Genomic DNA, 57,671 nt, shown 5'->3' with positions numbered 1-57,671 from the left:
CCAAGTAACCAGCGTTTTAAGCTATTATTCCAAAACTTGTTTTTTAATGTGGAGTCTTCCTCGATGGAGGCTAAGCCTTCAACTTCAATATAATCTTCATCTAATTTTTTTCCTTCACGTCCAAGTAGTACATGTACATTTGGATTGTTTTCGATATCTGTTATCTTTTTTGATTTCCGATCTGTTGCAACATATAACACAAAATCTTCGTGGAAAAACATCATAAAGGTACTATGAGGTTTATTTTCACGTACAGTAGATAATACACCAGTTCGTTGACCGCAAATAATAGTTTCAATTTTTTCTTTTAAATGCATGCTTTTAACCCCTGTTCATAATTTATTGTTTTCTCCGTTTAAACAAGATAATTTAAATATCTTTTATACTGTTTTCTTCAATCCGATTTTTTAAACGTAATTGTGATGAAATCGGACAAGTTAGGAGAAGAATAATAATAATATCGAGGAGAAATACATACGATGGAAGGATGAAAAGCATGTTTAATAAAATATTTCTTATAGTAGCGCTGATCGGGGTACCACTTTCTGTACTTGGAAAAATGCTTCATTGGCCTCAAACAATTATGTTCGCTGTGTATTGCATTACTATTATCGCCTTAGCGGGTTTTATGGGGAGAGCGACAGAAAGTTTGGCAATTGTCTCTGGACCTAGAATAGGCGGATTATTAAATGCTACTTTTGGTAATGCTGTTGAACTAATTATTTCGATTTTTGCACTTCAGGCGGGATTAATTGAGGTTGTATTAGCCTCTTTAACGGGTTCTGTACTTGGGAATTTATTATTAGTAGGAGGGCTATCCTTCTTTATAGGAGGGCTTAAATACAAAAGACAAAGTTTTAATGTATATGATGCAAGGCATAATTCAGCTTTATTAATCTTTGCGGTAGTAGTAGCTTTTGTTATTCCAGAGATTTTTTCAATGAAGATGGATGCTGGGAAGACGTATCAATTAAGTATCGGTGTTTCTATCATTATGATTATTATGTACCTTGCTGCACTGCTATTTAAGCTCGTTACGCATCGTGGTGTATATCAACATAAAACGGATGAAGTAGCTCATGAGGAAGAACCAGAGTGGTCGAAAGGTAAAGCGCTACTCATTTTAGCAATAGCGACAATTGCGGTCGCTTATGTGTCAGAGGCGCTTGTGCATACATTTGAGACAGTTGCAAAGTCATTTGGTTGGTCAGAGTTATTTATAGGGGTTATTATCGTTGCAATTGTTGGGAATGCAGCGGAACATGCATCTGCAATTATTATGGCGTATAAAAATAAAGTAAATATTGCAGTTGAAATTGCAGTCGGTTCTACGTTGCAAATTGCCATGTTTGTTGCTCCTGTATTAGTACTGCTTTCTATGTTCCTTGCACAAAGGATGCCTTTAGTATTTACAATACCAGAACTTGTTTCTATGATTACAGCTGTTTTCTTAACGATTGCGATTTCAAATGATGGAGATACAAATTGGTTTGAAGGCGGTACTTTATTAGCGGCGTATGTCATTATGGGAATTGGTTTTTATTTATTATGAAAAATAGGCATAACAATTGTATTGAGAGAAAACAATAAACAAAGTAGTATATATACCTTTACATAGGAAGGAGCCAGACAGGTGAAACGAGTATACAGCATATGTCTTTCAACTATGGTCTCGTTTATTCTATTATTTCCTAACATGAGTTTTGCAAAGACAACGGTAGAAACAAAAATGCCTTCATCTGTTTTAAATATTTCTAAAGACAATACGTTTCCAAATGATGCGCAAGATTTGCCGCGCTTACAACCGAGTAAGTTTGCTCAAGAACTATTGAAAACAGCAAATATTAAAATTGAAAATCCGGACTTAATTCGAATGTTTAATGAAACGACAATTTCGAATGCGCCGCTTGCGGTAGGGTACCGAGCGAAGATTTATCTAGGTCAATGGGCTTTAAATTATGAATCGGTTGATACGTCGATTAATTGGGAATATAAACAAGTAAATCGCAATGTGTACGATAATCGCGGAGGAGATCGCTTATATCCGCTACGCTATAAGCAAGAAACGCAAAAGACGGTTGAAGGTGATTTAACAGCAGATATGAAAAATACTGCGGATGTGAAAAAAATGATGCTTCTCAAAGCACTTGAAAAAGTACAATTGCCACTTGCATTTAAAACGACCATTGGTTATGGTACTGGACATGAGCGTGTGTATAATATTAGTCCGAGTCAACTTGGATATTTATACGCTTATACACCAGCAGTAAATGAAAAAGGAAAAGTAACATTTGGAGAAGTGTACCTTGTGTTAAAAGGAAATCAAAAGAGGCTTGTAGTAAAAAATATTACCTCACAAGGAATCGGAGCTGCTATTCCAATTCATGATCATTTGTATTTTAAATTCATTTCTTCTTCTCACTCGCAATAATATGAAAAAACGTCAGCTTATAAGCTGACGTTTTTATTTATCCCGCTATTTGTGGGCAATTGGTTCAACTAATAATCAGTGGGGAATGAACAAAACCCCCACTGATTAAAGTTGAACTTTAAAATGTTATGTTTGCTGTTTTTGATAAGAAGTCTTCTGTCGGATAGTAGCTATTTTTTACAAGAACATTTGGTCCAAGGCATTTTACTGCAGGACAGTGACAGCTTAATGATTGTGCTGTTTTTGAAGCACTCCATTTGTCATACGCTTCTTGTAGTGTGTTTGTTTGTACGTTACCTAGAAGAGGAACGTCACCGAAATCAGTTACAATAATATTTCCATCGAAAATGTTGACGTTTAAACGAGAACGACCATCTGGATCGTTACGAACTGTTACATTTTTGCTTTCTTGTAATTTCTTAAATGTGGCGATGTCTCGCTCGTCATCGCTACAAGCGTAGAAAGGTAAAGTTCCAAATAACATCCATACATTTTCATCGCGAATTTCTAGTAAATGCTCAATTGCATCTCGAATTTCAGCTTTTGTTAAGATCTCTAGATTACTCGCGAAGTCACTTGGATACATTGGATGAACTTCATGACGTTTACAGCCCATCTCTTCGACAATTTGACGATGAATATGTTCAATATGCGGTAGAGTCCTTTTGTTTAACATCGTTTCGGCTGATACGAGTACACCTGCATCTGATAGAGCTTTACTATTTGTAATCATTCGTTCAAATAATTTTGCACGTTGTTCATAAGTAGGTTTACGTTCCATCATTGCAAATCCACCTTCAACGAAGTCATCAATTGTTCCCCAGTTATGAGATATATGCAATACGTCTAAATAAGGAATAATTTGTTCGTAACGTGCTAAATCTATAGTTAAGTTTGAGTTGATTTGAGTGCGAACGCCTCGTTCATGAGCGTATTTTAAGAGTGGTGTTACATAGTTGTCGACGGATTTCTTTGAAAGCATTGGTTCTCCGCCAGTAATACTTAAAGAACGTAAATGAGGAATCTCATCTAATCGTTTTAATAAAAGTTCCATAGGAAGCGGATTTGGATCTTTCGGCTGTAATGTGTAACCAACAGCACAATGCTCGCAACGCATATTGCATAACGTTGTCGTTGTAAACTCAACGTTTGTTAATAGTAGTTTGCCGTACTCTTCAAGGTCCATATACGCTTCCCATGGATCGTAAGAAGGAGTAATCGGCTTCATTTTTTGTGATATCGTCATATGAAATACTCCTTTGACTATTGAAATAACAATTTGTCCATTCTCTATAATAGAAGAATATGTACTTTTTATAAAGTGAAACTTTTTTGTGAAAAAAGAGAGAGGGCTTACATTTGAATGAATGGCTGTGACAAAATTGATGAAATTTCATGCCCATAGCAATCATTTTTGCGGTATAATAAAAGCATCTCGAATTAAAAGGAGAGTGCCTTCATGGGAAAAGCAATTGAAGATAAAGATTCACAACTAGTATATTTAAAAGAACGTTTAAATATGTTCATTGAAGTAATTGATACAATTGAACCTGAAGAAGTAGAGTTAGAAGATGTAGATCGTCTTCTTGCGATGTTAGATGAATTAGAATTAAAATGTGAGCAATTTAAAAAAGACGAATAATATATTAAAAAGGCTGCCAATGCAAAATTGGCAGCCTTTTTCTGTATGGATAATAGAAGGACGGTAGAAAAAAAGGTATAATCAAGTTGTGAAAAATTTCATTTATGCTTTAATAGCGTGAAACAAATAAAAAGCTGAAGAGCATAACGATGGAATTTTCAGCTCATAACGTTTTGGTAGCGTTCACAATTGAGGGGGAAGTAACAATGGAAAAGCTTCAAGAAAGCATGTATCAACTAATTGTTGAAACGTCAACGAACTTACCGAAAGATGTTCGTCGTGCGATTCAACAAGCGAAAGAACGAGAAAATGCAGGGACTCGTTCTGCGATGGCACTTGGCACAATTACGAATAATATTAAAATGGCTGATGATAACATCTCGCCAATTTGCCAAGATACAGGGATGCCAACGTTTAAAATTTATACACCAGTTGGTGTGAATCAATTACATTTGAAGGAAGCTATCTATAATGCGCTTGAGCGGGCGACAAAAGATGGTAAACTTCGTCCCAATTCTGTTGATTCTCTTTTTGGAGACAATAGTGGAAATAATTTAGGACCAGGTACACCGGTTATTAAGTTTGAACAATGGGAAAAAGATTATATTGATGCACGCTTAATCCTAAAGGGTGGTGGCTGTGAGAATAAAAATATTCAGTATAGCTTACCGTGTGAATTAGAAGGACTTGGACGCGCTGGCCGTGATTTAGAAGGGATTCGTAAATGCCTTCTTCATGCTGTATATCAAGCGCAAGGTCAAGGCTGTAGTGCAGGTGTAATTGGTGTTGGTATCGGGGGAGACCGCACATCAGGTTACGAATTAGCAAAAAATCAATTATTCCGTACATTAGATGATGTCAATCCAGTACCAGAGTTACAAAAACTTGAAGAGTACGTATTAGAAAATGCGAATAAGCTTGGCATTGGTACGATGGGATTTGGCGGAGAAACAACTTTACTTGGTTGTAAAATTGGCGTGTATAATCGTCTGCCAGCTAGTTTCTACATATCTGTTGCGTATAATTGCTGGGCATATCGCCGCCTTGGCGTAACAATCCATCCTGAAACAGGTGAAATTATGGATTGGCTATATCAAGAAGGTGAGGATACACTTCAGCAAGAAGCGCAAGAAAAAACAGAGCAACGTGAGATTGTATTACAAGCACCAATTACAGAAGAGCAAATTCGTGAACTTCGCGTTGGTGATGTTGTAACAATTAATGGCATGATGTATACAGGTCGTGACGCAATCCATAAGCATTTAATGGATAACGATTGTCCAGTAGATTTAAAAGGACAAGTTATTTATCACTGTGGTCCAGTTGTCGTGAAAGATGAAAATGAAAACTGGCAAATTAAAGCGGCAGGTCCAACGACAAGTATTCGTGAAGAACCGTACCAAGGCGATATTATGAAGAAATTCGGTATTCGCGCTGTCATTGGAAAAGGTGGTATGGGTGCAAAAACATTAGCGGCTTTAGAAGAGCACGGTGGTGTATATTTAAATGCAATTGGCGGTGCAGCGCAATATTATGCCGAATGTATTAAAGAAGTAAAAGATGTTGATTTCTTACAATTTGGTATTCCAGAGGCAATGTGGCATTTACGTATCGAAGGATTTAAAGCAGTTGTAACGATGGATTCTCATGGTAATAGCTTACATGCAGATGTTGATAAAACATCACTTGAAAAATTAGCTAGCTTTAAAGAGCCAGTATTTAAGTAAACAAAAATGCATCTCGAATGATTCGAGATGCATTTTTTTGGTATATATAGAAAAACATGTTCAGCATGAAAGAATGCACGGCAACAGAAACTACAAGTACGATTATATATGGAAAGGAGACTATTTATGAAATATAAATGGTTATATATCGGTCTCATTTTTTCAATTATGATGGCACTTGTTCCAGTTTCAGCATTAGCTTATACAAATACTCCACATAACTGGGGAATCCCGCGTCCTAAAAATGAAACAGTACCAGATGCAGGAAAGTTATACACAGATTTACTACAAAAAAATGGTGGGTTTTATTTAGGGGATGCAAAGAAAAAAGATATTTATTTAACATTTGATAATGGGTACGAGAATGGATACACAGGGAAAATCTTAGATGTATTAAAAGAGAAAAAAGTACCGGCAACTTTCTTTGTAACGGGTCATTATATTAAAACCCAAAAAGATTTGTTATTAAGAATGAAGAATGAAGGACATATTATTGGAAATCATTCGTGGAGTCATCCTGATTTTACAACGGTAAATGATGCGAAACTTCGTGAAGAATTAACGAGTGTAACGGAAGAGATTAAAAAAGTAACTGGGCAAAAAGAAGTAAAATATGTACGTCCGCCGCGCGGCGTATTTAGTGAAAGAACGTTGGCTCTTACGAAAGAAATGGGCTATTATAATGTATTTTGGTCACTTGCATTTTTGGATTGGAAAGTGGACGAGCAAAGAGGATGGCAATATGCACATAATAATGTAATGACGATGATTCATCCAGGATCTGTTTTATTACTTCATGCAATATCAAAAGATAATGCAGAAGCACTTGCGAAAATCATTGATGATTTGCGCGAGAAAGGGTATCATTTTAAAAGTCTAGATGACTTAGTAAAAAGCAATCAACCGTAAGCATGTATGCTTGCGGTTTTCTCATGCTATAATGATGTGTAAAAAGGATGGGGAAACGTATGTGGAGCGAACATGTTACGTTAGAGTATCCGTATCATTTTGAAGAGGTATTAAAACGTTTATCTTTTGATCCTCTTAACGTCATTCAATTAGATGAGAAAGTCATTTATGTCCCGCTTTGTATAGACGAGGAACAGATTGTTGTTCGCTTGCAAGGGATTGGTACTGTTCAAAATCCACAGTTTTGGATCTCTAGTCAGGCAGGAGATCAAGAGAAAGTCATGAAACGAATGAGGGCCATTTTTCATTGGAATGAACCGTTTCAAGATATACAAAATCATTTTTTAAACACATCATTACGTCCACTATTTGAAACATATGCTTATACTCCAATTATTTTAGAGTTTGATTATTTTGCTTGTCTTCTTCGCTGTATCATTCATCAACAAATAAATTTGAAATTTGCTACTGTGTTAACAGAACAGTTTGTGAAACGATATGGAACAGAGAAGAACGGTGTATTCTTTTTCCCCACTCCAGAAATAGTAGCAAATATTTCAATAGAAGAATTGAGGGAGCAGAAGTTTAGTCAGCGAAAGGCTGAATATATAGTAGGGTTAGGTCGAAGTATTGTCAGCGGTACATTAAATTTAGCGAGTATAGAAACCAGGGCGGATGAAGAGGTTTCCGCACAATTGTTACCAATTAGGGGGATTGGTACATGGACAGTGCAAAATTTTTTAATGTTCGGGCTTGGACGGAAAAATATGTTTCCGAAAGCGGACATTGGGATTCAGCGTGCAGTGCAAGGTGTATTTCAATTAGATGATAAACCTGATGATGCATTTTTAGAAAAAGTGAAACAAGAGTGTGAACCATACTGCAGTTATGCAGCGTTATATTTATGGAAAAGTATAGAGTAGAGGTGTAATAATGATACAAAAGCAACATGAGAGTAAGTTGGAAGTTGGTCAAACGTTTCCTGTGACAATTAAACGTCTTGGGATTAACGGAGAAGGCGTTGGTTATTTTAAGAGACAAGTTGTTTTCATTCCAGGGGCATTACCAGGAGAAGAAGTTGTTGCTGAAACAACGAAAATTCAGCGTGGCTTCGCTGAAGCGAAAGTGAAAAAAGTTCGTAAAGCTTCACCACATCGTGTGAAAGCACCATGTCCGGTATATGAAGAGTGTGGCGGTTGTCAGCTGCAACATTTAGATTATAAAGAACAATTAAATCAAAAGCGTGATATCGTCGTACAAGCATTCGAGAAGTATATGAACAACAGTTTGGAAGAAAAAATTCGTCCAACGCTTGGTATGGAAAACCCATGGCATTATCGTAATAAGAGTCAATTACAAGTGGGACGTAAAGACGAAAAGGTTATTACAGGGCTGTATAAGCAAAATTCACATCAGTTAATTGATATTGCTCACTGTATGATTCAACATAAAGCAACGAATGAAGCGACAAAAGTTGTAAGACGTATATTAGAAAAATTAAATGTTTCTATTTACAATGAGAAAAAACAAAAAGGTTTAGTACGCACAATTGTGACACGTACTGCAGTTCAAACAGGGGAAGTACAAGTTACACTTATTACAACAAAAGAAGAATTACCAAATAAAGATCAATTTATCGCAGAAGTACAAAAACAGATGCCAGCTGTTAAATCAATTATGCAAAACGTAAACTGGCGTAAAACATCTGTTATTTTCGGTGATAAAACATTTAAATTAGCTGGAAAAGAAGTAATTCAAGAAACACTAGGTGATTTATCATTTGAATTATCAGCACGTGCATTCTTCCAGTTAAATCCAGAACAAACAGTTGTTTTATACGATGAAGCGAAAAAAGCAGCTGCTTTAACAGGCGATGAGAAAATTGTAGATGCTTATTGTGGTGTTGGTACAATCGGTCTTTGGCTTGCAAATGATGCAGCGGAAGTACGTGGTATGGATGTAATTCCAGAAGCGATTGAAGATGCAAGAAAAAATGCGAAGCGTCACGGATTTACAAATACGAAATATGAAGCAGGTAAAGCTGAACAATGGTTACCGAAATGGGTAAAAGAAGGATGGCGTCCAGATGTAATTGTTGTCGATCCACCTCGTACAGGTTGCGATGATAAATTACTGGAAACAATTTTAAAAGTGAAACCAAAACAAGTTGTTTACGTATCTTGTAATCCTTCTTCATTAGCACGTGATGTACAAGCATTAATGAAGAGTTATGAAGTGGAATATGTACAACCAGTTGATATGTTCCCACATACAGCCCATGTAGAAAATGTAGTGAAGCTTGTTAGAAAGTAAAGTTTATTCATATTCCCTCACGATATGAGGGAATATTTTCTATGAAGGAGAGTAAAATGAATAATTATAAATTAACGATTCAGTACGATGGTGCACGTTTTAAAGGATGGCAACGTCTCGGTAATAACGATAATACAATTCAAGGAAAAATCGAGAGTGTCATATCTGAAATGATCGGAAAAGAAATTGAAATTATCGGTTGTAGTAGAACAGATGCGGGTGTACATGCTTTGAATCAAGTTGCTAACTTTCAAAGTGATGAGAAGTTAGTGGAACATAAAGTGAAAAAATATTTAAATCAATATTTACCCAACGATATTAGCATTACGAATGTAGAAGAAGTACAAGATCGCTTCCATGCTCGTTATAATTCTAAAGCAAAAACATATCTTTATAAAATTTGGAATGAAGAGCATACAAATCCATTTATGCGTAAATACAGCATGCATGTGAATAAAAAATTAAATGTGAAAAGCATGAAAGAAGCTGCGAAACATTTAGTTGGTTCACATGACTTTACTGCTTTTTCAAATGCGAAATCAAAGAAAAAGTCTATGGTTCGAGAAGTATATACACTTGAAGTGATGGAAGAAGCAGGATTTGTACAAATTAGAGTAAGTGGTAACGGATTCCTTCATAACATGGTACGAAAAATTGTTGGAGCATTAATTGAAGTTGGATTAGGACAATTAGATGCGGACGCAATCCCAAATATTTTAGAGGAAAAACAACGTAATCAAATTAATTGTCTTGCTGAGGCGAGTGGTTTGTATTTGGAGAATGTTGAATTTTAATAAACAATAAAAAAATCGAGCTGTGTAAGCTCGATTTTTTTATTGTTTTGGCATTAAGAAGATTTTTCTTTCTTCATACGTATCTTCAAATTCCAAAAAGCAGCAAGCATAATAGCTGCAAAGGAGCCGCTAATTGTTGCTAATAGTTTTGCATAAGGATAAGCATTCATATCAACTAGTAACATCATACATACAAGGGTAGGGAAGAAGGCTAAGTAGTGTAATAACTTTAATTTGTTATCATTACTCATATATATCGTTCCTTTCTAGTATGTTATATGTTTATTGTAGCATATTTTCCCAATTTTCATTTGTACTTGGAAGCGGATTCATCCTATATTTGATTAAAGTTTCATTTCATATGTGTAAATGCAATTTTTTAATTCGATATTGTAAGTTTTGCCTACTTAATCCTAAAAACTTTGCAGCCTGTGAGATATTACCGTGATACTCTGTCAGAATTTGATTGATGTAGTTCTTCTCCATTGTCTCTATTGTGTGCTTTAACGTTTTAGGTGCATCATCCTCGTTATTAGTTAGGGAAGGTTGCATATTGAATTCTTTTTTTATTTGTTCACGAAAGCGAGCGGGAAGATGAAACGCTGTAATAATATTTTCATCTTCAACTAAATTCATCGAACCTTCAATGATATGTTCCAATTCTCGTACGTTTCCAGGCCAATCATATGCATACAAGAATTCTCTTACATGTACATCTAGATCCGTTACGCCAAGTCCAAATTGAATGTTGTACTTTTCGATAAAGTGCTGCACAAGATCAGGAATATCTTCTTTTCGTTCACGTAAAGGCGGGAGACATAAAGTAACGACGCTTAATCGGTAATATAAGTCTTCCCGTAATCGATTATGTGTAATAGCTTCAAGAGGATCTTCATTAATAGTTGCTATAATACGAACATCAATTTCTTTTTCTTGTGTGCCTCCGATTCTTCGTATTGTTTTTTCTTGTATAGCTCGTAGTAACTTCGCTTGAAGTGCTGGACTTAATGAGTTGATCTCATCTAATAACAAAGTTCCTCCATTTGCTTCTTCAAATAAACCAGCTTTATCGATAGCTCCTGTAAATGCACCTCGGTTCGTACCAAATAATAAGCTTTCCATGAGTGTATCAGGTATAGCGGCACAGTTTTGTGAAATAAATGGTTTTGTTGAACGTTGACTTTCATTATGGATACTTTGTGCAAATAGTTCTTTACCGGTCCCTGTTTCTCCTACGAGAAGTATGGATGAGGATGTACGAATTACTCTCTTTGCTTCTGTAATGACAGATTGAATAGCATTAGAATCACCGATTATGTGATCAAAGGTAAACTTATTATTTTGTTTTCGAGAAAGGTTCGTTTTCATTGTTTGTTTGAAATGGCTAATCTCTGTTGAAATTTCAATAGCGCCTTTAATTTTTCCGTTTTCTATTATAGGGAAAGTATTGTTAATTGTTGTAATTTCTTGCCCTTTATTGTTAAAATACGTTTGTTTTATATTTTTGTTTGTTTTTCCTAATTTTAATGCCTCTATTAGAGTACTATTTTTATTTTCTTCAAATGCGAATACTTCTAAAGGACTTTTATATAGCACATCTGAGCGTTCCATTGATTCAATTTCCATCATTTTGCGGTTATGAAGATTTTTTTTTGAGAAACCTTCATTTTAAATAGGAATTGGAGATTGGTACGCATTTTGCATAAATAATAGTTGAAATCTCTAAAGGAGGGATATGCAACGTTTCAGTACCGATTAATAAGAAGGAGGAGTTTATAAAGTGAAGATGGTTATAGAAGGCGTGTATAGTCCTTGTTACGGGAAAGTAGAGAAGTTATTTGTTACGGAAAGTTCTTACGTATACGAGTGGGAGAAATTAGCGTTAATTGAAACAATAGATAAACAGAAAGTAGAAATTAAAGTAGGAATCAGTGGATATATCGAATCATTAGAAGTAGTAGAAGGACAAGCTATCGCTGATAAAAAGTTATTAATAACAGTGAGGGATGATCTTTTAATAACAGGTAGTGATTGATACTATGTATTTTGCTCTTTTCAATAATTATTCTTATTATGAACATTTTTAAAAACGCTTACATGAAATGGGTTTCCAAAGTGAAAAGGGGGGATTTATATGATGGATCAAAACCAAGGGTTAAAAAGGGAATTGAAAAGCAGGCACATCTTTATGATTGCACTTGGAGGAGTTATTGGTACCGGTCTTTTTTTAGGATCTGGGTATACAATTCATGAAGCTGGGCCTGGAGGAGCGATTGTAGCGTATCTTGTTGGAGGATTTGTTATGTATTTAACGATGCTCTGTCTTGGAGAGTTAGCTGTTGCGATGCCTGACGCAGGATCTTATCAAACGTATGCTACAAAGCACATTTCCCCTGCAGCGGGTTATGTAGTCGGCTGGATGTCATGGCTAAACTGGTCTGCTACGATAGGTATTGAACTGATTGCAGTTAGTATTTTAATGAAACGATGGTTTCCTGATGTACCGTCATGGATTTGGTGTGTAGCGTTTGCGGTGCTTCTCTTTGCTATCAATGCGTTATCTTCAAGAAGTTTTGCAGAAGTTGAATTTTGGTTTGCAAGTATTAAAGTAATTACAATCATTGCATTTATTATTTTAGGCGGGGCAGCAATGTTTGGTTTTCTAGATATGAAAGGAAATGAACCAGCACCGATGTTCTCTAGCTTTACTGATTATGGTGGGTTGTTTCCAAATGGATTATCAGCCATTTTAATTACGATGATTGCAGTTAATTTTTCCTTCCAAGGAACGGAACTAGTTGGTATTGCAGCTGGAGAGAGTGAAAATCCAGAGAAAACGATTCCGAAGGCAATTAATAATACAGTTTGGCGTATACTTGTGTTCTTTGTATTATCTATTTTCATTCTTGCAGGCTTATTCCCTTGGCAGCAAGCGGGAGTGATAGAAAGTCCATTCGTAGTTGTATTTGATAAAATTGGTATTCCTTATGCAGCCGATATTATAAATTTCGTTATTATTACAGCGGTTCTATCCGTTGCGAATTCAGGATTATATGCAACTTCTCGTATGCTATGGTCTATGTCTAATCAAGGAATGATTAGTCCAATTTTCGGTAAGTTATCTAAAAATGGTGTTCCTATTTATGCATTGATTGTAAGTACAATTGTAGGTTGCCTTTCATTACTATCAGGTATTTATGCGGAAGATACAGTTTATTTATGGCTACTTTCTATTGCCGGGTTCGGGGCGATATTAGTTTGGGCATCTATTGCTCTATCTAACTTGTTGGCTAGAAGGTCATACATTAAGCAGGGCGGGGATGTGAAGGACTTGAAATTTAAAACACCGCTGTATCCATTCGTACCACTGCTTGCGTTAGTATTAAATGTAACAGTAATTGTTGGTATGGCTTTTATTCCAGAACAAAGAATGGCATTATATTGTGGTATTCCATTTATGATTGTTTGTTTACTGTTTTACCGTGCGACAAGAAATAAGGCACGTAAGGTAGAACATATTGAAAAAACGAATACAACAGAGGCAGAAAGTTTGTAAATATATTAGAAACTTATGCTAAAAAAAGAGACTGTAAAATTGTAAACAGTCTCTTTTTTTGTGACAATAAAGCTGGAAACATACTATGTATGCAAAGGGGAACTAGCGATGAATCAAGAAGTTTCACAGCTATTAGAACAGATTGATTTACGAAAAGATGAGTTACTAGAGCTTACAAAGACTTTAATTCGTTTTGAAACACCAGCACCGCCGGCGAGAAACACAAATGAGGCGCAAGAATTTGTTGCAGATTTTCTAAAAAAACGAAATTTTAGCGTTGATAAATGGGATGTATATCCGAATGACCCGAACGTTGTTGGGGTGAGAAAAGGGCTAGAAAGTGACACACATAAAAGTCTTATTATTAATGGACATGTGGATGTAGCAGAAGTATCGGTAGATGAAGCGTGGGAAACCAATCCGTTTGAGCCATTTATAAAAGATGGTTGGTTAGTTGGACGTGGTGCGGCGGATATGAAAGGAGGACTGGCTGGAGCACTATTTGCTATTCAACTGTTACAAGAAGCTGGCATTGAATTACCTGGAGATTTAATCTTTCAATCAGTAATTGGGGAAGAAGTTGGAGAAGCAGGTACACTTCAATGCTGCAAAAGAGGTTATGATGCTGATTTTGCAGTCGTAGTGGATACAAGTGATTTACATATGCAAGGACAGGGCGGCGTAATTACTGGATGGATTACTGTGAAAAGCCCCCAGACGTTTCATGATGCAACACGCAGGCAAATGATTCATGCTGGAGGACGTTTATTCGGAGCGAGTGCGATTGAAAAAATGATGAAAATTGTGCAAAGTTTACAAGAATTAGAGCGTCATTGGGCAGTTATGAAAACATATGAAGGTTATCCATCTGGAACAACAACAATTAACCCAGCTGTTATTGAAGGCGGACGGCATGCAGCATTTATTGCGGATGAGTGCCGGTTATGGATAACGGTGCACTTCTATCCGAATGAAACACATGAACAAATAATAAAAGAAATTGAAGAGTATATTGAGAAAGTAGCGGCTGCCGATCCATGGTTAGGTGAAAATCCACCACAATTTAAGTGGGGCGGAGAATCAATGATTGTGGATCGTGGCGAAATTTTCCCTTCTTTAGAAGTAGATAGTGAACATGAAGCAGTAAAAACTCTTAGCTCAGTACACGAATCAATTCTATCTAAAAATGCAATTTTAGATATGTCTGCAACGGTAACGGATGGTGGTTGGTTTAGTGAATTTCATATTCCAGCTGTTATTTACGGACCAGGTACATTAGAAGAAGCTCATTCAATAAATGAGAAAGTTGAAGTAGAACAGTTAATTGAATTTACAAAAGTAATAACAGCATTTATATATAAATGGTGTCACACGAAAAAATAGATTAGTGTGTTGAAATCGTACAGGTATGTATACTTGTACGATTTTTTAGTGAACTATTTCAGAGTTGAACAGAAACACCTGAAATAGTTCTTTATTTTTCTATGTTTTTCGTTTTAGTTCGATTAATTTTTCTTTCGCTAATTCAACAGCAATTGCATCATCTAAATAGCCAATTGGAAAGAGATAGTCGGGAATAATATCTGTCGATAAAATGAAATACAGTAATGCGCCTCCAAGAACTGCACGCTCTTCTTTTGAGATAGTTTCATTGCAAAATTGTTGATACATATCGGTTAATTGTTCAATAAAAGGACCAGCGCTATCAATTTGTTCTAATTTACTCGCGAAACTTTCATGAATACGTTTTTCACCTTCTGTTGTCTGAGCATAGCGTTCATAGTTTTCAAGTTCTTGTTTTACGCGAGTTGTTGTATAGTCAAAATCGAATAAGTTAGAGGATTGCAGCGTTTGCTGAATTGTATCAAGAGATGTGTACATATCCGTCTTTTCTTTATTAATGTGAGGAGAATCAGGATACATTTCATCAAATAACAATTGGGGTGGAACTTGCAAACATTCTGCAAATTTTTGTAGATGTTTTTGTTTTGGCGGTTGTTTACCATTCATAATTCTTGAGATTGTTGCGGGATCAATATTTGTATGCATTCCTAATTGACGCATGGATAAGGCACGTTCTTTTAAAAGTTTTTTTATTAATGTACTAAGCCGCTCATTTGGGTTTTCTTTAGGCATAGTGAAGGCACTCCTTTTTTATTGTTGAAAAAATGTTGAGCATTTCTTACATGTATATGAAACAGACAGGCACAGTTGCTCAACATTTTCATAATATGCATTGAAAAGTGAGAAAAAGGGGTGGCTGTTTATGAGTACGGCAGGTCTATTTTCAATTTTTTTAATCGGTATTGCTTCTAATTTAGATAATGCAGGTGTTGGGATTGCATATGGCATTCGTAAAATTCGAATTTCGTGGCTTAACAATTTTATCATCGCATTTTTTGGTTTTTTATTTACTTTATTAGCTGGCTTTTTTGGGAACTGGATAGCGTTATTTATTTCAGAGTTTACTGCAAACCTAATTGGAGCAATCGTTTTAGGTATAATCGGTGTGTTTATTTTGTGCCAGCCTTTCTTGGGGCAAAGAAATACTGTAGGTTCTAAAGATGGTAATGTACTTATAGGCATTTTACGTGATCCAGAAAAAGCAGATTTTGATGGTTCTAAAACAATTAGTTTTTCAGAAGCAATTGTTTTAGGGGTTGCGTTGTCTATTAATAATATTGCAGGTGGATTTGACGCTGGGGTAACAAACTTGAATCTGTGGCTTACAGCAACTATTTCTGGGGTGTTTAGTTTTATTTGTATTAGTGGTTTTGCTTATGTAGGAAAACGATTTTTAGCAGAATACTTAGGGAAATGGGCTACTGTTATTGCGGGCGTGCTATTAATTCTTATTGGGATAGATCAGTTATTGTGAGGAGAACAGAAAACAATGTTCGAGTATTTCCTTGGAAATATGGCAAAGGATTGCATATATCGACGTACTTTTCTCCATACTAATACAGATTTCTTTTAAAGAAAGGGTGATCTGTATGGGACGCGGAAAAGCATTTGATCATAAGAAAAAAGGGCATGACCATCAACCGCCTAAAGGTGCGTTTATTCATAAAGATGTAAATGAACATACTTTAGAAGAGGAAGAGCTACCAGTAAATATTGAGGCGTATAAAAATAGTTTAAAAAAACATTAAAAGCACCTACATAGGTGCTTTTTCAACGTATATCTTCAATTAGTTGTTCCGATTCTTCATGCATACTGTATTCACTTAACACTTGAATGCAAAGCCACTTTAATTCTTCGACAGTATGTTCAAGTTCTTCTGGAAGCACATGATGAATGTCTTCAAGTCCCATTCCGAAATGAATAAGTTCAAGTACTTGATCATCGATGTTCCGATCCATTAGTAGTTCAAGTACTTCTAAATTGAATATGTATCGGTGAGCTTCATCGAGTGAAACCACTTTTAACTTCAAGCTTTCTACAATACTCAATATAAAAAGAAGAATCGTTTTTTCAAGAACAGGCTGTTTTTCCATTTGAAATATTAGTTTCATCTTTCACACCTCCACATATAGCGCTAGGTTGTACTATATTATTCAGGAGGGGGGAGCAAATATGCATGATATAGAGAAACTTTTAGTACTGTTTTGTAAGGGGATGGATAGCGGATAAAGTTGAGGTTTTTATGAAATGAAAAAAATCCTGCTAGTATAGCAGGATAACTCTGAATTAAAAAATGCTCCAACCTTCTTGAGCAGAAAGAAGTTCAAGAATTTTAAAACCAGCGATACTATTTCCGTTTGCATCTAAAGCCGGTCCGAAAATGCCAATTCCCATTTCTCCTTTTACGCAGCCGAAAATGCCACCAGCTACGCCGCTTTTTGCTGGGATACCAACGCGGATCGCAAATTCACCAGACTCGTTATACATACCACATGTAACCATAAATGTTTTACAGATTTTTGTAATATGTTTAGGGATAATTTGTTTTTTCTTATATGGATCATATCCATCCATCGCAAAAATTAAGCCGATACGTGCTAAATCGATACAGTTTACTTCAACTGCACATTGTCGAGTGTATAAATCCATAAGTTCTTCGATGTCACAATCGATAATTCCGTTTTGTTTCATGTAGTAACAAAGTGAACGGTTTAAGTAAGCTGTCTCTAATTCTGAATTGGCAACTTTAGAAGAATAATTAATGGTAGGATTATCTGTTATTTCACGTACAAAATGAAGGATGCGCTCCATTTTTTTTTCATTATCTTTTCCTGTTAACATGCTCGTAATAGCTAGTGCTCCCGCATTAATCATTGGATTAAGTGGTTTGGATGGACTTGTTGTTTCTAACTTAATAATAGAGTTGAATGGATCACCAGTTGGTTCCATTCCAACTTTAGAAAATACATATTCTTCACCACGATCTAAAAGGGCAAGTGCAAGTGTAATTACTTTTGAAATACTTTGAAGAGTAAATAGTGTTTGTGAGTTGCCAGCATGGATATATTCTGTTTCTTTATGGAAAATGGCAATCCCTAAATCGTCTGGATTTGCATTTCCTAGTTCGGGGATATAAGTAGCAAGCTTTCCTTTTTTCGTATATGGTTTTACTTGTTCTAACAACTGTTGTAAGTTGTTTGTTTCAATGCACTGCATAGTACCAACGCTCCTATTTCGAATTAACTACGTTTACTTTTCCCGATATGCTCGGAAATAAATAATAACATGAAAAGGTGGAATGATAAAACGAAAGTTACATGTTCTATAGTAGGTATTTCGTTTCGAGTATTCTATATTAAAAAAGGAGAATTTTCCTTTTATATAACAGTTTGGAAATAGGAGATTTATCCATAAAAAATTCAAAAATAAAAACTACACATCTATACAACTATATGTTATTATGGTTATGTAAATAGAAAGCGTTTTCTAAGGCGTACTTATAATGATAACGATTTCATAAATTGAATTAGGGGGAATTAAAATGTTGCAGTTTCTACAACGTATTGGTAAAGCGTTAATGCTTCCAATCGCAGTGCTACCAGCAGCAGGATTATTGCTTCGTCTAGGACAACCAGATGTATTTGATATTCCTGTTATGGCACAGGCCGGTGCAGCAGTTTTTGATAATTTAGCACTTATTTTTGCAATTGGTATTGCAATCGGTTTGTCTGTTGATGGTAGTGGTGCAGCAGGTCTTGCAGGTGCAATTGGTTATCTAGTTATGAAAAACAGTATTGATGCACTTAGTAAGGGATATTCTACTGTAGAATTACAAGATAAATTAGGCAAAGTTCAAGATTTAATAGGTAATAGCGCTAATGTAGACCCATCTAAGCTTGCAGATACAATGACACAGGTATCTAAGGCAGCCGAATTATCGACTAAAGTGGATATGAAAGTTTTAGGTGGTATTATTGTCGGTGTTATAGCAGGACTTCTTTATAATAAATTCCATAAGATTAAACTTCCAGAATGGTTAGGGTTCTTTGCTGGAAAACGTTTCGTTCCGATTGTTACATCGGTTGTGATGTTACTATTAGGAATTCTATTCGCACAAATTTGGCCAGCAATTCAAAATGCTATCGATGCATTAGCTCATGGAATTGTTAATTTAGGGGCAGTTGGTTCAGGTCTATTTGGTTTATTAAACCGTCTATTAATTCCAATCGGTTTACACCACGTAATGAACACATACTTCTGGTTCGTACTTGGTGACTTTACAAATGCAGCAGGTAATGTTGTAAATGGTGATATTGCTCGCTTCCTTGCAGGAGATAAAACAGCGGGTATGTTTATGACTGGTTTCTTCCCAGTTATGATGTTCGGTTTACCAGCAGCATGTTTCGCAATGATTGCGGCTGCTAAACCAGAAAAACGTAAAATGGTTACAGGTATGTTAGGTGGTCTAGCATTAACTTCATTCTTAACTGGTATTACAGAACCAATTGAATTCTCATTCATGTTCTTATCACCAGTATTATATGGTATTCATGCTGTATTAACAGGTCTGTCTCTATTTATTACAACAACTCTTGGCATTCACGATGGTTTCACATTTAGTGCCGGTGCAATCGATTACTTCTTAAACTTCGGTATTGCAACAAAACCAGTATTACTGGCGGGAGTCGGTTTAATTTACGCAGTAATTTATTTCGTTGTATTTTACTTCTTAATTAAGAAGTTCGATCTAAAAACTCCTGGTCGCGAAGATGACGACGAGCTAGCTGAAGAGGGTGACGCACCTGTTGCAGGTTCAATTGGTGAAACTTACGTAGCAGCTTTAGGTGGAAAAGAAAACTTAACAGTTATTGATAATTGTGCAACACGTCTACGCTTACAAGTGAAAGATGCTGGTCAAGTAAACGAAGCAGCATTAAAACGTGCTGGTGCAAAAGGTGTTATGAAATTAAGTAACACGAGTGTCCAAGTTATCGTAGGTACAAATGTTGAATCTGTTGCCGATGATATGAAAAAACACGTATAAATAATGAGATAAGAGGATATCCCAAAAGGTTGATAACATCAATTTTTTTAGAGGATATCCTCTTTTTTATGTTAACGATTTAACGGGAATCTTACTTTTGTAAATTTTCTTTTTCTTTTTTATACATATAGGTTGGTAATATGTGCAGTGCGTGATAAAGTAGGGATGATATAGAATAGAGTATCCATAATCTGCTAAAATAAATCTTTAGTAGAGGAAGTAAATTATTGGTGAGTAAGGGGAAAAAAGCAATCATGGATCAGGAAAAAAATAATGCGAATGGGAAAGCACGTCGGCCGATTGTATACATAAAAAGAACAATCATTCTCGTCTTACTATTTTCACTTGTATATTTCATGTATACAAAAATTGTTGCGCATAATAAGAAAGAAGAAACTTTAAAAGCAGCGGCAGAAATGAAGAAACAAGAAGAGCTGAAAAAGAAAGAAGAAGAAAAAAAGAAACAAGAAGCACAAAAACAAAGAGAGCAGGAAGAACAAGAAGAACAAGTGAAGCAAGCACAAGCTGTGGAAAAGCCTGCTGAGGGACCACCTCAAGAAATTAATGAAAACGCTCAATTAGATCAATATTTACAAAACGCAGGATTTAGCGGGACAGCTGTTATTGTGAAGAACGGAAAAGTTCTTTTGAATAAAGGATACGGTATGGCGAACAAAGAGAAACAAGTACCGAATAATTCAGAGACAACTTTTTATATTGGTTCTATTTCAAAGGCATTTGTAGCGACTGCTATTATGCAATTAAAGGATCAAAATAAATTAAATGTAGAGGATACGGTTGCAAAGTATATTCCAGATTTCCCTCAAGGTAATGGGATTCAGTTAAAGCATTTACTAACACATACATCAGGAATTCCAGAGTATGAGCAAGGAACAGAGGATATTTCTCATGAAGAACTGATAAAACGAATAGGAAAGCAAAAGCGTGTTGGGAGCCCAGGAGAGAAATGGAAATATTCCGATTCGAACTATTCGATACTCGCCTATATCGCTGAGAAGGTAAGTGGACAACCGTTAGAAGACTATATTAAACAACATATTTTTGCTACTGCGGGTATGAAACATTCTGGTTTCGGTAAAGCGTTAGAGCAAACAAGGTTCCCATCAACAGGTTATAAAATAGTAAATAACAATATGACAACACCTAATATTCCAAGTATGTCACAACTATATGGTTGTGGTGATATATATACAAGTGCACATGATTTATATTTATTTAATGAAGCACTCTTCTCTGGAAAGCTGATTTCAAAAGAGAGTTATAATCAAATGTTTACGGCTGTGAAAAAGGATTACGGATTTGGTTGGTATGTAGACCCGGGAAGTTATTCGAATCACGGTGTAATGCCAGGATGGAATTGTTTAAATGGATTTAGCAAAAACGGAAGTGTGTATGTCGTTTTATTATCTAACATTCAAAATAATATTAAATCGTTTGGTAAAGTGAATAACGACATTTATACGATGTTGCGAAATATTGAAGTGTAAGAGGCTATCCTATTGGATAGTCTTTTTTTATTGAGGAAGTGTAGGGGCAATGGGATAATGAAATAAAGTGAAACTTTAATCAGTGGGGGATTCTTCATCCCTCACTGATTATTAGCCCTCACCAATCGGGCTTTTACGGGCAGTCGATCCCCCACCTAACTTCTTTGCTTTCGCTGAATTTTGAAGTGGGGGTCTTACTGCCCGGCGAATAGCGGGATAAATGGAAAAGGGGGAGGAGTATGAGTATAGATAGGCATCACGCACGTAATGCAAAACGCATTTTTTTTGTATCTATTATTGTATGGGTTATTGTCACAATTGTATTAGTGATGGAATATAAAAAAGGGACGCTATTCACTTCGGAGAAAGAAAATTTGAAATTAATAAGTGTTGTAATACCGGCATTTGGATTATTCATATATAGCTTTATGGAAAAACGAAGATCAAAAATACTTAAAAAGGAAATTTATAATATAGAGAATTCTGAATTATTTGAGCAACAAAAATTTGTTGTTCGTAAAGAGGTAGGGATATTTCAAGTAATAACGTACTTTGGATTAGATGGCAGTGCATTAGGTTTTTTAAAAGAAGAGTATGATTTTGTTATTCAACGTGTATGGCAAGTTGTACTTTCTTTTCTTTTAAAGGGACTACATAAGCAACAATTTTATTTATATAATCACTCGGGAGAAAGATTGTTGCGTGTTCAAAAGGAGATGGGAGTACGAAACTTCTATACTTTTTCTAATATAGATGGAAAGAAAATTGGAGAGTTGAAACAAGTACTAAGTTTAACAAAGTGGGAATGGACCTTTTTAGGGATGGATGGTGAAGAAATTGGTAAAGTGGCTGGCGATTTCTCAGCAACAATGCAGAAAATAGATTGGCGAGATGGAACGCATATTGATGTAAAAGAAGATGGTATTCCTTTAGAAGCTGTTAAGTATTTCTCGGCAAGTGGTGGTTCACTTGTTACAGCTTCTATAAGTGAACAGGCAGAATTACCACGAGCGGTTTATTATAGTGCAGCTGCCATTGTTACAATTAAAAATTAAAATATACATAAAGATAGATGGGATACCATCTATCTTTTTTGTGTGACTAGAAAAGATGGTTTCTTTGAAAAATGTATGCCTTACCTATCACAAAAAAAGCCTGCTCTGTATACATTAAGATGTATGGATGTGTTTTTATACTTTAAAAATAATAGGAGGAGAAGTGTATGTGTTTGTTCGGTAAGTATTGGAAAAAGCTATCGAGATTGTTTAATAGACAATTAGATTATTTTTTAGATAATAAGTTATTGCCTGCTGTGGAGAGACTTTTATTTTCACAAAACTTCGCGAGATTTATTCAAAGAAACTCTAAGCAAGCTACGGAAGAAGTTATTGAATCAAGTAGATTTCAATCTATTATTTGTAACATTTTAAAAGAATGTAATACATCACCTTTTAAAGAAATTGCAGAGCAGTATTTGGGTAAAAACGTAGAGATTACTGTGACAGTTGGACAGTTAACGGGTGTGATTGTAGCAGTTGGTGATGATTTCTTAACACTGCAAGAAGGAATAGGAACAGAAGTTTTATTACCATTTACAAGTATTATATCAATTAAAGAAGCGTAAGAAAGGAGAGTTATATATGTTATTTACTGATGAATTACGTAACCATGTTGGTGAACTAGTGCAAGTTGTGACAGCTGTAGAAATCATTGCAGGCGTTCTTTTATCTGTGACGGATGGGGCAGTAATTGTTCGTACTTCTCCTTCTTATGGACCACCAGAAGATGTAGTTGTACGTATTCCGATTATTGCTTATGTTCGCTTGGAAGGGTAAGCGTGATACAAGTATGAGAGTGTCAGTTGTTATTCCAGTGCATAATGAAGCAAGTACTTTATCAAAAGTTTTAGTAGAAGTAAGGAAGTTGGAACCATATGAAATTATCATAGTAGATAATGGATCGACAGATGGTACGAAAGAAATAGCGTTACAGCATAATTGCCGTGTGATTTATTATAGATATTCTCTTGGTAATGATGTGGGACGGGCAATTGGTGCTAGAGAAGCAAAAGGTGAAATTGTTTTATTTTTAGATGGCGATATCGTCATGAAAAGTGAAGAATTATACAATTTTATTAAAGGAATACAGCAAGGACATGAGATTGTTTTAAATAATTTAACATGGTCCGTTTATTTGAAGATGAGACCGCATTATACGACGGTTGGAAAATATATGTTAAACCGTTATTTGAACAAAAAAGAATTTGTTGTAGGATCTTTAATTGCGATACCACATGCGATAAGTCGTGAAGTGATTGAAGAACTAGGGTGGTGGAATTTAGCGGATCCAGCACTATTTCAAGCGATAGCGATGTCTAGAGGAGTAGATATTTCTGATATGGCTTCAGTTGATGTCATTTACACAAATAAAGTTCGTCCTGTCCATACGGGCACATCACCTGGCTCTCCTTATCCGAAAGCGACTAGTCGTATTATGGGTGATCATTTGCGAGCTTTACAATACGTAATCGAAACATACGGTAATCGCGGTGGTTTTTCAGAGGGCAATAAAGATAGGGAGTTTGTAGGAAAGTATAAACCAGTTTTATTACAAAAGAAAAAAGCGAAATATAGTGCCATTATCCCAGTATCAGAAGAGAAAACAACTATAAGGTCTGTTATACAAGAAGTGAAAAAAGCAGGTGTAGATGAAATTATAGTTGTTGTGAATGGAGCTGCCGTAAAGACCATTAAACAAGTAAAGCTAGAGAATGTTATTGTTGTTGAGTTGGATGAAGTGCTTGGGCATAATGTAGCACGGGCGATAGGGGCCATGTATGCTACGGCAGATATTTGTTTATTTGTTGATGGTGATTTTGTTATTCCAGCAACAAATTTAATTCTATTTTTGCGTGCTATTGAAGATGGAAGTGATGTGGCATTAAATGATTTACAGTGTTTATTAGATATGTTTCATCCAGCAGATCCAATTAGCATGGGAAAATATTTTGTGAATTTGATAGCGAAGCGACCAGATTTATGGAATAACTCATTAACAGCAGTACCACACGCTATGCATAAAAAAGTAATAGAGAAAATTGGTTATGATTCTCTTGTGATTCCTCCATTAGCTCAGGTGAAAGCTATTTTAGAAGGATTCTCTATTACAGCAGTAGAGTTAGTAGATGTTATAAAAACAAATCGAGTACGTCCAGAGCAACACGAATTTGTAAATGGGCGTATTTCAGCATTTGATCGTATTTTCGGTGATCAAATTGAGGCGATTGCGTATTTATTACAATGTACAGACGAACGCGGTGGCTTTACGGATGGAGATAGAGATAGAGATATCATTCAACAATTGAGAAGGGAAGAAGAGAATACAAATGAATAGTAGTAAAGTAGCTATTATTGGCTTAGGGTATGTTGGCCTTCCTTTAGCAGTCCATTTTGCAGAGAGAGGGCATACAGTACTTGGGTTAGATAAAGATATTAGAAAAATAGAATCAATTATAAAAGGAGAAAGCTATATTCCGGATGTTTCTTCTAAAGAGTTACAAAGTTTATTGGTGAAAAAAAAATTAATAGTGAACACACCGGATCAAGGCATTGCTGATTTTCAAAATAGTGATTATGTTATTGTTACTGTCCCGACTCCGATTAATGAACAAAGAGAACCAGACTTAAGTGCCCTCATTTCAGCCTCACATTATATACAACAAAACCTTCAAAAAGGACAAACCTTCATTTTTGAAAGCTCCACATATCCAGGTACACTCGAGGAAGTTATCATTCCTATTATTTCTCAAACAGGTAAAAAGGTAGGAGAAGATTTCTATATCGGATATTCCCCTGAGAGAATTGATCCGGCTAATAGTCACTATTCTGTTCAAACGATTCCAAAAGTTATTAGTGGACAAACAGAAAAGTGTAAACAAAAAGTTCAGGAGTTGTATAGCACTACATTTGATGTCGTTGTTCCAGTTAGTTCTCCGAAAGTAGCGGAAATGTGTAAGTTATTTGAAAATATTCAGCGCCTAGTCAATATTTCATTAGTAAATGAGTTAAACACACTATGTGAAAGTTTAGGAATTGATTTTTATGAGGCAATTGAAGCCGCATCTACAAAACCGTTTGGATTTACCCCATATTGGCCAGGACCAGGAATAGGAGGACATTGTATTCCAGTAGATCCTTTATATTTCCAATGGAGAATAAAAAGGAATGGGGAAATTAGTCAATTAATTGAGGCTGCACATGTGATTAATGAAGAAATGCCAGAGAAAATAGTCCGGAAAGTAAAAGGCATGGTGCAATCACCTGCATCAGTTTTAATTGTAGGAATTGCATATAAGAAAGATGTAAATGATTTGAGAGAATCACCGGCTTTACCAATTATTGAATTGTTACTAAAAGAAGGATATGAAATCGAATATCACGATCCATATATTTCTTCTGCAAAGTTTGAAGGCAAGGTGTACCAATCTGTTTCTTTGGATGAACATGTCGTTAAACAAGCGGGTTGTATATTAATTTTAACTGATCACTCTAATATCGATTGGAAGCTTTTTAAAGGTATGAAGCGAGTAATAGATACACGTGGAATTATAAAGAAGGTGAGTGTATGAGTAAGAAATGTTTAATTACAGGTGGAGCAGGATTTATTGGTTCACATTTAGCTGAAGAGCTGGTGAAAAGAGGGTATGGGGTTACGATCGTTGATAACTTCTATAAAGGGAAAAATAAATATCATGATGAGTTAATGAAAGAAATTCGAGTTATTCCAATAAGTGTTTTAGATAAAAATTCTATTTATGAATTAGTAAACCAACATGATGTAGTGTTTCATTTAGCAGCAATTTTAGGCGTGAAAACGACAATGGAAAAGAGTATAGAGCTTATTGAAACGAATTTTGATGGAACGAGAAACATTTTACAAGCAGCGCTAAAAGAAAAGAAGAAAGTGGTCTTTGCTTCTACTTCAGAAGTATATGGTAAGGCAAAGCCACCCTTCTCTGAAGAGGGAGATCGATTATACGGGGCAACTTCTAAAATACGCTGGAGTTATGCAGTGTGTAAAACATTAGAAGAAACATTATGTTTAGGATACGCATTAGAAGGTTTACCGGTAACGATTGTTCGTTATTTTAATATTTATGGTCCAAGAGCGAAAGATGGTCCGTATGCAGGGGTAATCCCACGATTTATTAGTGCGGCTTTGCAAGGAGAAGACATTCTCGTATATGGAGATGGAGAGCAGACACGTTGTTTTACGTATGTAAGTGATGCGGTAGAGGCAACGATTCGAGCGATGGATGAGAATGTAAATGGTGAAATTATTAACATAGGTTCTGACAATGAAAAGAGTATAAAAGAAGTGGCAGAAGTAATTAAAAAGCTAACGAAATCCTCTTCAAAGATTGTTCAAGTTCCTTTTGAAGAGGTGTACCCACATAGCTTTGAAGAAATTCCAAATAGAAGACCAGATGTTGCGAAATTAAGAGAACTTGTTCAGTTTCAAGCAGAAGTAACATGGGAAGAAGGATTGAAAGAAACTATTAAGTGGTTCCGTGAAGAAAATAATGGCTAAGTCACTATCGGTCATTATACCTGTATATAATGAAGTTGAAACGATTTCAGATGTTATCCAATCGGCAAAAGGATTAAATCCAATAGAGATTATTGTAGTAGCAAACGGTTGTAACGATGGTACAGAAGAGGTTGCTGATCGTTTAGGGTGTAAAGTAATCAAGTATATAGAGCTACTAGGGAACGATGTTGGCCGCGCGATTGGCGCAAAACACGCGATAGGTGATGTATTACTATTTATAGATGGAGATTTTGCTATTCAAACTTCAAAATTACAATTATTCCTTAATCCGATTTTACATGATCAGGCCGACATCGTTTTAAATAATTTGGACGCATTATTTTTAAAGAAACAAAAACCGCACGCCGTGACAGTATGGCGCCAAATATTAAATGCAATGTTAGAGCGTGAAGAATTAAAAATTGATTCCTTATTAGATGCACCTCATGCGCTGACGAAAGAGGTCGTTCAAAGCATCGGATATGAATGTTTTGTTAATCCTATTTTGGCTCATTTACGCCTCGTTCAAAGTGAATGGAGAATTAGTCGGCATTGTGCAATTGACGTTATTACGCCAAATAAATTTCGGCCGACCGAGCATGCTGCGTACGGCACGGGTCTTTCGCAATCTGAAAAACGGATGATAGGTGATCATATAGAAGCTGTAGCGGAGCGAATAGTAGGTAGCGATGAGCGCGGAGGGTATTGTGATGGAAATAGGAAAAGAGATAGTGTCTATCATACTTTAGATTTCGAAGATTTTTATCAAGGATGGGGCGTTACATCTAAATTGTATAAAGGAAAGCAATTATCGGTCGTCATTCCTGTACAAAATGAAGAGAAGACGATTGGAAACGTTATAGAAGAGCTCCGCAAAATTGAACCTTTTGAAATTATCGTTGTTGTAAATGGTTCGTCTGATAAAACAGCAACGATTGCAAAAGACAAGGGAGCAACAACAATTGTATATAAAGAAGCACTTGGCAACGATGTGGGACGTTCACTTGGGACTTATTTCGCCAAAGGAGAAATTGTATTATTTATAGACGGTGATTTTGTTATTCCAGCTAGTGAGCTATATCCATTTGCAAAAGCTATTGCAGATGGAATGGATGTCGCATTAAATGATCTAAATCATTATTTAGATTTAAGAGTACCGCTTCATCTTGTAACTGCATTTAAATATGCATTAAATTTAGCTTGTGATAGAAAAGATTTAGGAGTAGGATCTCTTATCGCTGTACCTAATGCGTTTAGCCAGAAGTGTTTGAAATCAATTGGGTATAGGTCTTTATTGTCACCTTGCGTAGCGCAAGTGAAAGCTATTCTTTCAGGATTCGAAATTGCGTGTGTAAGTCGTGTAGAGGTCGATAAGATGAACCGCATTCGTCCCAGTGAACATTTTGCAAAAATAGGTCATCCTCCAGCTGTCTTGCGAATTATAGGTGATCATATAGAAGGATTAGAGCAATTAATTGTATTAGAAGGTAGCCGTGGTGGATTCTATGATGGGAATAGAAAAAGAGATGTTTTAGAGTAGTAACAAAAAAAGTGTACAACATATGTACACTTTTTTGTTCTGTTATAAAAACTATAACAGATTAGGAGATAAGAGTATTACAGCTCTACAATGGGTATTGTTCTTATATTACAAAATAGGACTCGTATATAAGGATACCAAAAAAATACAATTAAGGAAAGGGTTAATTATAAAGACTTTTAAGTGAAGTTAACACTATGCATATAGTAGTTTGCTCAACATTTCACAAACATGTCACAACTATTTCGTTCACTTTAGCAAAAAAGTAGTATTCTAAGTGTGTAAGCTGTTATATAAAAAATCTTAGTCCTGTACTAATCAAAAATGGAGGAGATTAGGATGACTCAAGTATTAGAAAATGTTAAAAACGCATGGGAAAACTTTAAAGGTGAAAAATGGAAAGCAGAGATTGATGTTCGCGATTTCATTTTAAATAATGTAAACGTTTTCGAAGGAGACGAATCTTTCTTAGCGGGAGCAACTGAAGCAACGAAACAACTTTGGGATCAAGTAATGGATTTAACAACGAAAGAACGTGAAAACGGTGGCGTTCTTGATATGGATACAAAAATTGTTTCTTCTATTACATCACATGAACCAGGATATTTAAATAAAGATATTGAAAAAGTAGTCGGTTTCCAAACTGAAAAACCATTTAAACGTTCTTTACAACCATATGGTGGTATTCGTATGGCGGAACAAGCTTGTGAATCTTATGGATACGAAATGGATAAAGAGCTTAGTCGTATTTTTAGAGATTGGAGAAAAACTCATAACCAAGGTGTATTCGATGCTTATACACCAGAAATGAGAAATGCACGTAAATCAGGTGTAATTACTGGTCTTCCAGATGCATACGGACGTGGACGTATTATCGGTGACTACCGACGCGTAGCATTATATGGTATTGATCATTTAATTGAAGCGAAAAAAGCTGATTTGAATTTAACTGGCGGTGTAATGAGCGAAGATACAATGCGTTTACGCGAAGAGTTATCTGAGCAAATGCGTGCACTTCAAGAGTTAAAACAAATGGCTGCTTCTCATGGCTTTGATATTTCTAAGCCAGCAACAAACACACAAGAAGCATTCCAATGGTTATACTTCGCATATCTTGCAGCAATTAAAGAGCAAAACGGAGCTGCAATGAGTCTTGGACGTACTTCTACATTCTTAGATATTTATATTGAAAGAGATTTAGCAAATGGTACTTTAACAGAAGAAGAAGTACAAGAAATTGTGGATCACTTCATTATGAAATTACGTCTTGTGAAATTTGCAAGAACACCTGATTATAATGAATTATTCTCTGGTGACCCAACTTGGGTAACTGAGTCTATCGGTGGTATGGCATTAGATGGTCGTCCATTAGTAACAAAGAACTCATTCCGTTTCTTGCATACATTAGATAATTTAGGACCAGCTCCAGAACCAAACTTAACAGTTCTTTGGTCTAAACAATTACCGCAGAACTTTAAAAACTACTGTGCGAAAATGTCTATTAAAACATCAGCAATTCAATATGAAAATGATGACATTATGCGTGCTGACTACGGCGATGACTACGGAATTGCTTGTTGTGTATCTGCAATGAGAATTGGTAAACAAATGCAGTTCTTCGGCGCACGTGCAAACTTAGCAAAAGCATTACTATATGCGATTAACGGTGGTAAAGATGAAAAATCTAAAGCACAAGTTGGTCCTGAGTACGCACCGATTACTTCTGAAGTATTAGATTATGAAGAAGTTATGCGTAAGTTTGATATGACAATGGAATGGTTAGCAGGTCTATATTTAAACACATTAAATGTTATTCATTACATGCATGATAAATATAGCTACGAACGTATTGAAATGGCACTTCATGATACAAATGTTCTTCGTACAATGGCAACAGGTATCGCGGGTCTATCTGTAGTAGCAGACTCTTTAAGTGCAATTAAACACGCAAAAGTAAAACCAATTCGTGATGAAAACGGTATTGCAGTTGACTTTGAAATCGAAGGAGATTTCCCTAAATACGGTAACAATGATGACCGTGTAGATGAAATCGCTGTAAATCTTGTAAAAACATTTATGAATAAACTTCGTAAACATAAAACATACAGAAATTCTGTTCATACAATGTCGATCTTAACAATCACATCTAACGTTGTATACGGTAAGAAAACTGGTAACACTCCAGATGGTCGCCGTACTGGAGAACCATTTGCACCAGGTGCGAACCCAATGCATGGTCGTGATACAAAAGGTGCATTAGCTTCATTATTATCTGTAGCTAAATTACCATATGAAGATGCACAAGATGGTATTTCTAATACATTCTCTATTATTCCAAAAGCACTTGGTAAAGAAGATGATGTACAAGTACGTAACTTAGTATCAATGCTTGATGGTTATGCAGTAAAAGAAGGCCATCACTTAAATATTAACGTATTTAATCGTGAAACATTAATGGATGCGATGGAACATCCTGAGAAATATCCACAATTAACAATTCGCGTATCTGGTTACGCTGTAAACTTTATTAAATTAACTCGTGAACAACAAATCGATGTAATTAATCGTACAATGCATGAAAGTATGTAAGTGAAAAAGTGTCCCTCTGCTTTTTATAAATAGCAGAGGGGGGCTGCTTCAATAAAGGAGGAAGTAACATGATAAAAGGAAGAATTCATTCTGTAGAGTCTTGTGGTACTGTTGATGGCCCAGGAATTCGTTATGTCATATTTACACAAGGGTGTTTATTACGTTGTCAATACTGTCATAATGCTGATACGTGGGAGATCGGTAAAGGAAAAGAAATAACAGTTGAAGAAGTAATGCAGGATGTGACATGTTACCTTCCTTTTATTGAAGCTTCTGGAGGCGGTATAACAGTTAGTGGTGGTGAACCATTATTACAGCTAGATTTCTTAATTGAATTATTTAAGAAATGTAAGGAAGTTGGAATTCATACAACAATTGATTCTTCGGGTGGTTGTTATTCTGAAGAACCAGAATTCCAAAATAAGCTAGATATTTTAATGGATTACACAGATTTAGTTTTATTGGATTTGAAACATATTGATTCAAAGAAACACCGTAAATTAACAGGGAAACCAAATGAACATATTTTACAATTTGCTCGTTATTTATCGGATAAAAATAAACCAATTTGGGTAAGACACGTATTAGTTCCTGGTGTTACGGATAATGAAGAGGATCTACAAAAATTATCTAGCTTTATTCAAAGCCTGTCTAATGTTCAGAAGGTTGAAGTGCTACCATATCATAAGCTTGGTGTATATAAATGGGAGGCACTTGGGCATAAATATCCACTCGCGAATGTAGAACCACCTACTGAAAAAAATGTAGAGCAAGCAAGACATATTTTACAAGCAGTCTAATCCAAATATTGGATTAGGCTTTTTGCTTTCTTTACAATAAAACCTAGAGTATGTATATAGAAAAGAGTATACTAAAAATAGAATATCCATATTTTTGTAAGGAATAAGTGGAGAAATTTACATAATTGTAAAGGGAAATCAAAATAGTAAAAAGAATTAAGAAGTAAAAGAGTGAGTATCATGGAATAGAGAACATTTGTAAGTTATTGCGAAAGCTCTTATAGGAAAGTATAATGTAAAGATATGAGCACAGATAGGATTAAGGGGTCAATCTTATATGCTTTGCATATCCACGACAGGTACATAGCTGAAAGAGAAGTATTAGAATCTGTTTATGTAATTTTTAAGGAAAATGTTTTTCCTATTGTCGTATATGCAATATGGAGAAACAATAAGCTAGGAGTGGATTTGTTTGATAAAAAACCCCAAGGTTTTAATATTAACTGCACATTACGGTAATGGTCATGTGCAAGTAGCGAAAACATTAGAACAAACATTTCGCCAAAAAGGAATTAAAGATGTAATTGTATGCGATTTGTTCGGAGAATCACATCCAATTATAACCGATATTACAAAATATTTATATTTAAAAAGTTATACAATAGGAAAAGAATTATACCGCTTGTTTTATTATGGCGTAGAAAAAATTTATGATAAAAAAATAGCATCTTGGTATGCGAACTTTGGAAGAAAACGTTTGAAATTACTTTTACAAGCAGAGAAACCGGATATTGTTATTAATACTTTTCCGATCATAGCTGTACCAGAGTTAAAAAAGCAAACAGGTATTTCAATTCCTGTTTATAACGTATTAACGGATTTTTGTGTGCACAAAATATGGATTCATCGGGAAGTAGATCGTTATTTTGTAGCAACGGATCACGTGAAAAAAATTATGGTTGATATTGGTGTGCCCTCGGAGCAAATTGTTGAAACTGGAATTCCGATTCGTAGTAGTTTTGAGCTGAAGATCAATCCAGACATTATATATAATAAATATCAGTTATGTAAGAATAAAAAGATTTTACTAATTGTAGCAGGTGCTCATGGGGTATTAGGAAGTGTAAAAGAACTATGCCAATCATTTATGTCATTACCTGATTTACAAGTAGTTGTCGTTTGTGGAAAGAATGAAGCGTTAAAACAGGATTTATTAGGAGTACAGGAAAAAAATCCTGATGCATTAAAAGTATTTGGTTATGTTGAAAATATTGATGAATTATTCCGTGTTACTTCTTGTATGATTACGAAGCCAGGCGGTATTACGTTAAGTGAAGCGGCAGCATTGCAAGTACCTGTCATTTTATATAAGCCTGTTCCAGGGCAAGAAAATGAAAATGCGATGTACTTTGAAAGAAAAGGAGCTGCAGTTGTGATTCGTGATGATAGTGAGGTTTTTGCAAAGACAGAGGCGTTATTACAAGATGATATGAAGCTTCTTCAAATGAAAGAAGCGATGAAAAGCATTTATCGTCCGGAGCCAGCTGGTCATATTGTGGATACAATTTTGACAGAAAATCATGTAGAACCGAATCATATACCTATTAAATCACCTGCTCTTGCACAATTATTTACTTAATATGAAACCCTCTTTTATATGTTTAAAGAGGGTTCTTTATTGTTTTATAAGATAAAGTAGTAACTTATCCACATGAAGATTATGTTTTCATTAAACAGTAAAGTCGAAATATTAACAACTATATCCACATTGTCCACAATTTTTAGAAAACTATCCACAATTCTAACATTTACTATGCGTTACAACATATAAACTTGTGAAGGATTTGTTGAATTTATTCACAATTCTATAAATTGTGTGGATAACGTTATCCACACAAAAAAGGTTCCTTATAAATAAGGAACCTTTTTGTCTATTCTATCACGTAGAAAAAATATGTAATGAGAATGAATAATTAGGGGGGAAAACTTCTAATTATTCATTCTCACTTTAAATACTTTTCGAGCGATAACCCGCTGCGCGATCTGCTTTGCGAAATTCTCGTTGGTAAAGAACTTCTTGTGTACTAGATAATGTGTTTTTTGTTTTGTCACGTTTCTTTTTATCCATTACAAATCACCTCGTGTCCTAAAGTCACTATCTATCGTTTCCAAAGACATAGGGTGATATACGTATATGGTAAAATGTTAATGATTAATTATTTTTTCTGTAAATTTAGATTATGCTTCTTTTAATTGGTGAGCATCTTGGAACGTTGTATCTCGCATTGTAGCAAGTGTATATTGATCTTTTGGGATTTCATATAAGTTATATACTTCTTCATTTGCGTTAATTTCATCATAAACGGCTTTTCTTGTTTCGTTTGCTAGATTTACATATTGTAGTTTTTCGGCAGCTTTAATAGAACGAATGTTTATTTTACGAATACGCATAAAGATTGTTTCAATATCTAATTCATAGAAAAGTTCACTAAAAAATGAATCTTTCGCCAATTTATTATAGCCTTTTCCATGATAGGGTTTGCCAAGCCATGTTCCGAGAAATCCGGCTTTTTCTTGCACATCAAATAAAGTAATTGTTCCGATAGGGTTACCCCATTCATCTAAAATTGTGCGTGAAATTAATTCCCCACGCTCTTCAGCTTCAATCGTTTGTTTCGTTAAAAATAAATACTCTTCATAAGAATAAGCCTTTTGACGCACAAAAGGGAAGACAGCTGGGTCCACCATTAACTCGTATAGAACGTGGCTGTCGTGTAAGTCGCGTTTTTTCAACATACTAACTCCTCCTCACACGAGGGTAGCATGACGAAAAAACACCCCACCCTCGAAATTTTTATATCAATCTTTAAAAAATTTCGGGGTGGGAATCGAACCCACTAGAACCAGTTTCTAACGCTGGTGGCGCACCATTTGCCTTCCCCATTCATCAATTTGAAAATGATAATCACGACACAAATTGATTATGGTTTCATTCAGTTTATAATCGTATAATACTTTATCTAGTCAAAAAAATAAACTAGTTTTTTTTATTTTTTTTGTAAATTATTTTTCCATCAATCATGGTTAGTACAGGCTTGGCTAAATAATGGAAAGGATGATGAGTCCATAACACAAGATCAGCGTCTTTTCCGACCTCAATGCTTCCAATTCTATCCTCTAAACGTAAATTTCGTGCTGGAAATATGGTGATTCCTTCTAGTGCAGTTTTTTCGTCTAATCCTTCTCTTACTGCGACAGCAGCACAAATATTTAAATATTGAATTGGTGTATAAGGGTGATCTGTTGTTATAGAAACTTCCACACCATTTTTCGATAATATATGGTAAGTATCCCATGTTTTGTTTTTAAGTTCGATTTTAGAACGGCGTGTAAGAGTGGGGCCAACTGAAACCTTCAAATTGTGTTTCGAAAGTTCTTCAACAATAAAGTGTCCTTCTGTACAATGTTCAATACGTAAATCGAGATTGAACTCTGTTGCAAAGCGTAGAGCAGAACTAATATCATCTGCTCGGTGAGCGTGGATACGTACGGGTATTTCGCGGCGTAATGCTTTTAAGATAGGAAGCATTCGAAAATCAGCTTCATGCCCGTAGTGCTGTGCTTCATAGAATGATTCCCGAAGTAATCCCATAATTCCCATACGTGTTATGGATTCTTTTGTTCCATTACTATGGACCTTTTTAGGATTTTCTCCGAAGGCAATCTTTAAGCCGGCAGGTTCTTGAATAATCATATGATCAATACAAGTTCCAGCTGTTTTTATTACACAAGTCGTACCACCGATAATGTTTTGACTTCCTGGCATAACGTGAACAGTTGTGATTCCGTTTTGTACAGCATCTTGAAATGCAATATCAAAAGGGTGGATTCCGTCCAAAGAACGGATATGTGGTGTTGAAACTTCAGATGTTTCATTTGCATCATTGCCAGCCCAACCAGTACCTTCATCATAGAGACCAAGATGAGTATGGACATCAATAAATCCAGGTAAAAGATGAAGAGCACGAGCGTCTATAACTGTCATATCTTGAGTAGGTTGAATGGAAGGCTTGACCTCGGCAATTCTTTCTCCTATAACGAGTACATCCCCTTGAAATTTTTGGGATGTAATAGGATAGACAATGGCTTGTTTGAGCAATATTTTCATAGGTACCTCATTTCTGTTACTTTACAATGTTAATGGAATTTAAGGGAAAGTAACTGAAAGGTTATTTGTGTAATAATGCTCCGGATTCTAGAAAATGAAAGTTTTGAAAGGGGACCCTGTAAAACTGTGTTTTAGAAGTACTACATTGTATGCGAAAGTATATTTTGTAATGCATGGTCTATTGCCGGAAATGTGTATTGATACCCATGTTCAATTGCTTTACTAGGTAATACATGTTGTCCTTCGAGTACAAGTATACTCATCTCACCTAATAAAGTGTGAATCATAAATGAAGGGACAGGTAACCAATGAGGTTTTTTCATTATAGTTGCAATGGTTTCTCCAAATTCCTTCATTCTTATAGGTAGGGGAGCTGTGATGTTAAAAGGGCCATCAATTTCTTCTTTGTGTATGATGAAATCAATTAGGCGAACGACATCGTCTATATGAATCCATGATAACCATTGGTTTCCAGATCCAATTGTACCTCCAATATAGAATTGATAGGGGAGTAGCATTTTGGGAAGAGCTCCTCCGTCTGCGCCTAATACAACTCCAAGTCTTGCGTAGATTGTTCGCATTCCATGAGAACGTGCTTTAGATGCTTCTTGTTCCCATGAATATACTGTATTTGCTAAAAAGTCATTTCCAGGAATCTCATGCTGTTCTGTAAAAGACTCAGTTTCAGACGTTCCATAGTATCCAATAGCACTTGCGTTAATAAATGTATTTGGCTTTGTACCAAGTGTTTGCAATTGTTTAATGAGTCCTTTTGTTGTTCGAATTCGACTGTTTAAAATGGATTCCTTTTGTTTCTTTGTCCATCTACTATTAATAGACTCTCCAGCTAGATTAATAACTACATCGATAGAAGAGAGGGGGAAGGTTTGTAAATCTGGTGTCCATTGTACATACTGAAGGTTAGGATGGGAAGTTTCAGTAGTTTTGTTTCGAGTAAGAATGTAAACATTATATCCTTTTTGAATGAAAAAAGTAGAAAGGTATTTACCGATAAAGCCGGTACCACCAGAAATTGCGATTCTCACAATTATTTCCTCCTCATTATATATATTCTTGAAAAGCAAAAACGTTCCTTGACTATGTTAAAATAATAGAGAGGTGAGAGTATGGCTGTCATTACAAAAATAGAAGTGCAAAAACGATCGAAAGAACGATTTAATATTTATATTGATAAAGGTCAAGGTGAAGAATACGGATTTAGTGTGGATCAAGTAATCTTAATGAAACATGGATTACAAAAAGGATTAGAAATTGATGAAATAGCGTTAGGGAATATTTTATACAATGAAGAGGTACAAAAAGCATATTTACAAGCAATTTCCTATCTATCCTATCAAATGAGAACAAAAAAAGAAGTAGAAGACTATTTACGAAAAAAAGAAGTGGGACAGGCCGTCATCTCTGAAGTCGTTTCGAAATTATTACATGATCGATATATTAATGATAAAGAGTACGCTGTTTTATATACGCGAACGCAAAGTAATGTGAATCGAAAGGGTCCGACTGTTATTAAAAGAGAGTTATTAAATAAAGGTGTTCAGGATCTAATCATTACACATAGTTTACAAGAATATCCGAAGGAAAAGCAAATTGAGAATGCTTTACTTCTTATAGAAAAGAAGAAAAGGTCTTATCAAAAGCATTCCTTTTTACAAATGAAGCTAAAGTTAGACGAAATGCTTGTTCGTAAAGGATATTCTAGAGATGTGATTCAAATTTGTTTGGAAGAATTGAAAGACGAAAAAGATGACGAACAGCAACAAGAAGCGTTACACTATCATGGGAATAAATATTATGAGAAATATAAGAAGTATGATGGATGGACATTCGAAAATAAGATGAAACAAGCGTTATATCGCAAAGGGTTCTCTATTGATGAGATAGAGATATTTTTGCAGATGAAACGTGAAGAGGGATGAGGGGAATAAGATGAATATGCCAAAGCGCTACAGTGAAATGACACCACATGAGCTAAGGGAAGAAATTGGGGTTTTGAAAGAGCAAGCAATAAAGGCAGAGCAGCTTGGTATTGTAAATGAGTTCGATGTATTAATGCGCAAGATGGCAATGGCTCGTGCTTATATGACTGATATAAACAAATTCCATATTGGTGAGACATATGAATTAGTAGAAGAACCTGGTATATTATTTGAAATTACGTATTTCAACGGGGTATTTGCTTGGGGACATAAGCAAAATGATAATGAAGAGATTGGAATACCGATTTCTTTATTGCAAGAAAAATGAAAACCAGAGAGCGAATATCTCTCTGGTTTTCATCTTTGGTAGGCGTTACAGGAGATAGGAGATTCTAAAATTGGCGTTTTTTACATTCATTCGCCAGTATAATGAGAGACTGGGTTTGTTGCGTCTGTCCGTTAACTTGCGCCTTTGCATGTTTCGGACGAGTCCACGTATGGTTAAATAATTCAGAACGACTATCTAAGCGATCACGGTAGCTCATCTTTATCACCTCGTGTAGGAAGTTAATTTTTTAGGTTGTACCTGAACTATTCTTCCTGCTGATTTGCAGCACGCATACGTTCTTGTGGGTGCGTGTTAATTGTGCCGTTAGGTCGTTTCGAAGCGAAGCGTGATTTCGCTTTCGGCTGACCATCGATTTTGCTGTTGTTTTTTGACTCAGACCAAAATTCGGCTTGTTTACCCATTGCGAACGCCCTCCTCATCATCAGTTGATACCTCTTTAAGAAGTATCACTTATAGAATGTGCAAAATAGAGGAAACTATCCTTTAGAAATTAAGGGAATAAATAGGTAAAAGGAGAATAGAACATGAATGATATTCACGAAACATTAACAAAAGAATTGTTAGACAAAAATGACAAACTTTCTTACGCACAAGCTCGTGCGTGGGTTGAATTATTGTGGGAAGACTTTCAAACAACTTATGCTAAATCAGGTCGTTATCAAGGTGATGAAATGACTGAACAAGTGGTACGAACATGGATTAATAATCATGGAGGTCGCCTTCATGAAATGCGTACAAATAATCCGAAATATAGCCATTTAATCAATCAAGAAGATCATTTGAAACATTAAAAAAAGCGACTTAAGTCGCTTTTTTTAATGTGGAAGTAATTCCAGTTTTTTTCGAAGTTTTTCTTCACTAAAAATCCATCCTGTATAGGAACTAATAATATTTAAATTGTGGTCGAGTTGAACGATTGCAACGAATGGATAATAATCTTTACTGCGATAGCGCAAATCAATGAAGCGAACTTCGTAATAATGATCATAATCGAAAATGTCCCAGCGATACACAGGGGAGAAAGATAGAAATGCTGAGATGTTTTCATCTTGTTTAGCTGCGCGCATAATAGCATTATCTGGGAACGGTACCCGGTCGAACTTATCATATATCATGATGTTACCACGATGCCATCTAGCAACGTAGTAATAATCAGTTGTAACGATTGCTAAATGGTAATGATAAAATCTGTAAGAAGGGGAAATGATTATTTTCTCCACATGATTGAAACGTTTATATACGACGCTACGTATGTTTCTATGCATCATAATCCGTCCGATATAGTAAATAATCATCAATATATACGCTGCTAAGGCAGTATACCCTTTATGGGAACCTACAAGCATACAAGCAATCGCGAGTAGGTGGATAAAGAAAATGACGGTATCAAATGTATTAATGATGCCGAGCGCTACCCATTTTTTTGTGAAGGGCCGTAATGCCTGGGTACCGTAGGCGTTGAAAATATCTACAAAGACATGAAGAAAGACGGCAATAAATGACCAAAGTAGTAGATGCAAATATGGAGCGTGTGAAAAGAAGGCGAAAGAGATGCCACTTATAAGGAATGACCAAAGAATCACTGCAGGAATGGAATGAGTAATCCCGCGATGATTTCTTATATATTTAGCGTTATTACGCAATTTTAAAACTGTATCGATGTCAGGAATATTGGAACCGGCAATTGTAGCAAGCATAACTGCTTGTGGCCCAATATCACTTTGTGCTATGGCTGGATCTAACGTTGCCAAACTGCCTAGAGTAACGCCCATAACAAGGTGAGTGGCTGTGTCCATAGAAATCCACCTCCGTTTTTTATTAATGTAACTCTTTTTATTCGATACCTCAAGTCCTTTGCCTTCTATTTCCTATGTCATCTTACTTAAATTTTTTCCTAAAATCTTTATAATAGTACTTATATGCAAAAAAATGAGGGGGATCAAGTTTGACACTTGAAATATTAAATAATTTTAACATAGAGCAGTTTCAAAATGATTTAATTGGTTGGTTTGAAAAAGAGCAACGCGACTTACCGTGGCGTAAAAATAAAGATCCATACCGCGTCTGGGTTTCGGAAATTATGTTGCAGCAAACAAGGGTAGAAGCTGTAAAACCATATTACGCGAATTTTATGGGGAAGTTTCCTACTCTAGAAGCTTTGGCAAATGCTGGTGATGAAGAAGTGTTAAAAGCATGGGAAGGTTTAGGATATTATTCTAGAGCACGAAATTTACATGCGGCTGTAAAAGAAGTGAAAGAAGTATACGGCGGGATAGTACCAAGTGATGTAAAGAAAATTGAAAAATTAAAAGGAGTTGGCCCCTATACAAAAGGTGCTATTTTAAGTATCGCATATGGTATACCAGAGCCGGCAGTTGACGGAAATGTTATGCGTGTATTATCTCGCATTTTATCAGTATGGGATGACATTGCAAAACCGAAAACTAGAAAAGTGTTTGAAGAGATTGTACGTGAAATTATTTCGGCTGAAAATCCATCTTATTTTAATCAAGGTTTGATGGAATTAGGTGCACTAATTTGTATTCCAAAAAATCCATCTTGCTTACTTTGTCCTGTACGTGAACATTGCCGAGGATATGCTGAAGGTGTTCAAAAGGAGTTACCAGTAAAAAGTAAAGCGAAGGCTCCTACAATGGTACCGATTGTTGCAGGGGTACTTCAAACAGAAGATGGTCGTTACGTCATTAATAAACGTCCAAGTACCGGGTTATTAGCTAACATGTGGGAGTTTCCAAATGCTGAACTTGGGGAAGGGATTCGGAATCAGAAAGAGCAGCTTACAGATTATATGAAAGAAAAATTTGAGCTCTCGATTTCTATTGAAGAATACGCAATGAATGTACAACATACATTTACACATCGCACTTGGGATATATTCGTATTTTACGGAAAAGTAACTGGTGATATTGTTGAAACAGATACATTGAAATTTGTATCGAAAGAAGCATTTGAGCAGTTACCATTCTCGAAATCGCATCGTACGATTTATGAGAATTGCGTTGAGAAAATTACAATGCAATAAATTAAAAAAGTGTTCCCTAGATTGGGAACACTTTTTTAATCGTAAGAAATTTTTGTCCCATGAGTCCAATTAGCTTCACCTTGTTGTAAGCCACCTCTTGATTCAATTTCTACTACAATTTCTTTATAGATACTTTGACCTTCTGCATTTAAATACGGCAAAATCTGTTGTAATGAGTGATGAAAATAAGCTAATTCATCTTCTTTCCACTCATTTTTTGAAACCATCGTTAGTTCAGTCATATCGCGTCCTATATACATATTTCCACCTCCATTTCCTATAGTTTGAATGAGTGATAAGAGATATATACGGAGATTAAAAAAAGAAAATCACGGATAACTTCTAAGTGAATTGGTTACATTATTGGTTGTGGAGGTGAGAAAGATGAGTAAAAAACAACAAGGTTATAACAAGGCAACTTCTGGTGCTAGCATTCAAAGTACAAATGCTAGTTATGGTACAGAGTTCGCGACTGAAACAAATGTACAAGCAGTAAAACAAGCAAATGCACAATCAGAAGCAAAGAAAGCACAAGCTTCTGGTGCACAAAGTGCAAACGCTAGTTATGGTACAGAATTCGCAACTGAAACAGATGTGCATGCTGTGAAAAAACAAAATGCACAATCAGCTGCAAAACAATCACAATCTTCTAGTTCAAATCAGTAATGAAAGAAAAACACTTCTCTAATTCGGGAGAAGTGTTTTCTTTGTGCCTGGGTCATAGTAATGAAAATAAAGTGAACGACATAACTTCTAATAAGTCAACAAATGTAGTCAAAGGAGAAGGAAGTTAAAGATGAGAAATATGTAATGAGGAAGAATAACTGATAAATAAGTCCAAAAGGGGGTAAGTAATGAACGACTTTGATAAGTTGGTAGGAGAGCAATTGGAAACGATGGATGAGTTGTTAAAGTTACAAGCTCATCTAGAGAAGTATCAGCAAATTGAAATGAGCGAAAAGGATACGTGCGATAAAAAGGAATTACATTTTATCCGCCAAGAAATATATAGAACAGAATTAGCGTTAAAACTGTTACATGAGAAATTTGAAGAGCAAACAAATAGTGTGATTCAATCTTTTGAGACTGAAAAAATGATTTCGAATTTAGGGTAAGGCATGTTGCTACCTTCCGGTGAAAGGTCCTTCTTTAGATAGAAATAAGGAAGGGCTTTTTCTATTTCTATTTCCTCGTTTGTAAATCATTCAGCGAAGGCCCCGTCTCCTAAGAAGATTAGGGATATAGTATTCAGTGTGAAAAATAGAGTCTTGTCGCTTTAGTTTTAAAATTTCGACAAAAAAGTTATAATAGAAAAAAAGTGAATGCAGCTCAAAGGGCATTTGCAGTTGAAAGAAGGGAGCATATATGGGATTTCCCAAAGAAGGAGAAAAAGTACAAATACATAGTTATAAACATAATGGCTCCATTCATAGAATGTGGGAAGAGACAACAATTTTAAAAGGGACACAGAGCCTTGTGATCGGAGCAAATGATCGTACAGTAGTGACAGAATCAGATGGCCGAACATGGATTACTCGTGAACCAGCAATTTGTTATTTTCATGCAAATTATTGGTTTAATGTCATTGGGATGCTAAGGGAAGAGGGAGTATATTATTATTGTAATTTAGGCTCACCTTTTGCATATGATTCTGAAGCATTAAAGTACATTGATTATGATTTAGATATTAAAGTATATCCAGATATGACATATACGCTTTTAGATGAAGATGAGTATGAAAAGCATAGTCAAATTATGCAGTATCCACCTGTTATTGATACTATTTTAAAACGGAATGTAGCACAATTAACACAATGGATTCATCAAAGAAAAGGGCCATTCGCGCCAGATTTCGTAGATATGTGGTATGAAAGATATTTAATGTACAGAAATTAAAACAAACCTGCAGGGGATTTCCCGGCAGGTTTGTCCTATTAGAGGGGGGATTATGTGCAAGGTATAAAAAGATATTTGCAATTTGTTAAACCGTATCGATGGCTTATTGCTATTACGATTATGATTGGTCTAGTTAAATTCGGCATCCCGCTTATTATGCCGTGGTTATTAAAATATATTATCGATGATGTAATTCAAGGGGGAGGGTCACTTCAAGATAAAACATCCCAATTAGTAACAGCCGTTGGGATTGCTTTTTTTATTTTTGCAGTAGTAAGACCGCCAATTGAATATTATCGTCAATATTTCGCGCAGCGTATCGCAAATACAATACTATATGATTTACGAAAACATATTTTTGGTCATTTACAAAAGTTGAGTTTACGCTATTATTCGAATACAAAAACAGGAGAGCTTATTTCACGTGTAATCCATGATGTAGAACAAACGAAGGATTTTGTAATTACTGGTTTGATGAATGTTTGGCTAGATACTGCAACAATTGCAATTGCTATTATTGTTATGTTTTCTATGAATATAAAATTAACATTTGTTGCGTTATTAATTTTACCTATTTATGTAGTGGCAGTGAAATATTTTTTCGGGCGTCTTCGAAAATTAACGAAAGAGCGTTCGCAAGCGTTAGCAACGATGCAAGGGTATTTACATGAACGTATTCAAGGGATGCAAGTGACACGTAGCTTTGCATTAGAAGAGTATGAGGGTAAGCAGTTTGAAAAAAGAAATAATGAATTTTTGACGAAAGCATTAACGCATACGAGTTGGACTGCAAGGACATTTTCAGCAGTGAATACGTTAACCGATTTAGGCCCGTTACTGGTAATCGGTTTTGCAGCATATGAAGTAATTCAGGGGCAGTTAACATTAGGGACTATGGTTGCCTTTGTTGGATATATGGATAGTTTGTATAGTCCGCTTCGCCGCCTTGTCAATTCCTCTACAACATTAACACAGTCTTTCGCATCAATGGATCGAGTGTTTGAATTGTTAGATGAAAAATACGATATTGTCAATGTGCCAAGTGCGGTACAAACGACAAAATTAAATGGTGAAGTGATATTTGATAATGTATCTTTTCGTTACAATTCGGATGAAAAAGAGATATTACATAACCTTTCGTTAACTATGTTGCCAGGAGAGAAGGTAGCACTTGTAGGAGCAAGTGGGGGAGGGAAGTCATCTCTTGCTAGCTTAATCCCACGTTTCTATGATGTTTCTTCAGGTGCAGTTTATGTAGATGGGATAGATGTTAGAAAGTATGATATGAGAAATTTACGTAGTCATATTGGAATTGTACTGCAAGATAATTTGTTATTTAGTGATACAATCGGGGCAAATATTTTATATGGAAACCCGAAAGCTGCAGAGGAAGAAGTGATTGCAGCTGCTAAAGCTGCGCAAATCCATGATTTTATTATAGAGTTACCTGATGGCTATGATACTGTCGTTGGGGAACGCGGTGTGAAGTTATCTGGTGGGCAAAGGCAACGTGTAGCGATTGCAAGAGTGTTTCTAAAGAATCCATCGTTACTTATATTAGATGAGGCGACTTCCGCTTTAGATTTAGAAAATGAACGGTATATTCAGCAGGCGCTTCAGACGCTAGCTGCTGATCGGACGACGATCGTAATCGCACATCGATTGGCGACGATTACACATGTGGATACGATTATTTACATTGAAGATGGTGAAATTAAAGAAACAGGTTCTCATGAAGAGTTAATGAAAAAAAGAGGGTTTTATTACAATTTATATCAACTTCAACATATAACAGAAACAGCTCCTTTAGCGTAAAAGGAGCTGTTTTCTTTATTCGTCTTCTTTTTTATCTTCGATTTGGAGTTCTGCTTCTGGTTTATGGTATGTGTAGAAGCTATCCACAAGTAAATCTAAATGCTCTACTTCTTCACTATAGTTAATAATGGCAGAAATAAGAGGGAAGAGGTGTAGCCATGTTTTATACGCTTCCTCATCGTCCTTGTTTTGATAATCCATAAAGATATCAATTAATTCTTGTTTACCTGTTTCAACTTCATCAAGCATTTCAACGGATTGTTGTTTTTTTGCTTTACCAATAAATTTTAATAAAACTTGTTCATGGTAATGGGTTAATGAGTCAAGTTCGTTTTGGATAGATTCCTGAAATTCTTCTGGCATATAGCGCAGTTCATTTTCAGTACGATGTAATGATTTTAACGTACTTAAAGCACGGCTTGTCGTCGCTAACATTTGTCTGAATAAAACGAGCTTACGAATTTTTGCGAACTTTACTTTTTTCGTGTAGCTTCTTTCTTCTTTATACAGCAAATAGTAATGGTTTAGTTTAATCATCTTTTCTTTCATACGATCAATATCAGTTTTTAGCGTTGTAAAATCAGAAGCTTGCCTGCTATTCATTCGAATCCATTTTACAATTTCTTCTGTATTATCAACGATACGATGATATAGTTTTGTTTCGTATTTTGGCGGCATAAACACTAAATTTACAAGTGAAGCCGCAATAATTCCAATCATAATCGTCGCAAAGCGAAGTAAGGCAAAACTAAAGAAATCGTCGCCCTGATACTCCATAATGGCGATAACTGTTACTAAAGCAATTGATATTGTGTTTTCTAATCGTAATTGTAACGTAAGCGCAATTACTAATATACATGTTAATCCAATAATAAAAGGATTATGTCCAAAAGCAGTAGCAAATACGATAGCGAATACGGCACCAATGACGTTTGCTTGAATTTGCTCAAGAGCTGTTAAATACGAGCGGTATACAGACGGTTGAACAGCGAATATAGCTGAGATTCCCGCGAATACTGGACTCGGTAATTGAAGTAAAATACAAGCAAATAAAGCTAATGTGATGGCAATACCCGTTTTTAAAATGCGAGCACCAAGTTTCATACCCTTAATAAGATCCTTTCTCTTGTCATAATGAATGTACAACATGATACTATACATTCATTACAATATGTTAGCAAGTGATATTTTAGTGACGTTAATAAGAAATTAAGATTCATTTTATACTTTTTCCTAATTCTTTTTAAACATCAATTTTTAGTGAAAAAACCTGCTGAATTTCAGCAGGTTTCAAATTGTTACTATAGATTACTATGAGAAGTGTACTTCGTCAATTTTTTCTTGAAAATGAAAAGTTGGTATATCACTCTGTTGAGATAGATGGATCAGCCTGCTCTTTTTTCGGGATAATTTCAAAAAACTGTTGCTGCATATCATCGAGTAACGGTGTTAATAAAGCAACTTCCTCGTATTGCTCATGTTCATTTAATACACGAATGTAATCTAACAATAACTCAGTCACATCTTGCACGCCGTTTTTACTAATTGGTTGTAATGTAACATTTGCCCCTTTTGCGATTCTTCTTTTTAAGGCGTGTTCTGTTAAACCCGAGCTTGAATCATGACGTAGATAAACAACACCACCAGTCATACCAGCACAAATCCATGGACCAGGATCCCCTAAAACAAGCGCTCGCCCATTTGTCATATATTCAAAAGCGAAACCTTTAATATTAGAGTATACACCTATATTCCCTTGCTCTTTTTCACGGAGTGGCTTTGTCATTCGCCCTCCAATTATCATGTCTGCTCCAGAGAGGCGAATGCCAGCGCGAGCATCAGCGTTACCTTGAACGTATAGCGATCCTTTTTGTGCACCGTACCCAAAACCTTTTCCGACAGAACCGTTATAATATATGCCGTCTTTTCCTTTTGCTTTCGTTATATAAATACCACCACCAAAGGAGGTTTTACCAATACCATCTTGTGCACCGCCATTTACGTGTATAAATAAGTTCTCACTATTGTAAGCACCTAATCCATTTCCAGGAATAGAGCCATTCGTATACTTTAATGTAAGTGGTTCAAGCTTCGTGTCTTCATATAATTTACTACGAACGCGATAGCAAGATTCTAGACCACCCATAACGCGTTGCTCTACGCCAACGCCTACTAATTCTTTTGAATGAGGGGAATGAACTGTTTCAAATTGTTTTTCTGGTACGTATTCTGTTTTTGTAACAGATGGGTGTTCTATCGTTTGTAGTAAATTACATAAGTCTAATAAATTTTCGCCTCGAACTTGTTCTAATAAATCGGAATGTCCGACAATTTCTTGTAAATTTGTATAACCAAGATTTCCTGTTAATCGTTTTAGTTCTACGCCAAAAGTGGTGAATAAATGTAATAATCCAGCAACGGCGCTTTCTAATTCGCGCGGGACGAAGCGGCGTAATCCGTGTTCTTTCGCCTGAGCTTCAGACTCAATTTGTGTTGCAATTCCAACGTGACAAGTATCTAGATGACATCCGCGGCAAGTTGTACAGCCGATTGCAATCATGGATAATGTACCAAATCCAATACGGTTTGCCCCAAGGAGCATGATTTTCAAGGCATCATTAACACTTCGAATACCACCGTCAGCCCAAATTTCTACCTTTTGCCTCATATTTGCTTCTAATAAAGCATTGTGAGCGGCTTTCACACCAATTTCTACAGGAAGGCCTACATGTTGCAACGCGTGAATACGTGCGGCACCTGTACCACCATCAAATCCGCTAATGTTAATAAAGTCAGCACCAGCCTTTGCGATACCGACAGCAATTGTTCCAATGTTAGGGACAACAGGGACCTTTACAACTACTTTCGCAAGTTGATTAGCCGTTTTAATTTCTGTAATCATTTGAGCTAAATCTTCAATGGAATAAATATCATGGTTGTTAGAAGGTGAAATTAAATCAGAGCCAATTGTAGCATTACGCGCTTCAGCGATTTTTGCTGTTACTTTTGAACCAGGCAAATGTCCGCCTTCACCAGGCTTTGCGCCTTGCCCAATTTTTATTTCAATTAAGTTTGATGAATTTAGTAGTTCGGCGTTTACACCAAATCGCCCAGATGCAACTTGTTGTCCACGTGTATGTGGATATTTTCCAATCATATCTTTAATTTCGCCGCCTTCACCGTTCAAGCTAATCATATTTAGCCGATCGGCCGCTTCTGCATATGCACGAAAGGCAATTTCATTTTGAGAACCGAATGACATGGAACTAATAATAAATGGTAAATCATGATTTTGAATGCTGATGGATACTTCTTCAGCCGGAACGACATGTTTTGTTTCTTTCGTTTGAACAAGATGTCTAATCGCGATTGGATTATTTTCTTCTAACTCACTTAATTTGTCACGGTAATCATCATAAGAATTTCCTTTTGCGACATCGCCGATTGCTTTCCAAATTCGCGGGAATATATGAAAAGATTTTCGCATTCTAACTTTAGGATTGTTATAATCATCCGCTCGCAATTGTGCATCTTCAGCAAGTGATTCAAGCGAAAAAGCTAAATCATTTGAACCGAAGAAATTCGTAATTTGTAATATATTTGCGATTTCCTCATGTAATCCGATAGAAGAATAGAGGCGGCCGTAACCACGTAATTCATGAATTCCAATTGTTGAAATGACTTTTTCTAGTCCTTTATTAAGAGCATTATACAAATTCGTAATTGGCGTTTTTGTTCCATCATTTACGGTTGCAAATAATAAATATGGATTCATACCATCTGCTCCTAATCCATACAGTGTGACGATATCATGTAAGGAGCGAAGGGCACCAGAACGTATAACGAGAGAGCAGTTTCGGCGTAATTTATTTTCGCTTAATACTTGATGTACTTTAGCGGTAACTAAATGCGGATCAATCCATAACTGTTCATTTAGATGAGCGTTGGCATCGTCTATTAATAGTAGGGAAGCTCCATCGTTCACGGCCTTTATCGCTTCAGAACTAATTCGATTTAAGGCGCATTGTAAAGTTTCTGTCGGACTGAATGTAGCAGAGATTGTAGCGATAGAGCTATGAGTATTGAATAGCTCTATAAGTTGTTCGTACGTAATTGTGTGTAATTCCTCTGTAATAGATTGTGCTACACTTCCTTCTAAAATAATGGGGGAAAGCATCTCAACTACAAATGGCCGTTTAGCTCCGCTTAATAAACTTGGGCGCTCTCCAAGTATTGTTCGTGTGGAGAAGTGCTCGACCTCTCGATCACGATCGATTGCTGGATTTGTAACAACGGCTACACTTTCCTTAATGAAATCAGCGATATTTCGTCTATCAGTATCGAGTGCTGCAAGTGGTGAGTCATGCCCAAGTGAGCGAATTGGCTCAACGCCTTTTGTTGCCATCTGTTCAAGAAGCTGAATATGTTCTCGGTCCCATCCGAAAGCAACGTATTGTTTCGTTTCGACTTGTATAGAATCACATAATCCTGGGATTTCTTTCGTTTCAGGGATAGATAAGTTTAAATGATAATCTTTAGTATCAACTCGCTTTTTAAAACGGTTATATACTTGAGTTTGGTAGTCATCGTATTCGTAGAGTACAAGTTCATCTTGTTCATTCCACTTTAGACCGACTTTTTCTCCAGGAGCGAGTGGTTTTGGTTCTGCTACATATTCAGTTGGTGATACAACTCCAGGTTCAGAAGAGAAAACATAAGAACTCGCTGTCTCTACTTTCCATACTGGTCGTAGTCCAAGGGAATCAACGCTGAAAACAGCCTCATCTTTATAACGTGAAATAATACCAGCTGGACCTTGCGCAAAATGGCCCCAAGCTTCACGTATATACGTATATAAATCTTGTAAATGCGGTTCATAAAGTTTCATTTCATTAATAATTGGTGGGAATAGTATATCCATTGCTTCAAATAAACTGTAGTCGTATTGAACAAGTAGAGTTTCTAAGGTGCGGTTTAAATCTTGGGAGTCACTGCCCCCAGCAGTAAGTGGAACATGAATCATGTCAGCTTGATCACGTAATTTTGCAATTGTGTTAATTTCACCATTATGTCCGAGAATGCTAAATGGTTGTACACGAAAAAAATTAGATAATGTATTAGTAGAATAGCGGTTATGTCCTAGTGTCATAGTTGAAGCGATAAGTGGATGTTGTAAATCATTGTAATAGGCAACAAGTGTATCCCCAGCGCCTAGAACTTTATATACAACATGGTCACGACTTAATGAAGCAACATGAATCGCTTCGTTTTCCTCTATTTTTATCGTTACTGAAAATAATGTTTGCTCAACATTTTCAACTTTATTTTCTGCGATAAGAGCAACTTGCCAAAATAAAGGTTCTTCCTGTTTACCAAGTGGACCGAGTGCATCGGAATTTATTACATCATCACTTTCAAAAATAATAGTAAAACTTTCGTTATTTAATTGCGTACGAATATGATTTTTTAAATTAACGATATTTGCGTTTTTGTTTAGAAAAAAATGTCCAACGATAAAGTGGGGATGATCCACAATCGTTGGATTGTATCCGTTATTTTTCAGCTTTTCATTCCAAAGTGCTTTTGGGACATCAATGTGAATTCCGATACCATCTCCTTCACCATTAATGAAACCAGCTCGATGATTCATTTTGACAAGTGATTGTATGCAAAGATCAATGTTTTCTTTCGTGGCAACTTTTCGTTTCTCCATAACGGAAACGATTCCACACGCATCATGTTCTGCATTTTTATAATCTCGAAATAAAGACGGTGTCCATGTATTTGTTTTATTGAGCATCCGTCAATCCCCCCTTTTATTGAAGTTTGAATAATCTTACTATTCAAGGCGTGAGCAGCCTTATATACAAGGATAGTAAGGATATAAAAGAAAAATAAAACAGATAATTATGAATAATTATACTATTAATAAGGGATTTATGAAATAGAAAAAAGGAAAAAAGAAAGATGTGCTTTCTTTTTTCCTTTTTAATGAAGGGATTATTTATTATCCGCTAAAGCAGCGAATGCTCTGCCTACAGCTTCAATTGTATATTCGATATCTTCTTTTGTATGTTCTGTCGTTAAGAACCATGCCTCGTATTTAGAAGGTGCTAAGTTAACTCCTTCTTGAAGCATAAGCTTGAAGAATTTACCGAACATTTCACCGTCTGTATCTTGTGCTGCATCGTAATCTTCAATTGTATTTGTTGTGAAGTATACAGTTAAAGCACCTTTTAGTCGGTTTAATGTAATATCGATATTATGTTTTGCAGCTTGCTCTAAAATTCCCTTTTCAAGCATCGCACCAAGTTCATCTAATTTCTCATAAAGACCTTCTTGTTGAAGAACTTCTAGACAAGCGATACCGGATGCCATAGAAGCAGGATTTCCTGCCATTGTACCAGCTTGATATGCAGGTCCGAGCGGGGCAACTTGTTCCATAATTTCTTTCTTACCACCATAAGCACCGATCGGAAGTCCGCCGCCAATAACTTTACCAAGCGCTGTTAAGTCTGGTGTTACGCCAAGTAAGTCTTGAGCACCACCGTACATGAAGCGGAAAGCAGTAATAACTTCATCATAAATTACTAGTGCACCAGCTTCGTGAACAAGTTCATTCACTTTCTCAAGGAAGCCAGGTTTTGGCTCTACAATACCGAAGTTTCCAACAATCGGTTCTACAAGGATAGCTGCTACTTCATGTCCCCATTTATCTAATGCTTCTTTTAAAGTTTCTACATTATTAAATGGAACGGTAATAACTTCTTGAGCGATACTTTGTGGTACACCGGCTGAGTCAGGAGTTCCTAGCGTAGAAGGGCCAGATCCAGCTGCTACAAGTACTAAATCAGAATGACCGTGGTAACAACCAGCAAATTTCATAATTTTTGTGCGGCCTGTGTAAGCACGAGCGACACGAATTGTTGTCATTACTGATTCAGTACCAGAGTTTACGAAGCGGACTTTATCTAATGCAGGCATTGCTTCTTTTAACATTTTTGCAAATTTTACTTCTAGTGCTGTTGGTGTTCCGTAAAGTACACCATTTTCAGCAGCTGTTGTAATTGCTTTTGTAATGTGCGGGTGAGCATGTCCAGTAATAATAGGACCGTATGCTGCTAAATAATCGATATATTTATTTCCGTCTACATCCCAGAAATAAGCACCTTTTCCACGTTCCATAGCAACAGGAGCGCCGCCGCCAACTGCTTTAAAAGAACGAGAAGGACTATTAACGCCACCAACGATATGTTCTAAAGCTTCTTTATGTAATGCTTCTGATTTTGTGAATTTCACTACAATTCATCTCCTTACAAAAATCTATGTATTATTCTAACATGTTTTTCGAAAAGACGTATTGTTTGTGATAGAGAAGGCAGTTGGGTAAACTATTCGTTGTGACATTTAGGAAGGGGGGTCCGATTATGAAATCGGTAATTGAGGTACAAGGGTTACGTAAAGAGTTTACAGCCTATTCAAGTCGTCCGGGATTAAAGGGTGCTTTTCGCGATTTATTAAATCGTAATTATAAAATAGTACCAGCAGTAAATGATGTATCTTTTAATGTGAAACAAGGTGAAATGGTTGGATATATCGGTGAGAACGGTGCTGGTAAATCAACAACTATTAAAATGCTTACGGGGATTTTGACTCCGACATCAGGAGAAATTTTAGTAAATGGGATGAACCCGCATAAGCAGAGAGAAGAATTCGTAAGAACAATTGGTGTTGTTTTCGGTCAACGCTCACAACTTTGGTGGGATATTGCTGTACAAGAATCTTTTCGTTTATTAAAAAAAGTGTACGGTGTATCAGACGCTCAGTATAAAGAGCATATGGAACACGTGATTGAAACGTTAGATATTGGTCCTTTATTAGATAAGCCAGTTCGAAAGTTATCTCTAGGTCAAAGAATGCGTTGTGAATTAGCGGCAGCATTAATTCATAATCCACCGTTATTATTTTTAGATGAACCAACAATTGGGTTGGATGTTCTTGTGAAATTAAAAATACGTGAATTTTTAAAAGAAATGAATGAACGTTATAAAACAACAATCTTATTAACAACCCATGATATTACTGATATTGAAGCTTTATGTGAGCGCGTTATCATGCTGGATGAAGGAAATATTATGTATGACGGTTCTTTAAATAATCTTCGTACACAGTGGGGAGCAGAGAAGGAAATCCATTTTCAATTTATTGCACCAGTTTCCTATCAGGCTTTATCAATGGTTATGCCAGATAGTCATGTCGTTTGGTCGAAAGCGAAAGAGGAAAACGCGTGGGTTGCAAAAATACCGAATGAAGAAGTTATCATTTCAATGCTTATTTCTAAAGTAGTACAAGCCTTTCAAATTAAAGATTTAAAAATTAACGAAGTATCTACAGAGGAAATTATTCGTAACATTTATGAAGAAGGTATTAAACATGGGTAAGTACATTGAAATGATTCGGATTCGCTTTTTAATGATGCTTGCGTATCGTACAAACTATTATAGTGGGATTTTAATTTATACAATTAATATCGGTGCGTATTATTTTTTATGGCAAGCAATTTATAGTGGAAAAGAGAATATTGAAAGTTTATCTATTTCGCAAATGACTACTTATATCGCAATTGCGTGGATGGCACGTGCTTTTTATTTTAATAATATAGACAGGGAAATTGCGATGGAGATTCAAGAAGGACGTGTAGCAGTAGAACTCATTCGTCCATATAACTATTTAGGCATGAAAGTGATGCAAGGTCTTGGTGAAGGAATATTTCGTTTTGCTTTCTTTTCAATTCCAGGTATGGTTATCGTTACCTTATTATTTTCATTGCAAATTACAACGAATTTTCAAACGTGGTTATATTTCTTCTTATCTTTAATATTTAGTTTTATTATTAATACACAAATTAATTTAATGACGGGAATGCTCACGTTCTTCCTATTTAATAATAGTGGAATTATGTATGCGAAACGTGTCGTTATTGATTTATTTTCAGGTCTATTATTACCAATTAGTTTTTATCCGTTATGGGCCCAAAAGGCAATGATGTTTTTACCGTTTCAGGCGATTAGTTATATTCCGAGTATGATTTTTTCAGAAGGTATACAAGGAAGTAAATTGTATGAGGCATTATTATTCCAAGTAATTTGGGCAATTGTACTTATTATTCCAATTGTACTCATGTGGAGAACGGCGAGAAAACGTCTAATTGTACAAGGGGGATGATGAGATGATATATATAAACCTATTTTTGCAATATGCAAGCCAATATATAAAAACAAAATTGGAGTATCGGGGCGATTTTATCGTTGGATTACTTTCTGATTTAGCACTACAGGCTGTTAATTTAATCTTTATTCTCGTTGTGTTTGGGCATACACAAGCATTAAAGGGCTGGAGTAGAGAAGAAGTAATCTTTATTTATGGTTTCTTTTTAGTGCCGTTTGCCATTTTCTCAGCTTTCTTTAACATATGGGACTTTAATGATCGTTACATTATTAAAGGAGAAATGGATCGTATATTAACGAGACCGATTCATAGTTTATTTCAAATTATATTAGAAAGAATGGAACTGGAATCTTTAATTGGAGCGATTACAGGAATAATTGTAATGGGATATGCAGCAGTGGAGCTGCAATTATCTTTTTACTGGTACGATTTCTTCTTATTCTTACTGATGGTAGGAGGAGGAGCACTTGTATACGGAGGGATATTTGTTACGCTTGCGAGCCTTGGTTTTTGGTCGGATGCGAAAAGTTCAATTATGCCGCTAATGTATAACATAGGTAACTATGGTCGCTATCCTGTTAACATTTATAACCGTGTGATTCGCTTCATTTTAACGTTTGTTTTACCATTTGCGTTTGTCGGAGTGTATCCAGCAGCATACTTTTTAAGAAAAACAGAGTGGAATAGCTATGCATTTGCAACACCATTCGTTGGTGTTATCTGTTTTACGATTGCAATTACTCTTTGGAATCAAGGGGTAAAAAGGTACCGTGGTGCTGGGAATTAATTATAGAAGCTTGTTTGTTTCTAAGGGATAAATCCAATGGCCGTCTCATACATATAAAATGAGGTGGAGGACATGTTATGGGGATTTATTCTATTAATTGCAGCAATTGCTATTTTGAGAAGTGTCCAATTGTTATGGAGTTCATATTCAGATTCTAGGCGTTTCTTTTCGCTTTATAATTTAGCTTCCTTATTTTTAATTTATACAACGGTATTGATTGCGTTTGGGTTAAGTTATGTTGTATTAGAAGAAATGGGTTTTGCAGTTTTGAAAGAAGATGGAGAAAGCTTGCATGCCCAATCTTTTCAACTTGTAGAAATTTGCTTATATTTTAGCGCAGTTACTTTATTGTCCGTTGGGTACGGTGATATAGCTCCGATTGGAATAGGGAGATGGATTGCGATTGCAGAAGCGCTAATTGGATATACATTACCGTTTGCTTTTGTAATGAGGTCTGTAATAGACAATGAAAAATAAGATAGCATTTGATATAGTAAAGAAAAGAGTAGGAGTGATAACAATGATCACAGTAGGAGAAATGGCTCCAGAATTTACATTAGAGGGAAGTAACGGGGAACAAGTTCGCTTAGCTGATTTTCGTGGTAAAAACGTAGTGCTATATTTTTATCCGAAAGATATGACTCCAGGGTGTACAACTGAAGCATGTGATTTTCGCGATGCGTATGGATTATTTCAAGAGAAAGATACAGTTATTCTTGGTGTAAGTCCTGATTCAGCGAACAGACATCTGAAATTCATTGAGAAGCATGAGCTTCCATTTGTACTTTTAGTAGATGAAGATCATAAGGTAGCGGAATTATACGATGTTTGGAAATTGAAAAAGAACTTTGGAAAAGAGTATATGGGAATCGAGCGTTCTACATTCCTTATTAATAAAGACGGTGAGCTTGTAAAAGAGTGGCGTAAAGTGAAAGTGAAGGGACATACTGAAGAGGTTCTTTCTTATATAAAGTAAATTCATTGTGGAGATAAAATATATAGAAGTAAGGCGAGTGTCTATACATATTTTATCGTCTTACATAAAGTGAAGTGTAGGGCATACCTCCTCAGATGATAGTATTCCAAGTGCGATTATGTCGCACTTTTTTTCTATGTAAATGTATAGAAAATGGGGAAGGATATATAAGAATAAGGCTATATACAAAAATAAACCACATACTTATAGTAGAAATATTGACGATTTATAAGAAAAGGAGTACACTCTTTATAAGAATTATAAAATAATAATCCGTATAGAATCGGGGTGCATGACGGTGGTCAAAGAAGAATTAAAAGAAGCGCTAGAAATGCTGAAAAATACGGGTGTACGCATTACTCCACAGCGTCATGCTATTTTAGAGTACCTTGTGGAATCTATGACGCACCCAACAGCGGATGACATTTATAAAGCATTAGAAGGTAAGTTTCCAAATATGAGTGTTGCAACTGTCTATAATAACTTACGTGTATTTAAAGAGGTTGGACTTGTAAAGGAATTAACTTATGGAGACGCTTCAAGTAGATTTGATTATGTTACAAGTCAACATTATCATGTGATTTGCGAAAAATGTGGTAAGATTGTTGATTTTCCTTATGGAGGTTTGGAACAGCTTGAAGAGGAAGCTGCGAAAACGACAGGCTTCGTTATTAATAGTCATCGCTTAGAAATTTATGGCGTTTGTCCAGAGTGTCATAAGGCGTAATATATAATAAAGAAAGAGGGAGACGTAAACGTCTCCCTCTTTCTTTATTATATATGGGAATTACGTTAGGTTCAGGAGGATTTAAAACGTTCAGTGAAGAACCTAATTTAATTAAAGATAAATACAAAAGGTGATTTCTTAACAAAGAAATCACCTTTTAACGTTTAGTTTTGTAAGGGCACATTGTACCTATATATGCCTATGATTTATAGCTCTTCTTATTATATTTCTCATCAAATTCTTTTCCTTCTAGATTTCGATCCATTGTTAAAGGTTGGTTGCAATGCATACATGCGTCGACACGACCGAGCATTTTGGTCGGCTTATCGCAGCTTGGACAAATAATTTGTACAGTTTTAGTAGATAACATGCCAATCCAAAAGTAAACGACAGTACTAGCGATAACAGCTAAAAAGCCAACCATCATAAATGTTGTCATAATAATAATGTTTTCACGGAAAAAGACACCTAAGTATGCAATGAAGAGGCCGATAAATACTAAACTTAATGCAAAGGTCCGGATTTTATTGATTTTGTTCGAATACTTAATGCTCATTTGCATCACACTCCTATAATAATAATATAACATAAAATTTAGAATTTTCACTCGTTCGTAAACGTGATAAACCGATAAGATATGAGATATGGAGTATGATGCAGAATGAAGGGAGACTATAATGGTTTTTGGAACATGGTTTTAAGATTTTAACGGGATGTGAATTTTTTTATAAAAAGTATTGACCCCTTATATACTACATGATATATTAATAACCGTCGCTGATGCGGAAATGCAGAAAACGACAAAAAAGAAATTAAAAAACTTAGTTGACATCGAAAAACGAAGATGTTAACATAAGGAAGTCGCAAATGAGCGACCGAGTAGTTCTTTGAAAACTGAACGAAACAAACAACGTGAAACGTCAATTTTTATTTTTAGATGCTAGACAAACTAACT

At 35.7% G+C, this 57,671-nt stretch carries 58 protein-coding genes and 1 pseudogene (1 of these 59 running past the window's edge); 40 read left to right on the top strand and 19 right to left on the bottom strand.

Going from position 1 to position 57,671, the window contains the following annotated elements; translation table 11 throughout:
• Positions 1-317 carry the 5' portion of a pyridoxamine 5'-phosphate oxidase family protein gene (locus tag JDS99_RS20175; RefSeq protein WP_000550224.1) on the bottom strand. 100 nt of this gene lie to the left of the window's left edge, so 317 of the gene's 417 nt are visible here — the first part of the coding sequence; the start codon lies at positions 315-317; its stop codon lies beyond the left edge, outside the window.
• Positions 318-496: 179 nt separating this feature from the next.
• Between JDS99_RS20175 and cax the strand changes: the two genes are divergently transcribed.
• The gene (gene cax / locus JDS99_RS20170; RefSeq protein ID WP_142291666.1) at positions 497-1,552 is read left to right on the top strand and encodes a calcium/proton exchanger; all 1,056 of its coding nucleotides are present in this window, start codon (positions 497-499) and stop codon (positions 1,550-1,552) included.
• 81 nt (positions 1,553-1,633) lie between these two features.
• A complete protein-coding gene (locus tag JDS99_RS20165; protein WP_088061643.1) occupies positions 1,634-2,431 on the top strand; it encodes a YfkD famly protein in 798 nt (265 codons plus the stop codon).
• Positions 2,432-2,549: 118 nt separating this feature from the next.
• Here JDS99_RS20165 and yfkAB read toward each other — a convergent pair whose 3' ends face one another.
• Positions 2,550-3,677: a radical SAM/CxCxxxxC motif protein YfkAB gene (yfkAB, locus tag JDS99_RS20160; protein ID WP_000156029.1), complete on the bottom strand. Its 1,128-nt coding sequence runs from the start codon at positions 3,675-3,677 to the stop codon at positions 2,550-2,552.
• 213 nt (positions 3,678-3,890) lie between these two features.
• Here yfkAB and JDS99_RS20155 point away from each other — a divergent pair, with 213 nt between their 5' ends.
• The 6 genes from JDS99_RS20155 to truA all read left to right on the top strand — a co-directional run bounded on the left by JDS99_RS20155 (position 3,891) and on the right by truA (position 9,816).
• Complete coding sequence (locus tag JDS99_RS20155) at positions 3,891-4,073, top strand: SE1561 family protein (RefSeq protein WP_000513547.1); 183 nt, start codon at positions 3,891-3,893, stop codon at positions 4,071-4,073.
• A 206-nt stretch (positions 4,074-4,279) separates the two neighbouring features.
• On the top strand, positions 4,280-5,800 hold the full coding sequence (gene fumA, locus JDS99_RS20150) for a class I fumarate hydratase (protein ID WP_199695591.1): 1,521 nt from the start codon (positions 4,280-4,282) through the stop codon (positions 5,798-5,800).
• A 126-nt stretch (positions 5,801-5,926) separates the two neighbouring features.
• Entirely contained in the window at positions 5,927-6,709 is a 783-nt protein-coding gene (pdaA, locus tag JDS99_RS20145) for a delta-lactam-biosynthetic de-N-acetylase (protein ID WP_060486931.1), read from the top strand.
• A gap of 59 nt (positions 6,710-6,768) precedes the next feature.
• A complete protein-coding gene (locus JDS99_RS20140; protein ID WP_000269433.1) occupies positions 6,769-7,632 on the top strand; it encodes a DNA-3-methyladenine glycosylase family protein in 864 nt (287 codons plus the stop codon).
• A gap of 10 nt (positions 7,633-7,642) precedes the next feature.
• Positions 7,643-9,022, top strand: coding sequence for a 23S rRNA (uracil(1939)-C(5))-methyltransferase RlmD (gene rlmD / locus JDS99_RS20135; RefSeq protein ID WP_000615214.1), 1,380 nt, complete (start codon positions 7,643-7,645; stop codon positions 9,020-9,022).
• A 56-nt stretch (positions 9,023-9,078) separates the two neighbouring features.
• Positions 9,079-9,816 (top strand): tRNA pseudouridine(38-40) synthase TruA, encoded by a 738-nt coding sequence (truA, locus tag JDS99_RS20130; protein ID WP_075313210.1) that lies wholly within the window; start codon positions 9,079-9,081, stop codon positions 9,814-9,816.
• Positions 9,817-9,869: 53 nt separating this feature from the next.
• Here the strand turns inward: truA and JDS99_RS20125 are convergent, their stop codons facing one another.
• Together JDS99_RS20125 and JDS99_RS20120 are read right to left on the bottom strand one after the other, a co-directional pair.
• Entirely contained in the window at positions 9,870-10,067 is a 198-nt protein-coding gene (locus JDS99_RS20125) for a hypothetical protein (RefSeq protein WP_097889303.1), read from the bottom strand.
• A gap of 106 nt (positions 10,068-10,173) precedes the next feature.
• A pseudogene (locus JDS99_RS20120) lies at positions 10,174-11,472 on the bottom strand (sigma-54 interaction domain-containing protein); the annotation flags it as partial.
• A 124-nt stretch (positions 11,473-11,596) separates the two neighbouring features.
• Between JDS99_RS20120 and JDS99_RS20115 the strand changes: the two are divergent.
• The 3 genes from JDS99_RS20115 (at position 11,597) to JDS99_RS20105 (ending at position 14,755) form a co-directional block, all read left to right on the top strand.
• Positions 11,597-11,851, top strand: coding sequence for a biotin/lipoyl-containing protein (locus tag JDS99_RS20115; protein WP_000784766.1), 255 nt, complete (start codon positions 11,597-11,599; stop codon positions 11,849-11,851).
• A 99-nt stretch (positions 11,852-11,950) separates the two neighbouring features.
• A complete protein-coding gene (locus tag JDS99_RS20110; protein ID WP_000969239.1) occupies positions 11,951-13,372 on the top strand; it encodes an amino acid permease in 1,422 nt (473 codons plus the stop codon).
• Between the two features lie 108 nt (positions 13,373-13,480).
• The gene (locus tag JDS99_RS20105; protein WP_199695590.1) at positions 13,481-14,755 is read left to right on the top strand and encodes an acetylornithine deacetylase; all 1,275 of its coding nucleotides are present in this window, start codon (positions 13,481-13,483) and stop codon (positions 14,753-14,755) included.
• A 99-nt stretch (positions 14,756-14,854) separates the two neighbouring features.
• Here the strand turns inward: JDS99_RS20105 and JDS99_RS20100 are convergent, their stop codons facing one another.
• Positions 14,855-15,508, bottom strand: coding sequence for a DUF1232 domain-containing protein (locus JDS99_RS20100; protein ID WP_001123723.1), 654 nt, complete (start codon positions 15,506-15,508; stop codon positions 14,855-14,857).
• 130 nt (positions 15,509-15,638) lie between these two features.
• On the opposite strand from JDS99_RS20100, the gene ytaF reads away from it, so the two are divergent.
• Positions 15,639-16,250: a sporulation membrane protein YtaF gene (ytaF, locus tag JDS99_RS20095; protein WP_097889305.1), complete on the top strand. Its 612-nt coding sequence runs from the start codon at positions 15,639-15,641 to the stop codon at positions 16,248-16,250.
• 115 nt (positions 16,251-16,365) lie between these two features.
• Positions 16,366-16,524 carry a hypothetical protein gene (locus JDS99_RS20090; RefSeq protein ID WP_000532409.1) on the top strand — a complete coding sequence of 53 codons (159 nt, stop codon included), beginning with the start codon at positions 16,366-16,368 and terminating at the stop codon, positions 16,522-16,524.
• A 22-nt stretch (positions 16,525-16,546) separates the two neighbouring features.
• On the opposite strand, the gene JDS99_RS20085 is transcribed toward JDS99_RS20090, so the two are convergent.
• The gene (locus JDS99_RS20085) at positions 16,547-16,888 is read right to left on the bottom strand and encodes a DUF3969 family protein (protein WP_199695589.1); all 342 of its coding nucleotides are present in this window, start codon (positions 16,886-16,888) and stop codon (positions 16,547-16,549) included.
• A gap of 175 nt (positions 16,889-17,063) precedes the next feature.
• Entirely contained in the window at positions 17,064-17,993 is a 930-nt protein-coding gene (gene glsA / locus JDS99_RS20080) for a glutaminase A (protein ID WP_001149862.1), read from the bottom strand.
• 69 nt (positions 17,994-18,062) lie between these two features.
• Here glsA and JDS99_RS32590 point away from each other — a divergent pair, with 69 nt between their 5' ends.
• The 13 genes from JDS99_RS32590 (at position 18,063) to JDS99_RS20020 (ending at position 33,426) form a co-directional block, all read left to right on the top strand.
• Positions 18,063-18,176, top strand: a complete 114-nt coding sequence (locus tag JDS99_RS32590; RefSeq protein ID WP_074651593.1) for a transcriptional regulator — start codon at positions 18,063-18,065, stop codon at positions 18,174-18,176.
• 142 nt (positions 18,177-18,318) lie between these two features.
• On the top strand, positions 18,319-19,821 hold the full coding sequence (gene nagE, locus JDS99_RS20075; RefSeq protein WP_048567302.1) for an N-acetylglucosamine-specific PTS transporter subunit IIBC: 1,503 nt from the start codon (positions 18,319-18,321) through the stop codon (positions 19,819-19,821).
• Positions 19,822-20,075: 254 nt separating this feature from the next.
• Positions 20,076-21,329 carry a serine hydrolase domain-containing protein gene (locus JDS99_RS20070; RefSeq protein WP_097889313.1) on the top strand — a complete coding sequence of 418 codons (1,254 nt, stop codon included), beginning with the start codon at positions 20,076-20,078 and terminating at the stop codon, positions 21,327-21,329.
• A gap of 239 nt (positions 21,330-21,568) precedes the next feature.
• Complete coding sequence (locus JDS99_RS20065; protein ID WP_088609561.1) at positions 21,569-22,384, top strand: sugar ABC transporter ATP-binding protein; 816 nt, start codon at positions 21,569-21,571, stop codon at positions 22,382-22,384.
• A gap of 167 nt (positions 22,385-22,551) precedes the next feature.
• A complete protein-coding gene (locus JDS99_RS20060) occupies positions 22,552-22,953 on the top strand; it encodes an LSm family protein (protein WP_046953685.1) in 402 nt (133 codons plus the stop codon).
• Between the two features lie 16 nt (positions 22,954-22,969).
• Positions 22,970-23,164 carry an LSm family protein gene (locus JDS99_RS20055; protein WP_000899469.1) on the top strand — a complete coding sequence of 65 codons (195 nt, stop codon included), beginning with the start codon at positions 22,970-22,972 and terminating at the stop codon, positions 23,162-23,164.
• A gap of 13 nt (positions 23,165-23,177) precedes the next feature.
• Positions 23,178-24,722, top strand: coding sequence for a glycosyltransferase family 2 protein (locus JDS99_RS20050; protein WP_199695588.1), 1,545 nt, complete (start codon positions 23,178-23,180; stop codon positions 24,720-24,722).
• A complete protein-coding gene (locus JDS99_RS20045) occupies positions 24,715-25,956 on the top strand; it encodes a nucleotide sugar dehydrogenase (protein ID WP_075313226.1) in 1,242 nt (413 codons plus the stop codon). Before JDS99_RS20050 ends, JDS99_RS20045 begins: the two co-directional genes overlap by 8 nt.
• A complete protein-coding gene (locus tag JDS99_RS20040; RefSeq protein ID WP_199695587.1) occupies positions 25,953-26,918 on the top strand; it encodes an NAD-dependent epimerase/dehydratase family protein in 966 nt (321 codons plus the stop codon). The genes JDS99_RS20045 and JDS99_RS20040 overlap by 4 nt, the downstream gene beginning before the upstream one ends.
• The gene (locus JDS99_RS20035; RefSeq protein WP_199695592.1) at positions 26,911-28,458 is read left to right on the top strand and encodes a glycosyltransferase family 2 protein; all 1,548 of its coding nucleotides are present in this window, start codon (positions 26,911-26,913) and stop codon (positions 28,456-28,458) included. The genes JDS99_RS20040 and JDS99_RS20035 overlap by 8 nt, the downstream gene beginning before the upstream one ends.
• 339 nt (positions 28,459-28,797) lie before the next feature.
• Positions 28,798-31,047, top strand: coding sequence for a formate C-acetyltransferase (pflB, locus tag JDS99_RS20030; RefSeq protein ID WP_088609562.1), 2,250 nt, complete (start codon positions 28,798-28,800; stop codon positions 31,045-31,047).
• A gap of 68 nt (positions 31,048-31,115) precedes the next feature.
• A complete protein-coding gene (gene pflA / locus JDS99_RS20025; protein WP_000589742.1) occupies positions 31,116-31,847 on the top strand; it encodes a pyruvate formate-lyase-activating protein in 732 nt (243 codons plus the stop codon).
• Between the two features lie 412 nt (positions 31,848-32,259).
• Entirely contained in the window at positions 32,260-33,426 is a 1,167-nt protein-coding gene (locus JDS99_RS20020; RefSeq protein WP_199695586.1) for a diglucosyl diacylglycerol synthase, read from the top strand.
• A gap of 369 nt (positions 33,427-33,795) precedes the next feature.
• Here JDS99_RS20020 and JDS99_RS20015 read toward each other — a convergent pair whose 3' ends face one another.
• The 4 genes from JDS99_RS20015 to JDS99_RS20000 all read right to left on the bottom strand — a co-directional run bounded on the left by JDS99_RS20015 (position 33,796) and on the right by JDS99_RS20000 (position 37,001).
• Positions 33,796-33,915 (bottom strand): YfhE family protein, encoded by a 120-nt coding sequence (locus JDS99_RS20015; RefSeq protein WP_000358487.1) that lies wholly within the window; start codon positions 33,913-33,915, stop codon positions 33,796-33,798.
• A 110-nt stretch (positions 33,916-34,025) separates the two neighbouring features.
• Positions 34,026-34,583 carry a GNAT family N-acetyltransferase gene (locus tag JDS99_RS20010; protein WP_000914737.1) on the bottom strand — a complete coding sequence of 186 codons (558 nt, stop codon included), beginning with the start codon at positions 34,581-34,583 and terminating at the stop codon, positions 34,026-34,028.
• Positions 34,584-34,824: 241 nt separating this feature from the next.
• Positions 34,825-35,955 carry an amidohydrolase gene (locus JDS99_RS20005; protein WP_000698306.1) on the bottom strand — a complete coding sequence of 377 codons (1,131 nt, stop codon included), beginning with the start codon at positions 35,953-35,955 and terminating at the stop codon, positions 34,825-34,827.
• Between the two features lie 140 nt (positions 35,956-36,095).
• On the bottom strand, positions 36,096-37,001 hold the full coding sequence (locus JDS99_RS20000) for a TIGR01777 family oxidoreductase (RefSeq protein WP_199695585.1): 906 nt from the start codon (positions 36,999-37,001) through the stop codon (positions 36,096-36,098).
• Between the two features lie 81 nt (positions 37,002-37,082).
• Between JDS99_RS20000 and recX the strand changes: the two genes are divergently transcribed.
• Positions 37,083-37,895, top strand: coding sequence for a recombination regulator RecX (recX, locus tag JDS99_RS19995; RefSeq protein ID WP_000268506.1), 813 nt, complete (start codon positions 37,083-37,085; stop codon positions 37,893-37,895).
• A 10-nt stretch (positions 37,896-37,905) separates the two neighbouring features.
• Positions 37,906-38,223: a YfhH family protein gene (locus JDS99_RS19990; RefSeq protein WP_001057030.1), complete on the top strand. Its 318-nt coding sequence runs from the start codon at positions 37,906-37,908 to the stop codon at positions 38,221-38,223.
• A 64-nt stretch (positions 38,224-38,287) separates the two neighbouring features.
• On the opposite strand, the gene JDS99_RS19985 is transcribed toward JDS99_RS19990, so the two are convergent.
• Together JDS99_RS19985 and JDS99_RS19980 are read right to left on the bottom strand one after the other, a co-directional pair.
• Complete coding sequence (locus JDS99_RS19985) at positions 38,288-38,440, bottom strand: YpzG family protein (RefSeq protein WP_000122093.1); 153 nt, start codon at positions 38,438-38,440, stop codon at positions 38,288-38,290.
• A gap of 46 nt (positions 38,441-38,486) precedes the next feature.
• The gene (locus tag JDS99_RS19980) at positions 38,487-38,645 is read right to left on the bottom strand and encodes a small, acid-soluble spore protein K (RefSeq protein WP_000517891.1); all 159 of its coding nucleotides are present in this window, start codon (positions 38,643-38,645) and stop codon (positions 38,487-38,489) included.
• Between the two features lie 123 nt (positions 38,646-38,768).
• Between JDS99_RS19980 and JDS99_RS19975 the strand changes: the two genes are divergently transcribed.
• A complete protein-coding gene (locus JDS99_RS19975) occupies positions 38,769-39,035 on the top strand; it encodes a YfhJ family protein (RefSeq protein WP_000997857.1) in 267 nt (88 codons plus the stop codon).
• A gap of 24 nt (positions 39,036-39,059) precedes the next feature.
• Here JDS99_RS19975 and JDS99_RS19970 read toward each other — a convergent pair whose 3' ends face one another.
• Positions 39,060-40,040, bottom strand: a complete 981-nt coding sequence (locus JDS99_RS19970) for a metal-dependent hydrolase (protein ID WP_060486949.1) — start codon at positions 40,038-40,040, stop codon at positions 39,060-39,062.
• A gap of 149 nt (positions 40,041-40,189) precedes the next feature.
• On the opposite strand from JDS99_RS19970, the gene mutY reads away from it, so the two are divergent.
• On the top strand, positions 40,190-41,287 hold the full coding sequence (mutY, locus tag JDS99_RS19965; RefSeq protein WP_046953679.1) for an A/G-specific adenine glycosylase: 1,098 nt from the start codon (positions 40,190-40,192) through the stop codon (positions 41,285-41,287).
• A gap of 35 nt (positions 41,288-41,322) precedes the next feature.
• On the opposite strand, the gene JDS99_RS19960 is transcribed toward mutY, so the two are convergent.
• Positions 41,323-41,547, bottom strand: coding sequence for a hypothetical protein (locus tag JDS99_RS19960; RefSeq protein ID WP_048542097.1), 225 nt, complete (start codon positions 41,545-41,547; stop codon positions 41,323-41,325).
• Positions 41,548-41,671: 124 nt separating this feature from the next.
• On the opposite strand from JDS99_RS19960, the gene JDS99_RS19955 reads away from it, so the two are divergent.
• From JDS99_RS19955 to JDS99_RS19940, 4 genes are all read left to right on the top strand, one after another.
• Positions 41,672-41,953 (top strand): gamma-type small acid-soluble spore protein, encoded by a 282-nt coding sequence (locus JDS99_RS19955; RefSeq protein ID WP_000039039.1) that lies wholly within the window; start codon positions 41,672-41,674, stop codon positions 41,951-41,953.
• A gap of 188 nt (positions 41,954-42,141) precedes the next feature.
• Positions 42,142-42,402 (top strand): YgaB family protein, encoded by a 261-nt coding sequence (locus JDS99_RS19950; protein ID WP_000997582.1) that lies wholly within the window; start codon positions 42,142-42,144, stop codon positions 42,400-42,402.
• A gap of 250 nt (positions 42,403-42,652) precedes the next feature.
• Entirely contained in the window at positions 42,653-43,183 is a 531-nt protein-coding gene (ntdP, locus tag JDS99_RS19945) for a nucleoside tri-diphosphate phosphatase (protein ID WP_000506626.1), read from the top strand.
• A 54-nt stretch (positions 43,184-43,237) separates the two neighbouring features.
• On the top strand, positions 43,238-44,998 hold the full coding sequence (locus JDS99_RS19940; protein ID WP_199695584.1) for an ABC transporter transmembrane domain-containing protein: 1,761 nt from the start codon (positions 43,238-43,240) through the stop codon (positions 44,996-44,998).
• Between the two features lie 15 nt (positions 44,999-45,013).
• Here JDS99_RS19940 and JDS99_RS19935 read toward each other — a convergent pair whose 3' ends face one another.
• The 3 genes from JDS99_RS19935 to hemL all read right to left on the bottom strand — a co-directional run bounded on the left by JDS99_RS19935 (position 45,014) and on the right by hemL (position 52,297).
• A complete protein-coding gene (locus JDS99_RS19935; RefSeq protein WP_000765792.1) occupies positions 45,014-46,102 on the bottom strand; it encodes an aromatic acid exporter family protein in 1,089 nt (362 codons plus the stop codon).
• A 259-nt stretch (positions 46,103-46,361) separates the two neighbouring features.
• Positions 46,362-50,798 (bottom strand): glutamate synthase-related protein, encoded by a 4,437-nt coding sequence (locus JDS99_RS19930; protein WP_199695583.1) that lies wholly within the window; start codon positions 50,796-50,798, stop codon positions 46,362-46,364.
• Between the two features lie 200 nt (positions 50,799-50,998).
• The gene (gene hemL, locus JDS99_RS19925; RefSeq protein WP_000673249.1) at positions 50,999-52,297 is read right to left on the bottom strand and encodes a glutamate-1-semialdehyde-2,1-aminomutase; all 1,299 of its coding nucleotides are present in this window, start codon (positions 52,295-52,297) and stop codon (positions 50,999-51,001) included.
• 128 nt (positions 52,298-52,425) lie between these two features.
• Here hemL and JDS99_RS19920 point away from each other — a divergent pair, with 128 nt between their 5' ends.
• The 6 genes from JDS99_RS19920 to perR all read left to right on the top strand — a co-directional run bounded on the left by JDS99_RS19920 (position 52,426) and on the right by perR (position 56,716).
• On the top strand, positions 52,426-53,439 hold the full coding sequence (locus JDS99_RS19920) for an ABC transporter ATP-binding protein (protein ID WP_000843640.1): 1,014 nt from the start codon (positions 52,426-52,428) through the stop codon (positions 53,437-53,439).
• Entirely contained in the window at positions 53,432-54,223 is a 792-nt protein-coding gene (locus JDS99_RS19915; RefSeq protein WP_000521517.1) for an ABC transporter permease, read from the top strand. The genes JDS99_RS19920 and JDS99_RS19915 overlap by 8 nt, the downstream gene beginning before the upstream one ends.
• A gap of 4 nt (positions 54,224-54,227) precedes the next feature.
• Positions 54,228-55,013 carry an ABC transporter permease gene (locus JDS99_RS19910; protein WP_000639385.1) on the top strand — a complete coding sequence of 262 codons (786 nt, stop codon included), beginning with the start codon at positions 54,228-54,230 and terminating at the stop codon, positions 55,011-55,013.
• A gap of 72 nt (positions 55,014-55,085) precedes the next feature.
• The gene (locus JDS99_RS19905) at positions 55,086-55,490 is read left to right on the top strand and encodes a potassium channel family protein (RefSeq protein WP_000964347.1); all 405 of its coding nucleotides are present in this window, start codon (positions 55,086-55,088) and stop codon (positions 55,488-55,490) included.
• 43 nt (positions 55,491-55,533) lie between these two features.
• Positions 55,534-55,989, top strand: coding sequence for a thioredoxin-dependent thiol peroxidase (bcp, locus tag JDS99_RS19900; protein WP_060486952.1), 456 nt, complete (start codon positions 55,534-55,536; stop codon positions 55,987-55,989).
• A 298-nt stretch (positions 55,990-56,287) separates the two neighbouring features.
• Positions 56,288-56,716, top strand: a complete 429-nt coding sequence (perR, locus tag JDS99_RS19895; RefSeq protein ID WP_000237831.1) for a peroxide-responsive transcriptional repressor PerR — start codon at positions 56,288-56,290, stop codon at positions 56,714-56,716.
• A gap of 199 nt (positions 56,717-56,915) precedes the next feature.
• Here the strand turns inward: perR and JDS99_RS19890 are convergent, their stop codons facing one another.
• Positions 56,916-57,272: a YgzB family protein gene (locus JDS99_RS19890; RefSeq protein ID WP_000025063.1), complete on the bottom strand. Its 357-nt coding sequence runs from the start codon at positions 57,270-57,272 to the stop codon at positions 56,916-56,918.
• Positions 57,273-57,671: the final 399 nt, after the last annotated feature.

It is taken from the genome of Bacillus cereus group sp. N6 (genome assembly GCF_016483705.1).
Classification (GTDB): Bacteria; Bacillota; Bacilli; order Bacillales; family Bacillaceae_G; genus Bacillus_A; species Bacillus_A wiedmannii.
Note: the sequence above shows the minus strand (reverse complement) of the source record. Positions and strands in the feature narration are given on the sequence as shown.

What these genes read in the sequence shown, in the direction of transcription:
- cax (WP_142291666.1), top strand. Translation starts at nt 497, where the DNA reads ATGTTTAATAAAATATTTCTTATAGTAGCGCTGATCGGGGTACCACTT.
- yfkAB (WP_000156029.1), bottom strand. Translation starts at nt 3,677, where the DNA reads ATGACGATATCACAAAAAATGAAGCCGATTACTCCTTCTTACGATCCA.
- JDS99_RS20155 (WP_000513547.1), top strand. Translation starts at nt 3,891, where the DNA reads ATGGGAAAAGCAATTGAAGATAAAGATTCACAACTAGTATATTTAAAA.
- fumA (WP_199695591.1), top strand. Translation starts at nt 4,280, where the DNA reads ATGGAAAAGCTTCAAGAAAGCATGTATCAACTAATTGTTGAAACGTCA.
- pdaA (WP_060486931.1), top strand. Translation starts at nt 5,927, where the DNA reads ATGAAATATAAATGGTTATATATCGGTCTCATTTTTTCAATTATGATG.
- JDS99_RS20140 (WP_000269433.1), top strand. Translation starts at nt 6,769, where the DNA reads ATGTGGAGCGAACATGTTACGTTAGAGTATCCGTATCATTTTGAAGAG.
- rlmD (WP_000615214.1), top strand. Translation starts at nt 7,643, where the DNA reads ATGATACAAAAGCAACATGAGAGTAAGTTGGAAGTTGGTCAAACGTTT.
- truA (WP_075313210.1), top strand. Translation starts at nt 9,079, where the DNA reads ATGAATAATTATAAATTAACGATTCAGTACGATGGTGCACGTTTTAAA.
- JDS99_RS20125 (WP_097889303.1), bottom strand. Translation starts at nt 10,067, where the DNA reads ATGAGTAATGATAACAAATTAAAGTTATTACACTACTTAGCCTTCTTC.
- JDS99_RS20110 (WP_000969239.1), top strand. Translation starts at nt 11,951, where the DNA reads ATGATGGATCAAAACCAAGGGTTAAAAAGGGAATTGAAAAGCAGGCAC.
- JDS99_RS20105 (WP_199695590.1), top strand. Translation starts at nt 13,481, where the DNA reads ATGAATCAAGAAGTTTCACAGCTATTAGAACAGATTGATTTACGAAAA.
- JDS99_RS20100 (WP_001123723.1), bottom strand. Translation starts at nt 15,508, where the DNA reads ATGCCTAAAGAAAACCCAAATGAGCGGCTTAGTACATTAATAAAAAAA.
- ytaF (WP_097889305.1), top strand. Translation starts at nt 15,639, where the DNA reads ATGAGTACGGCAGGTCTATTTTCAATTTTTTTAATCGGTATTGCTTCT.
- JDS99_RS20090 (WP_000532409.1), top strand. Translation starts at nt 16,366, where the DNA reads ATGGGACGCGGAAAAGCATTTGATCATAAGAAAAAAGGGCATGACCAT.
- JDS99_RS20085 (WP_199695589.1), bottom strand. Translation starts at nt 16,888, where the DNA reads ATGAAACTAATATTTCAAATGGAAAAACAGCCTGTTCTTGAAAAAACG.
- glsA (WP_001149862.1), bottom strand. Translation starts at nt 17,993, where the DNA reads ATGCAGTGCATTGAAACAAACAACTTACAACAGTTGTTAGAACAAGTA.
- JDS99_RS32590 (WP_074651593.1), top strand. Translation starts at nt 18,063, where the DNA reads ATGAAAAGGTGGAATGATAAAACGAAAGTTACATGTTCTATAGTAGGT.
- nagE (WP_048567302.1), top strand. Translation starts at nt 18,319, where the DNA reads ATGTTGCAGTTTCTACAACGTATTGGTAAAGCGTTAATGCTTCCAATC.
- JDS99_RS20070 (WP_097889313.1), top strand. Translation starts at nt 20,076, where the DNA reads ATGGATCAGGAAAAAAATAATGCGAATGGGAAAGCACGTCGGCCGATT.
- JDS99_RS20065 (WP_088609561.1), top strand. Translation starts at nt 21,569, where the DNA reads ATGAGTATAGATAGGCATCACGCACGTAATGCAAAACGCATTTTTTTT.
- JDS99_RS20060 (WP_046953685.1), top strand. Translation starts at nt 22,552, where the DNA reads ATGTGTTTGTTCGGTAAGTATTGGAAAAAGCTATCGAGATTGTTTAAT.
- JDS99_RS20055 (WP_000899469.1), top strand. Translation starts at nt 22,970, where the DNA reads ATGTTATTTACTGATGAATTACGTAACCATGTTGGTGAACTAGTGCAA.
- JDS99_RS20050 (WP_199695588.1), top strand. Translation starts at nt 23,178, where the DNA reads ATGAGAGTGTCAGTTGTTATTCCAGTGCATAATGAAGCAAGTACTTTA.
- JDS99_RS20045 (WP_075313226.1), top strand. Translation starts at nt 24,715, where the DNA reads ATGAATAGTAGTAAAGTAGCTATTATTGGCTTAGGGTATGTTGGCCTT.
- JDS99_RS20040 (WP_199695587.1), top strand. Translation starts at nt 25,953, where the DNA reads ATGAGTAAGAAATGTTTAATTACAGGTGGAGCAGGATTTATTGGTTCA.
- JDS99_RS20035 (WP_199695592.1), top strand. Translation starts at nt 26,911, where the DNA reads ATGGCTAAGTCACTATCGGTCATTATACCTGTATATAATGAAGTTGAA.
- pflB (WP_088609562.1), top strand. Translation starts at nt 28,798, where the DNA reads ATGACTCAAGTATTAGAAAATGTTAAAAACGCATGGGAAAACTTTAAA.
- pflA (WP_000589742.1), top strand. Translation starts at nt 31,116, where the DNA reads ATGATAAAAGGAAGAATTCATTCTGTAGAGTCTTGTGGTACTGTTGAT.
- JDS99_RS20015 (WP_000358487.1), bottom strand. Translation starts at nt 33,915, where the DNA reads ATGGATAAAAAGAAACGTGACAAAACAAAAAACACATTATCTAGTACA.
- JDS99_RS20010 (WP_000914737.1), bottom strand. Translation starts at nt 34,583, where the DNA reads ATGTTGAAAAAACGCGACTTACACGACAGCCACGTTCTATACGAGTTA.
- JDS99_RS20005 (WP_000698306.1), bottom strand. Translation starts at nt 35,955, where the DNA reads ATGAAAATATTGCTCAAACAAGCCATTGTCTATCCTATTACATCCCAA.
- recX (WP_000268506.1), top strand. Translation starts at nt 37,083, where the DNA reads ATGGCTGTCATTACAAAAATAGAAGTGCAAAAACGATCGAAAGAACGA.
- JDS99_RS19990 (WP_001057030.1), top strand. Translation starts at nt 37,906, where the DNA reads ATGAATATGCCAAAGCGCTACAGTGAAATGACACCACATGAGCTAAGG.
- JDS99_RS19985 (WP_000122093.1), bottom strand. Translation starts at nt 38,440, where the DNA reads ATGAGCTACCGTGATCGCTTAGATAGTCGTTCTGAATTATTTAACCAT.
- JDS99_RS19980 (WP_000517891.1), bottom strand. Translation starts at nt 38,645, where the DNA reads ATGGGTAAACAAGCCGAATTTTGGTCTGAGTCAAAAAACAACAGCAAA.
- JDS99_RS19975 (WP_000997857.1), top strand. Translation starts at nt 38,769, where the DNA reads ATGAATGATATTCACGAAACATTAACAAAAGAATTGTTAGACAAAAAT.
- JDS99_RS19970 (WP_060486949.1), bottom strand. Translation starts at nt 40,040, where the DNA reads ATGGACACAGCCACTCACCTTGTTATGGGCGTTACTCTAGGCAGTTTG.
- JDS99_RS19960 (WP_048542097.1), bottom strand. Translation starts at nt 41,547, where the DNA reads ATGTATATAGGACGCGATATGACTGAACTAACGATGGTTTCAAAAAAT.
- JDS99_RS19955 (WP_000039039.1), top strand. Translation starts at nt 41,672, where the DNA reads ATGAGTAAAAAACAACAAGGTTATAACAAGGCAACTTCTGGTGCTAGC.
- JDS99_RS19950 (WP_000997582.1), top strand. Translation starts at nt 42,142, where the DNA reads ATGAACGACTTTGATAAGTTGGTAGGAGAGCAATTGGAAACGATGGAT.
- ntdP (WP_000506626.1), top strand. Translation starts at nt 42,653, where the DNA reads ATGGGATTTCCCAAAGAAGGAGAAAAAGTACAAATACATAGTTATAAA.
- JDS99_RS19935 (WP_000765792.1), bottom strand. Translation starts at nt 46,102, where the DNA reads ATGAAACTTGGTGCTCGCATTTTAAAAACGGGTATTGCCATCACATTA.
- JDS99_RS19930 (WP_199695583.1), bottom strand. Translation starts at nt 50,798, where the DNA reads ATGCTCAATAAAACAAATACATGGACACCGTCTTTATTTCGAGATTAT.
- JDS99_RS19920 (WP_000843640.1), top strand. Translation starts at nt 52,426, where the DNA reads ATGAAATCGGTAATTGAGGTACAAGGGTTACGTAAAGAGTTTACAGCC.
- JDS99_RS19915 (WP_000521517.1), top strand. Translation starts at nt 53,432, where the DNA reads ATGGGTAAGTACATTGAAATGATTCGGATTCGCTTTTTAATGATGCTT.
- JDS99_RS19910 (WP_000639385.1), top strand. Translation starts at nt 54,228, where the DNA reads ATGATATATATAAACCTATTTTTGCAATATGCAAGCCAATATATAAAA.
- JDS99_RS19905 (WP_000964347.1), top strand. Translation starts at nt 55,086, where the DNA reads ATGTTATGGGGATTTATTCTATTAATTGCAGCAATTGCTATTTTGAGA.
- bcp (WP_060486952.1), top strand. Translation starts at nt 55,534, where the DNA reads ATGATCACAGTAGGAGAAATGGCTCCAGAATTTACATTAGAGGGAAGT.
- JDS99_RS19890 (WP_000025063.1), bottom strand. Translation starts at nt 57,272, where the DNA reads ATGAGCATTAAGTATTCGAACAAAATCAATAAAATCCGGACCTTTGCA.